At 60.0% G+C, this 56,391-nt stretch carries 36 protein-coding genes and 1 pseudogene; 14 read left to right on the forward strand and 23 right to left on the reverse strand.

Features of this window, described 5'->3' with window-relative positions; genetic code table 11:
* Positions 1-388 precede the first annotated feature (388 nt).
* Positions 389-883, forward strand: a complete 495-nt coding sequence (locus F8N80_RS27925; RefSeq protein WP_150747098.1) for a hypothetical protein — start codon at positions 389-391, stop codon at positions 881-883.
* A gap of 216 nt (positions 884-1,099) precedes the next feature.
* Here F8N80_RS27925 and F8N80_RS27930 read toward each other — a convergent pair whose 3' ends face one another.
* The gene (locus tag F8N80_RS27930; RefSeq protein ID WP_150785160.1) at positions 1,100-3,448 is read right to left on the reverse strand and encodes a tetratricopeptide repeat protein; all 2,349 of its coding nucleotides are present in this window, start codon (positions 3,446-3,448) and stop codon (positions 1,100-1,102) included.
* Between the two features lie 203 nt (positions 3,449-3,651).
* On the opposite strand from F8N80_RS27930, the pseudogene F8N80_RS27935 reads away from it, so the two are divergent.
* Positions 3,652-4,322, forward strand: a pseudogene (locus F8N80_RS27935) (DUF3313 domain-containing protein).
* A gap of 273 nt (positions 4,323-4,595) precedes the next feature.
* Here F8N80_RS27935 and F8N80_RS27940 read toward each other — a convergent pair.
* The 13 genes from F8N80_RS27940 to F8N80_RS28000 form a co-directional block, all read right to left on the reverse strand.
* On the reverse strand, positions 4,596-7,112 hold the full coding sequence (locus F8N80_RS27940) for a fused MFS/spermidine synthase (protein WP_150785161.1): 2,517 nt from the start codon (positions 7,110-7,112) through the stop codon (positions 4,596-4,598).
* Between the two features lie 214 nt (positions 7,113-7,326).
* Positions 7,327-8,904 carry an arylsulfatase gene (locus tag F8N80_RS27945; RefSeq protein WP_150747095.1) on the reverse strand — a complete coding sequence of 526 codons (1,578 nt, stop codon included), beginning with the start codon at positions 8,902-8,904 and terminating at the stop codon, positions 7,327-7,329.
* A 68-nt stretch (positions 8,905-8,972) separates the two neighbouring features.
* On the reverse strand, positions 8,973-10,001 hold the full coding sequence (locus tag F8N80_RS27950) for an HAD family hydrolase (protein WP_150785162.1): 1,029 nt from the start codon (positions 9,999-10,001) through the stop codon (positions 8,973-8,975).
* Entirely contained in the window at positions 9,998-11,434 is a 1,437-nt protein-coding gene (locus tag F8N80_RS27955; protein WP_150785163.1) for a BatD family protein, read from the reverse strand. The genes F8N80_RS27950 and F8N80_RS27955 overlap by 4 nt, the downstream gene beginning before the upstream one ends.
* Positions 11,431-13,011: a VWA domain-containing protein gene (locus F8N80_RS27960; protein WP_150785164.1), complete on the reverse strand. Its 1,581-nt coding sequence runs from the start codon at positions 13,009-13,011 to the stop codon at positions 11,431-11,433. Before F8N80_RS27960 ends, F8N80_RS27955 begins: the two co-directional genes overlap by 4 nt.
* Before the next feature lies 1 nt (position 13,012).
* Complete coding sequence (locus tag F8N80_RS27965) at positions 13,013-14,005, reverse strand: vWA domain-containing protein (RefSeq protein WP_150785165.1); 993 nt, start codon at positions 14,003-14,005, stop codon at positions 13,013-13,015.
* Positions 13,992-14,573 (reverse strand): DUF4381 domain-containing protein, encoded by a 582-nt coding sequence (locus F8N80_RS27970; protein WP_150785166.1) that lies wholly within the window; start codon positions 14,571-14,573, stop codon positions 13,992-13,994. Before F8N80_RS27970 ends, F8N80_RS27965 begins: the two co-directional genes overlap by 14 nt.
* A complete protein-coding gene (locus F8N80_RS27975) occupies positions 14,570-15,505 on the reverse strand; it encodes a DUF58 domain-containing protein (RefSeq protein ID WP_150785167.1) in 936 nt (311 codons plus the stop codon). Before F8N80_RS27975 ends, F8N80_RS27970 begins: the two co-directional genes overlap by 4 nt.
* Positions 15,502-16,482 carry an AAA family ATPase gene (locus tag F8N80_RS27980; RefSeq protein WP_150744077.1) on the reverse strand — a complete coding sequence of 327 codons (981 nt, stop codon included), beginning with the start codon at positions 16,480-16,482 and terminating at the stop codon, positions 15,502-15,504. Before F8N80_RS27980 ends, F8N80_RS27975 begins: the two co-directional genes overlap by 4 nt.
* Positions 16,483-16,604: 122 nt before the next feature.
* Entirely contained in the window at positions 16,605-17,558 is a 954-nt protein-coding gene (locus tag F8N80_RS27985; RefSeq protein WP_150785168.1) for a SphA family protein, read from the reverse strand.
* A gap of 169 nt (positions 17,559-17,727) precedes the next feature.
* Positions 17,728-18,000, reverse strand: a complete 273-nt coding sequence (locus F8N80_RS27990; RefSeq protein ID WP_224790772.1) for a hypothetical protein — start codon at positions 17,998-18,000, stop codon at positions 17,728-17,730.
* Between the two features lie 9 nt (positions 18,001-18,009).
* The gene (locus tag F8N80_RS27995; RefSeq protein WP_150785169.1) at positions 18,010-18,801 is read right to left on the reverse strand and encodes a hypothetical protein; all 792 of its coding nucleotides are present in this window, start codon (positions 18,799-18,801) and stop codon (positions 18,010-18,012) included.
* Positions 18,802-19,071: 270 nt separating this feature from the next.
* The gene (locus F8N80_RS28000) at positions 19,072-19,497 is read right to left on the reverse strand and encodes a YciI family protein (RefSeq protein WP_150744080.1); all 426 of its coding nucleotides are present in this window, start codon (positions 19,495-19,497) and stop codon (positions 19,072-19,074) included.
* Between the two features lie 374 nt (positions 19,498-19,871).
* Between F8N80_RS28000 and tpx the strand changes: the two genes are divergently transcribed.
* From tpx to F8N80_RS28045, 8 genes are all read left to right on the forward strand, one after another.
* Complete coding sequence (gene tpx, locus F8N80_RS28005; protein ID WP_150744081.1) at positions 19,872-20,372, forward strand: thiol peroxidase; 501 nt, start codon at positions 19,872-19,874, stop codon at positions 20,370-20,372.
* Between the two features lie 178 nt (positions 20,373-20,550).
* Positions 20,551-21,867, forward strand: a complete 1,317-nt coding sequence (locus F8N80_RS28010) for an MdtA/MuxA family multidrug efflux RND transporter periplasmic adaptor subunit (RefSeq protein ID WP_150744082.1) — start codon at positions 20,551-20,553, stop codon at positions 21,865-21,867.
* A complete protein-coding gene (locus F8N80_RS28015) occupies positions 21,864-24,968 on the forward strand; it encodes an MdtB/MuxB family multidrug efflux RND transporter permease subunit (protein WP_150785170.1) in 3,105 nt (1,034 codons plus the stop codon). Before F8N80_RS28010 ends, F8N80_RS28015 begins: the two co-directional genes overlap by 4 nt.
* The gene (locus tag F8N80_RS28020; RefSeq protein WP_150785171.1) at positions 24,965-28,072 is read left to right on the forward strand and encodes an efflux RND transporter permease subunit; all 3,108 of its coding nucleotides are present in this window, start codon (positions 24,965-24,967) and stop codon (positions 28,070-28,072) included. The genes F8N80_RS28015 and F8N80_RS28020 overlap by 4 nt, the downstream gene beginning before the upstream one ends.
* Positions 28,069-29,550: an efflux transporter outer membrane subunit gene (locus F8N80_RS28025; protein WP_150744085.1), complete on the forward strand. Its 1,482-nt coding sequence runs from the start codon at positions 28,069-28,071 to the stop codon at positions 29,548-29,550. The genes F8N80_RS28020 and F8N80_RS28025 overlap by 4 nt, the downstream gene beginning before the upstream one ends.
* 340 nt (positions 29,551-29,890) lie before the next feature.
* The gene (locus tag F8N80_RS28030; RefSeq protein WP_150785172.1) at positions 29,891-31,972 is read left to right on the forward strand and encodes a putative bifunctional diguanylate cyclase/phosphodiesterase; all 2,082 of its coding nucleotides are present in this window, start codon (positions 29,891-29,893) and stop codon (positions 31,970-31,972) included.
* A gap of 260 nt (positions 31,973-32,232) precedes the next feature.
* Complete coding sequence (locus tag F8N80_RS28040) at positions 32,233-32,979, forward strand: SDR family oxidoreductase (RefSeq protein WP_150744087.1); 747 nt, start codon at positions 32,233-32,235, stop codon at positions 32,977-32,979.
* A gap of 87 nt (positions 32,980-33,066) precedes the next feature.
* Positions 33,067-35,859, forward strand: a complete 2,793-nt coding sequence (locus F8N80_RS28045) for an RHS repeat-associated core domain-containing protein (RefSeq protein ID WP_150785173.1) — start codon at positions 33,067-33,069, stop codon at positions 35,857-35,859.
* A gap of 249 nt (positions 35,860-36,108) precedes the next feature.
* On the opposite strand, the gene mapR is transcribed toward F8N80_RS28045, so the two are convergent.
* From mapR to F8N80_RS28060, 3 genes are all read right to left on the reverse strand, one after another.
* Positions 36,109-37,518, reverse strand: coding sequence for a GntR family transcriptional regulator MpaR (mapR, locus tag F8N80_RS28050; protein WP_150785174.1), 1,410 nt, complete (start codon positions 37,516-37,518; stop codon positions 36,109-36,111).
* A 161-nt stretch (positions 37,519-37,679) separates the two neighbouring features.
* Entirely contained in the window at positions 37,680-39,110 is a 1,431-nt protein-coding gene (gene ccoG, locus F8N80_RS28055) for a cytochrome c oxidase accessory protein CcoG (protein WP_150785175.1), read from the reverse strand.
* A gap of 195 nt (positions 39,111-39,305) precedes the next feature.
* Entirely contained in the window at positions 39,306-39,539 is a 234-nt protein-coding gene (locus F8N80_RS28060; RefSeq protein ID WP_150744091.1) for a DUF3203 family protein, read from the reverse strand.
* Positions 39,540-39,666: 127 nt separating this feature from the next.
* Here F8N80_RS28060 and F8N80_RS28065 point away from each other — a divergent pair, with 127 nt between their 5' ends.
* Positions 39,667-40,167, forward strand: coding sequence for an MgtC/SapB family protein (locus tag F8N80_RS28065; RefSeq protein ID WP_150785176.1), 501 nt, complete (start codon positions 39,667-39,669; stop codon positions 40,165-40,167).
* Positions 40,168-40,214: 47 nt separating this feature from the next.
* On the opposite strand, the gene F8N80_RS28070 is transcribed toward F8N80_RS28065, so the two are convergent.
* The 3 genes from F8N80_RS28070 to F8N80_RS31300 form a co-directional block, all read right to left on the reverse strand.
* Positions 40,215-40,958: an AAA family ATPase gene (locus tag F8N80_RS28070; protein WP_150785177.1), complete on the reverse strand. Its 744-nt coding sequence runs from the start codon at positions 40,956-40,958 to the stop codon at positions 40,215-40,217.
* Positions 40,958-41,695 (reverse strand): ABC transporter permease, encoded by a 738-nt coding sequence (locus tag F8N80_RS28075; protein ID WP_150785178.1) that lies wholly within the window; start codon positions 41,693-41,695, stop codon positions 40,958-40,960. Before F8N80_RS28075 ends, F8N80_RS28070 begins: the two co-directional genes overlap by 1 nt.
* A 1,138-nt stretch (positions 41,696-42,833) precedes the next feature.
* Entirely contained in the window at positions 42,834-42,998 is a 165-nt protein-coding gene (locus F8N80_RS31300) for a hypothetical protein (protein ID WP_191633001.1), read from the reverse strand.
* A gap of 217 nt (positions 42,999-43,215) precedes the next feature.
* Between F8N80_RS31300 and F8N80_RS28085 the strand changes: the two genes are divergently transcribed.
* The 3 genes from F8N80_RS28085 to glgB all read left to right on the forward strand — a co-directional run bounded on the left by F8N80_RS28085 (position 43,216) and on the right by glgB (position 50,986).
* Positions 43,216-45,210, forward strand: a complete 1,995-nt coding sequence (locus F8N80_RS28085; protein WP_150744096.1) for an alpha-1,4-glucan--maltose-1-phosphate maltosyltransferase — start codon at positions 43,216-43,218, stop codon at positions 45,208-45,210.
* A 200-nt stretch (positions 45,211-45,410) separates the two neighbouring features.
* Positions 45,411-48,752 carry a maltose alpha-D-glucosyltransferase gene (treS, locus tag F8N80_RS28090; protein WP_150785180.1) on the forward strand — a complete coding sequence of 1,114 codons (3,342 nt, stop codon included), beginning with the start codon at positions 45,411-45,413 and terminating at the stop codon, positions 48,750-48,752.
* Between the two features lie 2 nt (positions 48,753-48,754).
* On the forward strand, positions 48,755-50,986 hold the full coding sequence (glgB, locus tag F8N80_RS28095) for a 1,4-alpha-glucan branching protein GlgB (protein WP_150744098.1): 2,232 nt from the start codon (positions 48,755-48,757) through the stop codon (positions 50,984-50,986).
* A 134-nt stretch (positions 50,987-51,120) separates the two neighbouring features.
* Here glgB and F8N80_RS28100 read toward each other — a convergent pair whose 3' ends face one another.
* The 3 genes from F8N80_RS28100 to F8N80_RS28110 form a co-directional block, all read right to left on the reverse strand.
* A complete protein-coding gene (locus tag F8N80_RS28100; RefSeq protein WP_150744099.1) occupies positions 51,121-52,188 on the reverse strand; it encodes an autotransporter domain-containing protein in 1,068 nt (355 codons plus the stop codon).
* A 297-nt stretch (positions 52,189-52,485) separates the two neighbouring features.
* Positions 52,486-55,053 (reverse strand): autotransporter family protein, encoded by a 2,568-nt coding sequence (locus F8N80_RS28105; RefSeq protein WP_150785181.1) that lies wholly within the window; start codon positions 55,051-55,053, stop codon positions 52,486-52,488.
* Between the two features lie 248 nt (positions 55,054-55,301).
* Positions 55,302-56,102 (reverse strand): endonuclease/exonuclease/phosphatase family protein, encoded by an 801-nt coding sequence (locus tag F8N80_RS28110; RefSeq protein ID WP_150744101.1) that lies wholly within the window; start codon positions 56,100-56,102, stop codon positions 55,302-55,304.
* Positions 56,103-56,391: the final 289 nt, after the last annotated feature.

Raw genomic sequence — 56,391 nt, forward strand, 5'->3', positions numbered from 1 at the left:
TCGGCGCTTGGGTGAAAGGAGGAGGGGCGAAATCTCCCACGGATCTGTACTGCGTCAACAGTCAGAATCGGGCTTTGTCCCTTCTCCTCCCTTCAAGTCCTAGCATACAAGCGGGCTTGCTCGCGAAGGCGGCATGATAGTCGACATCAATGTTGAGTCTTATGGCCCCTTCGCGAGCAAGCCCGCTCCCACATTGGTTCTCGCCATACCGCAAAAATGCGAGCATGACGCGTCTGCGTCGTACGCCCAGGGCCGGGCCTGGGAGCCGCGCCGGGTCAGAGGTTCGATGACCCAGGCCTGTACCGCTCACGCTTTTAGTCGTACGCCGACAACGCGCATCTGCCATGCTCAAAGTCCGCAGCACTGCTTCAATCAAAGGAACACCGCAATGGACGACGTACAGCAACTGGGTGAGATGCTTCGCCACTACGCAGAAAGCGAAGCGCACAAGAAACAACTGTTTGAGTCGCAATCGGCCGTGTGGACGACGCGCATTAGTGAGCTGTTCGATCAGATTCAGCAGTGGCTGGAACCGGTCAAGGCGCCGAACCTGCTGGAGGTGAGTCGTGAGGCCTATGTTGCATCGGGGCCCAGCGTTCCGCTCGAGACCTCGACCTTCAAGACCGAAAAACTGAGCATCGTGATTGCCGGCAAACCGGTGGAGTTCGTGCCGGATGTGATGGGCGCGGGAGGCCAGATTTCTCTGGCGGTGATGGGCTTGACCGCCGCGCGCTACGGCAGCATTTCCCTGGTTTGCCTGCCGCCGTCGAATAGCTGGCAGTGGCGCAAGACCAATGGTTTGAAAGATCCGGACACTTTTGCCTTCGATGCAAACTTCCTGGCGCAGCAGTTGCAGAGCCTGATCCCGCGCGATCGCAGCTGATGAGTGCCATTTTTGTGATCGACAAATAATCCATGTGGGAGCGGGCTTGCTCGCGAAGGCGGCATGATAGTCGACATCAATGTTGAGTCTTATGGCCCCTTCGCGAGCAAGCCCGCTCCCACATTGGGTCTCTGGTGTACACAAAATATGTATCCAAAACAGATCCAATGTGGGAGCGAGGCTTGCCCGCGAAAGGGCCTTCGGATCAGCCCCCGATCACTTCAGCGCCGGATCCCCAGGGTTCATCTTCTTCCAGCCTTGCAATAACACCTGCGCCTTCGGCTCCTGCCCGTTCTCCAGGTAGTACTGAATCAGCGACAGCCGAGCATTGCGATTTGCCGGCTGCTCTTTCAACAGTCTTTCCAGCTCCTGGCAGGCTTCATCGACCTTGCCGCTGTCGTGCAACGCCACCGCGAGGACATAGCCGTATTGGGCGTTCTGTGGCTCCAGGCGAGCGGCGTTACGCAGGGCCGGCATGGCCTGGTCTTTTTTGCCGGCACGAATCAGCGACAAGCCCTGGGTATGTTGCAGCAGGGCGGCGTCCGGATGCTCTTTCAGACTCTGTTGCAGCAGTGCCTGGGCTTCCTGGCCGCGCCCGCCGGCTTCCAGCCATTGCACAAGGGTCACCAGCGCCGGGTAGAAATCCGGATCGCGCCTGAGGGCTGTGCGCAGCAGCGCTTCGACGTCGCCACCGCGACCGTTGGCCTGATAGAGCATGGCCAGGTTGAGGTTGGCTTCGGCGCGTTCGGCCAGGCTTTTTTGCACCTCTTCGTACTCGGCGATGGCGGCGTCCCATTTGGCCTGGGCGCCGCCCAATCCATTGCGGGCCACGCTGAGCAACTCCCGGGCCGCGGCGATGCGCACGGCCTTTACCGGGTCGCCGAGCAAAGGTGTCAGCAGCGGTGCGCGTTCCAATGGCGGCAGGAACGCGCTGATCGCCTGCACGGCATTCTCACGCACTTGCGGCGCCGGGTTGCTCAAGTCCCTGGTGGCCAGTTTCAACGCCTGCACGCTGGGATAAAACGGCAATTCGGTCAACAAGGTCGCCCGCTGAATCGCCGGCAGGTTGCTGCGTTGCAGCTGCTCGTACAAGGCTGGCGCCGCGCCGGGCTGGCCGTTGCGGATCAGCCACAGGCTCTCGTCGTAGCGCGGAGCCTGGGCGGTGGTGGCGCTGTTCCAAAGCTTGAATTGTTCGGTGACCTTGTCGCCGGCCTTGCCTTGGTGACAGGTCAGGCAGGCGTCCGGCGTGCCAAGCTTTTTCGCCCGCACGGGATTGGGAATGCTAAAACTGTGGTCATGGCGAAAGTCATTGCCCATGTAGAACTTGCCGGGCATATGGCAATCCACGCACTGCGAACCAGGCTGGCCCGGGGTATGGCGGGTGTGATCGATAGCGTCATAGTTCTTCGCTTGCAGGCCTTTGCCATCGACGCCTTCTACCGCGGTTTTGCCAGCGCTGTTGTGGCATTGCAGGCAGACGCCGTTGCCCGGTGCCTTGAGTTCGGTGCTATGGGGGTTGTGGCAGTTGCTGCAACGCACGCCCTTGTCGAACATTTTGCTCTGGGCGAAGGATCCGTGCTCGAACACCTCGTCCTTGATCTTGCCATCCAGCGCATACAATTCGCGGGTCAGGGTGCTCGGCAGGTAATCGTCCATCAAGCGCTTGCCGACGGTGAAGCCATCGCCCAAGGGGGCGCGACGTGCGTGGCAGCGGGCACAGGTTTCGATCTCGACGGTGGCGTCCTTGTCCTTCAGGTCGACGGCAAAGCCGGCGTGGATCAGGTCGCCTTTTTTTGCGGTCCACTGCAGGTGGTTGGAGGCCGGGCCATGACAGGCCTGACAGCCGACACCCAGGCTGTTCCAGTGACTGTCGAAGGTATTTTTCACGGCATCGAAATTGCGCTGGTAACCGGTGGTGTGGCACTCGACACACATGAAATTGGCGTTCTGGCTCGGTTTACTCCAGTGCAGCGGGTTCTTGAAGTTCACGCCCTGACCCGGATAAAGGTGAAACCAGCGTTGTTTTTCGCTATCCCAGGCCACTCCGAGGGCTTGCAACCGACCTTCGCCGACCTCGATCAGGTATTGCTGCAACGGTGCGATGCCGAAGGTGTAGGCCACCTTGAAGTCGGCGTTCTTGCCATCGATGCCGGGGGTGTTGACCCAGAATTCGTGGTTGTTGCGCGAGAAGCGGGTGGTTTCGTGTTCTGCCTTGAAGGTGACGTTATTGAAGTCACCCAGCATCGTTTCGGCATTGGCTGGCTGCATCGCCAATTGGTGATGGGAGCCTTGCCAGTCCTTGACCTGCTCGCTGTGGCAGCCTTGGCACTGTTGCTCATCGACCATTTTCGCCGGCGCCAGGGCAACCGGTTGCGGCTTGGCCGGCGCGGCGGCGGGCGTACTGGCCGGGGCCATGGGCGCCGGTTGGCTGCTGAACAAAAACCAGCCGATGCCCGCGATGGCCATCAGCAATACACCGAGGGTGACGGGAAACAGATAACGAGTGATCAGGGTCGGTGCTGAATCAGGGTTCGGTGCAGGCGCTCTATTTTTATGTTTCGGCATTGCAACATCCATAGTCCCAGGTGCGTTTGCCGTCAGGCGCGTGTTACAGCTCGATGCAGCTTTGCCGGATGGCCGGCGTCTGTCAAATGACGGCGGTGATCCGGTTGCTGTAATGGCTGAATATCGTGATTCTCAAAGCAAAAGGCGCGGCATTGGCTATACCTTTGTTCTACCGTTGTCGACCTGCTTACAGGAGTTACAACATGAAGCTTGCGTTAATGATGAGCACGCTGTGCATTGCCTCCATCGGAGTGGTGGGCTGCTCCAGTAAAGTCGTTGAACCGGACCAGTATTCAGGGTTTCTCAAGGATTACAGTCAGCTCAAGGAAGCCCAGTCGCCCTCGGGTGCTACCGTGATGCGCTGGGTCGATCCCAAGCTCGACATCAACAAGTACACCAGCGTTTATATTGAACCGACCCAGCTCTATCCCAAGCCCCAACCGACCGTGAAGATCCCTCAGGGCACTCTGAGCGGTATCACCAGCTACTACGATCAGGCGCTCAAGCGCGAAGTCAGTAAATCCCTGCCTCTGGCGGCCGGCCCAGGCCCCGGTGTGCTCGTAGTGCGAGCAGCGATTACCGCCGTCAGTAGCAAGACCGAGGGCTTGAAGCCTTATGAAGTGATCCCGATTGCCCTGGTGGCTGCAGCGGTGAGCACGGCCAGCGGCATTCGCGATCAGGAAACCGACCTGGCCACGGAAGGGTGTTCCTTGACGGCGGCAATAACAAAGTCCTGGCCCAGGTGGTGCGCAAAGGCACCGGCAAACCGCTGGAAAACGAGTCGCAGGTGATGAAGGCCGATGATGTGAAAGGCGTGATCGATGGCTGGGCTTCGGATATGCATCAGTCGTATCTGAAGCTCAAGTCCAAATGATGTATTGGGGGTGAGGGCCTCTTCGCGAGCAGGCTCGCTCCCACAGGGGACTGTAGTGTCTGCGAGATGTGTACCTGGCACCGAGCCAAATGTGGGAGCGAGCCTGCTCGCGAAAGCGATCTGTCTGTCTGTCACTGAGATGTTGAATGGGCCGCCGCCTTCGCGGGCAAGCCTCGCTCCTACAGTGATTTATGTCGTGCACAAATCCCGTGCACACGCTAGATCCCTGTGGGAGCGAGGCTTGCCCGCGAAAGCGGTCTTACGGACGCCGCATCACTCCCCGACAAACCACCGGTAATACGGATTCCCCCCATCCCCGCGCATCACCTCGCGAATATCCCTGGCCCAGGCTTCGCGGTCGCCGTCATAGGCATGCAGGCTCGCCCGATAAAACTGCATCAGCCGCTGCTGGTGCGCGTTCATCCGCTCATTGAAACCCGCGTCCGCGTTCACCAGCACCGGCGGCTGGCGCAGGTCCAGAAGCGCCGGCAACACGCGGCTGATCTCCCTGGCCCGAACCCACGGTGCATATTCGATGCGTGGTCGGTCGTCGGTGACGGCGGGCGCGTCAGCGGCAAAGCGTTCAAGGCCGGCACGATCGGTGACCCAGGTCGCCAGTAACGCAGCGGCTGAACCGATGCCCACGTCCTGCAAGGTGCCGCGTACGCTCTCCTGCTGGAAGCGCGCGCTGATTTTCGCCGCATCCAGTTCGATCGGTTCCATCGAACCCACCAGCAGCATTTCGTGGAACTCGCTGGTCCACAAGGTGGCGTAAGGGAAGGCATCGAGAAAGCTGCGCACCAGTGAGCGCGAGTCGTCGATGTTCTGGGTGGGCAGGGGCAACCACTGAGCGACCAGGCCCTGTGGTTCCAGGCGACTGGCGGCCAGTTGGTAGAAATCCCGGGAATACAGATTCACCACCCCGGCGGCAGAGGGCGGTGGGGGTTCGAGGGTGATCAAGTCGTAAAGTTGCGGGTTGCGCAGCAGTTCCTGTCGACCGTCCCGCAGCCGGACATCGACGGCCGGATCACCGGCGGCGTTGAAGTTTCCCTTGAACAATGGCGAGGCTTTGACCACCGAGGGCAGCAATTCGGCTACCACCCGGCGTTCCAGCCCGGGATAACGGGTCAGGGCGCCAGCGGTGATGCCGGTGCCAAAGCCGATCACCAGCGCCGAACGCGGTTCGCCATTGTGGATCAGCAATGGCAGCAGCGCCTGGATGCGCATATAGCGCAACGAAGGCATGGCGTCGCCGGTGTTGGACACGCCCTGGATGTACAAGCGCTGGAACGCTTTTTGCCCTTTGCCCTGGGTGACCACGGCCACGGTCCCGCCGCGTCCTTCTTCATAGAAGGCCAGGGTGGCATTGCGCGCACCGGGGAGCAGGCTGGCGAGTTTGTCCGCCGGGATCAGCAGCGCCACGGCCACCGACAGCAAGCCCACAGCGACCACGGCCTGACGCCGGCCTTTCTTCACGCCATGGCCCTTGCGCACCGCACAATAACCGATCCCGGCGGCGACCATCGCCAACAGCCCCAGAGTGCGGACCAGTCCCAGCAGCGGGATCAACACAAACCCGCAGAGCATGACCCCGACAATCCCGCCCAGGGTGTTGAACGCCACCACCGCGCCGACATCCCGCCCGACCCGCTCGCGGCCGACGCTCAAGCGCAGGGCCAAGGGAAAAGCGGCTCCGAGCATCAGCGTTGGAACGAAAACAATGCTCAACGCCGCGACTGCGAACCGGGCGCTCATGCCCAGCAGTTCGCTCGCGCCCAGCGACAACACCCAGCTTTCGGCCAGGCTTTGGGCGACCACCAGCCAGCGTCCGAGCACGGCGATTTCCAGCAATGCGATCAACCCGGCACCGGCAATCAACAAACCAAACACGCCCCAGGGATCGCGCAGGCGATCGACCCGACGGGCCAGCAGGGCGCTGCCCAGAAACAGCCCGGTGAGGTAAGTCGCCAGCACGACGGCGAAGGCGTAGGTGCGGGTACTCATGAACTGCACGATGGACTGCGACCAGACCACTTCGTAACCCAGGGCCACGCCGCCGGCGATCGAATACAACCCCAAGGCCAGACGGTCCGGCGCGGTACTGGAAGGATGCTTTGCCGACGCCTGGAGCGGCATCGAACGCTGGCGTTGAAACCACAGGGCACCGACGGCGGCCAGCACGTTCAGCATCGCCGCCGCCAGGGCACTGCCACGCACGCCGAGGGTCGCGATCAGTACGAACGCGGCCAGCAGGGTGCCGGCGATGGCCCCCGCAGTATTGGCCGCATAGAGCTGACCGCCGGCCTTGCCCAATTGCTGCGGGTCGGCGGCCAATGAGCGCACCAGCACCGGCAGAGTGCCGCCCATCAGCAGCGCCGGAACGCCTACCAGGACAAACGGCAACGCCCAGGCCAGCAGGCCGACCTGTTGTTCCAGCCAGGCAAACGGACTGGCCGCGAGGCTCATGGCGAAGGTCGCGCCGACACCGAGCACGGCGACCAGCACTTCCAGCCCCGCGTAGAGCAGGACCGGCTGCGACAAGCGATCCGCCCAACGGCCGAACAGCCAGCCGCCCAATGCCAGGCCGGCAAAAAACGCGCTAATGCCGGTAGTGATGGCGTACACCTCGACACCCACCACCAACGACAGTTGTTTGATCCACAGCACCTGATACACCAGCGCCGCAGCACCGGAGATGAACAGCAACAGGGCAGGAATCAGCAGCCCCGGAGACGCAATGGGGTGAGGCGCAGGTATGGCCGACGACTTGCTGGCGACACGTGAGGACATAGGTCTGTTGCCTTGTGCAAAATTTGAATTAAACACAACCCACATAGGAGCTGGCTTGTCGGATCGCCGCACCGCAGCGAAGGCGGTGTGTCAGTCGCCACATTTATCGCCTGAACGGACGCCTCGCGGGCAAGCCTCGCTCCTACAGGGGGTACATGTTTTCATCTGGGAAAGGGGCCGCTCGCCGATGAAGGCGAGCGGCGGTCATGCGGTCTTACTGTGCAGCTTTCATTTTTTCTTCGATTTTCTTGTCCACTGCAGCACGGATCTGATCGATGCTGAAGCTGGCCGGTTTCTGGCTCGGTGGGTACTCGACGAACGTTTCCAGGAACGCCGCCGACTTCATCACTGCCATCTCGGTCAGGTAAACGTTCTTGGTCGTCCAGTCATAGTATTGATCGGACACAATGTCCGCGCGCTCAAACGGGTCCATGCGCAGGTTGAAAATCTTCGGTACACGCAGGCACACGAACGGTTCGCTCCACACTTTGAAACCACCGGGGGCGCGTTGTTCGCAGAACACCGCTTTCCAATTGCCGTAACGCATCGATACCAGCACACCGTCGTCGTTGAAGTAGTAGAACTCCTTGCGCTCGCTTTTCGGTTGCTGGCCAGTCAAGTAAGGCAGTTGGTTGTAACCGTCCAGGTGCACCTTGAAGTTGGTGCCGCCCGAGGCCGGTGCCCAGCCCTTGAGAAGCTTGTCCTTCACTTCTGTGTCGCCAGCCGCAGCCAGCAGCGTCGGGAACCAGTCCATGCCCGAGAACATTTCGTTGGAGACTTCACCGGCCTTGATCTTGCCCGGCCATCGGATCATCGCCGGCACCCGGTAAGCACCTTCCCAGTTGGAGTTCTTCTCGTTACGGAACGGCGTGGTCGCCGCGTCCGGCCAGGAGAACTGGTTCGGCCCATTGTCGGTGGTGTAGACGACGATGGTGTTGTCGGTGATTTTCAGGTCGTCGAGGGTCTTGAGCAGCTTGCCGACATCACCGTCATGCTCAAGCATGCCGTCCGCATAGTCGTTGCCGGGCATGCCGCTCTGACCCTTCATCGACTCGCGCACGTGGGTGAACAAGTGCATGCGGGTGGTGTTCATCCAGACGAAGAACGGTTTGTCCGCCTTGGCCTGCTTCTCGATGAACGCCTGGGCGGCTGCAGTGGTTTCGTCGTCGATGGTTTCCATGCGCTTGGTGTTCAGCGCGCCGGTGTCTTCGATTTTGCCGTCGGCGAAGCTGTGGATCACACCGCGCGGGGACGTGGCTTTGACGAAGGCTGCGTCATCCTTCGGCCAATACGGACGCTCGGGCTCTTCTTCGGCATTGAGGTGGTACAGGTTGCCGAAGAACTCGTCGAAACCGTGGTTGGTCGGCAGGTATTCATCCTTGTCGCCCAAGTGATTCTTGCCGAACTGACCGGTCGCATAACCCTGGGACTTGAGTGCCTGGGCGAGGGTGATGTCACGTTTTTGCAGGCCGACCGGAGCTCCCGGAACACCCACTTTCGACAGACCGGTACGCAGTGGCGTCTGACCGGTGATAAAGGAGGACCGCCCGGCGGTGCAACTGTTCTCCGCGTAATAGTCGGTGAACATCATCCCTTCCTTGGCGATGCGATCGATGTTCGGCGTCTTGTACCCGACCACGCCCATGGAATAGGCGCTGATGTTGGTCTGACCGATGTCGTCGCCGAAGATCACCAGGATATTGGGTTTTTCGGCGGCGGCAGTCGCCGAAATCGCCATGACCGAGGCCGCCACCAGGGCGAGCTGCGGTAGCCACTTGCTTATGCGAGTCATCTGACTTGCTCCTTTTAAGCGGGTGTCGCGAGGTGGGACAAACGTTGTTTGCGGTCCTGCTTGACGCTTTATTGCACTTGCTCGGGTGAGGCGGGCTCGAACGGATAGATCCGGCGCCATTCGGACGCCATGTCGACGACAGTCCAGCCACGGGTATTCGCTTCGTCCAGGGCCTTGTCCAGACGGCCGATATCGGACTTGCGGTCGTAGGCCCATTCGCGTTTGGCGTCGGTGTGGTGCACCAGCCCCATGAAGCGTTTGCCTGGCCCTGCAGCCGTCCACTGCAACATTTGCAGGTCGCCATCGGAATTGCCGAACGCCAGAATCGGTCGGCGCCCGATCACGGCATCGATGCTTTCCGGTTTGCCCGGCCCGTCATCGTTGTGGGCCAGTTTGGCCGTGCGCACAATCGACGGCTGGCCATCCTTGAGCTGGTACGCCGTGACGAAGGTGGTGCCGATGACTTGCTCCGGCGGGATGCCGTAAACCTGCTCGGCGAAGGCACGCATGAACGCGGTATCGCCACCGGAGACGATGTAGGTCTTGAAGTCCTGGCTGCGCAGGTAGTCGAGCATTTCCAGCATCGGCTGGTAGATCATCTCGGTGTAAGGTCTGCCGGTCCTGGGATGGCGGGCGCGGGCCAGCCAGGTCCTGGCGTAGTCATCGAACGCCTCGGTGGTCATGCCGGTGTGGGTCGCGCCGACAATCTTCAAAATGCCGTCCATGCCCGATTCACCCAGGGCTTTGTGATCGTTTTCCAGCACGGCCTTGAACGGCTGGGTGGTTTTCCATTCCGGATGCTGCGGTGCGGTGCGCTTGACTTCGTCGAAGGCGAACAGCAATTCGAAGTACGCCGGTTGTTCGCTCCACAGGGTGCCGTCGTTGTCGAACACGGCGATGCGATCGGCGGGTTTGACGAAGTCCTTGCTGCCTTGATCGGTCACCGTCTGGACGAATTCGATGATGTTCTTTTTCGCCGGACCGTCGTTCCACGACGGCAGTGGCTCGCCGGTCTGGGCGAGCGCCGGCAGGCTCAGTGCGAGGGTGAGCAGTAACGTCAGCCCGTAGCGTTGGCGGATCGATCGCGGGTTCGTCATGGGAAATCCTTCTCGTGAACGGGATTGAGTGGTTGCAGTGCGGGCGCGGCTGATTCTTTGTTGCGTTTGGCCTGACTATGCAGCGTAGCCAAGGATTGCCTGAGTCGGCGCAGCGCCTGATCTTCGGTCGGCTCACGGCTGTAACAGGCACGCAACAGGTCTTGCAGGCGAGGGCCGAGGCTACCGAGTTGCAGGCCCCTGTGGCGGCGTCTGACCCATAGGTAAAGGGCGCTCAGTTGTGGCGGTTTTGCCTCGATTTGCGCGGCAATCTGCCGCCAGGCGCAGTCGGCGGACGCCAGCCAGGCGGCGTGTCGGGCGCGGCGCCGGGCTTGCCACCCGAGGTACGCACGGTGCATGACAGGTCGCGCAAGCCAGGCGAACAGCGCCACGCCCAACACCAATGCCAACAGTCCCAGCCAATGCCTGGAGAGGTGCAGCCGACTTTGCTGGCCAAGGTTGTTCAGGTCTTCGGTGATCGAGAACACCGGCCGATAGGCACTGTTGGCCACGGCGTCGAAGGTCACGGCAGGCACTTGCGCAATGCGGGTTTGCCCGCGGCTGGCGTCCCACCACTTCAGCTCGATGGCCGGAAGGTGATGGCGGCCTTCGCTGTCGATACGATAAACCACGGTGTCGATGCGCTGGCCGCCGGTGAAGTGGCCACGACCGTCGTCCAGGGTGCTGATCCGTGGCGCCTTCGGGTAGCGGCTGAGGCCCGGAATATCGCCCAGTGACGGCGTCGGCAACGCCATTGCCAGGGCGCCATCGGCCTGCAGGGTCAGTTGGCGGGTGAGGCTGTAACCGACTTTCAGCGGGGTGGCCGAGTCGACGGTCTTCTGCGTGAAGCGCAGCCCTTGAGCAACGAGTACCGGTTCGCCGGGTTTGAACCCTGGCGGTTGCGCTGCCGTGAAGTGCAGTGGCTGGCTTTGGGCGCTCAGTTCGACGGTGGCCTGGCCGGGTGTGGCGCTGATGGTGAGTGCCGGGATGTCGAAGCCCCGGGCCAGGTTCGGTGTGATCAGGTAGCTATAGCGCAGGCCGTTGAAGGACTTGCCGTCCAGGGTCTGGTTCACGTGTTCGGCGTGGCCGTCGGGGGGCAGGACCAGTGCGCCCGGCAGCTTCAGGTCGGGCAGGGTGGGGGCGCTGGTGAACCAGGTGTCGGTGAGGACATCGAGTTGCAGTTCGAGGAGGCCACCGACCATGATGGGGGCGCTGGGTTGCAGGCGGGTCTGGATTCGCAGTTCGGGTTCTGCGGCGAAGATGCTGATGCTTATCAGGCAGATGAGCAGGGCGCCGAATCCTGTGGTGAATGACCGGACGCCTTCGCGAGCAAGCCCGCTCCCACATTGGATTTGTGTATGCCGCAAATCCCCTGTGGGAGCGGGCTTGCTCGCGAAGGCCACGACTCGGTGTATCAGACGGTCCACCCGGTTCATGGCCTACCCCCCGCCTGATCCTGCAAACTGAACTTCTGCTTCAAGAACTTCGCCGGCGAAGTACTCAGGTTCTGCAACCACAGTTCATCCGAAGTCGCCTGCTCCGTCTCCACCGCTTTGCTCTGGCCCTTGCCCGGCGCCTTGTCCATTTTGATTTCGTCGGGTTTGACCTCGGGCGTGTTCTGCTCGGCGCTTTCAGTGTCTTGCTGCAAGGCGATGGCCAGCGCCAGATTGGCCGTGGCTTCAGGGAACCGCGGCTGCAATTTCAGCGCCTGGGTGTAGGCTGCGATCGCCTCATCAAACTTGAAGCGGCGCACATGAATATTACCTAGGTAGAAATACGCCTGCGGCGTGTCCAGGCGCGCGAAGCTGGCCAGTGCCAGGTCGAAATCGGCTGCGTGATAGGCAGCAACGCCTTTCCAGTACGGATCGACAAACAGCGCGGCAGCCTGCGGGAAATGCTCATGCTCGAACGCCCAGCGCCCTTGTTGGTCCCGGGTAAAGAACGCATCAGTCAGTGCATTGGCCTCGGCGGGTGCCGGCTGAAATCCGATGCCCAGTGCCAGCAACCAACCGGCCATCCAGTTCAGGCTCCAGCCCTTGCGCACGCTGCAGAAGGCGATCAGCAACAACGGCCAGCACAGCCAGTAGCCGGCGTCTTTCCAGTGCAGTTCGCGCTGTTCGTCACTGGCACTCTGGAAATGCTGCCGGGCGTGCATTTCAATCCAGTCCAGATCGTCGTCATTGAGGGTCAGGCTGCCCAGTGGCGCGTCCAACGCTGAAGCGAGCTGCTTGAGTGCGGCCTGATCAAAACGGCCAAGCGCCGGGCGACCATTGCTGTCGGTACGCGGCTGGCCGTTGGCGTCGTGGATGATGCCGCCATCCTCGCTGCCCACGGCCAGAATCAGCACTTGCAGCGCACTGTCGCTGAGTGGTTGATCCAGGCCGCTGAGTTGCGTGGTGTCGGCACCGTCGGTGATCAGCAACAAAGTACCCGGGGTTTTCTCGGCGGCCAGCAAGCGTTTGGCTTGCTCGATCACCGGGCCGACAGCCTTGCCCGGTTTGCCGATCAGGTCGGTGCTCAGGGCCTGGATGAAGCTGTCGAGCAGCGCCGGATCGTCAGTTGGCGGCAACACCAGATGGGCACTGCCGGCATAGGCGATCAGCGCGTTACGGGCACCGGCGCGGCGCTGGATCAGGTCGTGGAGCTTGTGCTTGGCCGCTTCCAGGCGACTCGGTGGCACATCATTGGCGTCCATGGACGGCGACAGGTCGATGGCAATAATCAGCGGCGCCCGGTTCTCCAGGAATTGCGGGCGGTCCTGTTCCCAGGTCGGTCCGGCCACAGCGACGGCACCCAGCATCAACAAGGCGCAGACCAGATGCACCGGCCGCAGGCGCTGGTGATCCTGTGGCGTGATCAGCAGATGCGGCAACAGGTGCTCGGCGATGTTGCTGCGCAAGCGCCGCTGCACATCACGGCTGCGACGCCACAGCCAGGGCAGCAGGGCGCCGAACGGCAGCAGCAACAGCCACAGTGGGCGCAGGAAGTGGAAGTCGCCGAGGTTGATCTCCATCTCAGGCCTCCTGCCGCTGACGCGCGGGTGTCAGGCGCGAATGGAGCAGGGCGCCCAGGTGGTAAAGCGCGAGGACAGCTATCGCCGCCGCCAACGGCCACCAGAACAGATCCTTTTTCGGTTGATGGCTGAGGGTTTTCACCTGATGCGGGGTCAGCCTGTCGAGGGTGCCGTAGACCTGATCCAGCGCATTGCGGTCTTCGGCGCGGAAGAACTTGCCGCCGGTGGCCTCGGCGATTTGCTGCAGACCTTGCAGGTTAACCTTGGCTTCACCTTCCGCCGTCGGGTCGCCAATGCCGATGGTGTGAATCACCACGCCTTTGGCAGCCGCCATGGCTGCGGCGTGATCCGGGGTGATGGCGCTGCTGGTGTCGTTGCCGTCGGTGAGCAGGATCAGGACTTTTTCCTGTTCGTGGGCCTGATCGAGCAACTTGAGGCTCAGGCCGATCGCATCGCCGATGGCGGTGTTGGGGCCGGCCATGCCGATGCCGGTGTCGTCCAGCAACAGCGACAGGCTGGCATGATCAAGGGTCAATGGCGCCTGCGGGTAGGCGCCGCTGCCGAACACGATCAGGCCCAGGCGATCGTCCTTGCGCTTGTCGATAAAGCCATGCACCACCTCCTTGACCGCCGCCAGCCGATTGATCTTCTGGCCGTTGGCATCCGTGAAATCAGTGGTTTCCATGGACTGGGAAATGTCGATGGCCAGCATCAGGTCACGCACCGGTTGCTGGCGTTCGATGGGTTTTTCCACGAATACCGGGCGTGCGGCCGCCACCAGTACCAGGGTCCAGATCAGCAGATTCAACAGCAACTGCCAGGCATTGCTGTGGATGCCGGCCTGACTGGGGGCCTGACCGACCGCGCGACTCATGGCGCCGAAAAACGGCACGCGCACGGCGCTGCGGGCTTCACGGTAATCGGGCAGGTAGCGGTAGCCCAGCCATGGCAGCGGCAGCAGGAGCAACAGCCAGGGGTAATCAAGCTGCCACATGGTGATGCTCCACCCAGCGTTTGCAGGTGTCGAACAGATGTTGGCGTTGCGTGTCAGGCAGTGCGACCAATGTGGCGTCCGGGGCGTAGGCCAGTTGTGCCAGTTGCTGGCTGAAGTCGGCGGGCAGTGGCTGCGTACAGTGCCGCACCAGAAATGCCTGCCAGTCGGCTTTACCTAACGCCGCAGGACCCTGTGGGAGCGGGCTTGCCCGCGATGGCGTCCGCTCAGTCGACATGATTGTTGAATGCGAGGCCCCCATCGCGGGCAAGCCCGCTCCCACAGGGTTCGCTGCAGGCATTGAAATGGCGACCCGTTTGAGCAGTTCCGGGAGTTCGCGCATGGCACTTAATCGATCGTCGCTGTTTTGCAGTTCGGCCAACCGCACCAACGCCTCCCGCCGATACCGGTCCCGCCGCCACTGCCAATACTGTCGCGCACCCACCAGCAACACCACACCCAGCAACACCGCCAACAGCACCCACCAACCCCACGTCTGCGGCGCATAACTGACCGGCGCGGGCAGGCCGATTTCCTTGAGTTGCCCGATGCTCGGCACGCTCGGATTCATCGCCGCCCCCGACCCAGCTTGCCCAATTCGGCTCGCAACTGTTCCTGGGCCTCGGTGGCGGTGCTGAACATCATCAGCGGCACTTGGCTGCGGCGCAGCAAGGTGGCGACGTCTTTGAGCCGACCGCTGAGAAAATCGCCCAATGGCTGATGGACGCTGCGTTGCTCCACCGCCAGTTCCACTTGCAACTGGCCCTGGGTGATCAGCAGTCGGCCATTTTTCGGCAGGTTAAGCGCCAACGGGTCGTACACCTGCATGGCAATCACATCGTTATGCGCCGCCAACTGTCGCATCAGCTGCAAGGTGCGCGGGCCGGCGCCGGCAAAATCGCTGACGATGCAGATCAGATGATCGTGACCGGCCACTGCCAGGCAATGTTGCAACACCTTGTCGAGCTGGTCTTCGCCTTCGGCATCCGGGTTGCTGGCGTTCAGCGCCTGGTTCTGCCGGGCAATGCGGCTGCACAGCGCCTGGATCCGCTTGCGGCTGCGCAGCGGCGCGATGCTGTCGATGCGCTGATCGTTGAACACCAGCCCACCGACCCGGTCGCCGGCGTTGAACACCATCCATGCGGCCAGTGCGCCGAGTTCGGCGGCAATCGCGGATTTGAAGCTGCGTTGCGAACCAAAGAACATCGACATGCGCTGGTCCACCAGGATCAACGCCGGTCTGTCGCGCTCCTCGGTAAAGGTACGGACCACCGGTTTGCCGGTGCGCAGCGAGGCGCGCCAATCCAGGTGCCGCAAATCGTCCCCCGGCTGATAGCGGCGCAGCTCATCGAAGTTCAAGCCACGGCCTCGCAACCGCGACGCATGGTTGCCGGCGAGGATGCTGCCTCGTGGCTGGCGGGCCAGGAAACTCAGGTCACGGGCCTTGAACTCCAGGGCCATCAACTGCGCCAGAGAGACATAGACCAGGCCGTCCAGGTTCATGCTGGAATCGCGACATTGTCGAGTAGACGGTCAAGCACCTGATCGGCCGTGACACCGTCGGCCACCGCGTCATAGCTCAATTGCAGGCGATGGCGCAGCACCGGATGCACCACGGCGCGAACGTTGTCCGGCGACACGAAGTCCTGCCCCTGCAGCCAGGCGTCGGCCCGGGCGCAACGGTCCAGGCCGATACCGCCGCGGGGACTGGCGCCGAGGGCGATCCAGCGGCCGAGGTCGGCATCGTAGTCGGCAGGATGGCGTGTGGCGTTGATCAGGTCGATCAGGTAGCGGTCGATGGCCGGGGATACGTGAATCCCGCTGACTTCTCGACGTGCGGCGAAGATCACCTCCTGGGACAGCGCGAAACCCTGGACCGCAGCCGTCCTGGCGCCGAGAGCCTGTTCTTCGACGCGCAGCAGGCGCAGCACCTGGCTTTCGTTTTCCGCACTGGGGTAGTCCAGCAGGACTTTCATCAGGAAGCGGTCCATTTGCGCTTCCGGCAGCGGGTAAGTGCCTTCCTGCTCGATGGGGTTCTGGGTGGCGACCACGATGAACAGTTCCGGTAGCGCATGGCTGTTGCCGGCCACGGTGATTTGCCGTTCTTCCATGGCTTCCAGCAGCGCGGCCTGAACCTTGGCCGGCGCACGGTTGATTTCATCCGCCAGAATCAGGTTGCCGAACAAGGGACCAGGCTGGAAGCGGATCTGGTTTTTGCCGTCGACCTGATGCAGGACCTCGGCCCCGGTGATGTCCGAGGGCAGCAAGTCCGGAGTGAACTGGATGCGGCTCATCGTCGCGTCCAGGTGTTTGGCCAGGGCCTTGACCGTGCGGGTCTTGGCCAGCCCAGGCAAGCTTTCCAGCAGCAAATGCCCGTTGGCCAACAGACCGAGCAGAATCTGCCGGATGACCTGATCCTGGCCAAGTACGGCTTCGGCAATGTTGGCTTGCAGGGCGTTGAGGTCGTTGAGTGCGGTCATGGGACAGTCCCTGGCTCAGAGCATGAAAGTCGAAATGACGGGCAGGTCGCCGATGGCGCAGGCGAAGCCGCTGAACAACACGCAGCAAATGGTCTGGAATCGAAGGCCATCCCTGAGCGCTCCTAGAAAAACGCCAAGGTCAGGTTGACGCTGAAACCGTTGCCCTCAGGCCGGTTTTTGGTGTCGAACTCCGGCACCCATCGGGCGCTGACGCTGGCCTGGGCATCGGCGAATTTGCCGGCCCAGCCCACCACCGGACCGGCACCCACCGAGCGGCCGCGAAAGCCGTTGAGTGAGTCAGCGGTATCACCCTTGTCGTCGGTGATTTGCTGGACGTAACCCGCCACCATGCCGGCGCTCCAGCCGCCGCCGAAACCGTGGGTCCACAACGCATCGAGGGTGAAAATGTTGCCGTTGCGATAATCCGTGGCGTCGTTCTCGGTGTAGAACTCCAGGCCGCTCGACAGGGTCAGCTCGCCGCCCTTGCCGTCGAGGTGGGTGAACGCGACCGTCGGCATGAAGGTGTAGGTGTTCTGGCCAGGGTTGGCCAGGCGATCGTCGTTGTAGGCGCCGGTCGGCACGTAGATCGGCAGGGACAACGAGAGGTGGTTGAGCTCGTCGAAGTGGTAACCGGCGGCAATCGGTGTGATCAGCATGTCGGCGAACTGCGTGCCGGTGTCTTCCGTGCCCAGCTCCCGGCCGCGCGGGCCGGTAATGCTGATGCTGACGTCGGTGTATTGCACCGGCACGCCGATGGCGGATGCATAGTTCCAGCGACCCTTGCCGGTGTCCCAGACTTTGGTGAAGTTGGCCATGGTGTAGGAAACTTTCATGTCCAGGTCCGCACCGATCTCGCCGACAATCGGCACGCCCTTGCCGCCCTTGAGATCGCCGTCATACCAGATGCTGGTCAGGGACATCACCCAGCCCGGTTCCGGCGGCACGATGCCGGCATTGGAAAACACCTGTTGCCCGGTGATCGGCCGACCGACACCGCCCTCGGCCGCGAGCACCGCCGGGCTGCCACCGAGCACGCACAGGGCCAGCAAGGGACGCACCACCAAAGGCCTGACCATGACGAACTCCGCTTACTGTTTCGGTTGATTGACGGGGGTCAGCAGCGGCATTTTCCACTGGCCGCTGGCAACTTCCGGTTTTGGCAGGTACAAGCGCAACACACCGTAAAACGGACCGTTCGGTGCCGGCAGCCAGTTGTTTTGCGTGCTGTGAGCAGCATGCGCTTATTCATAAAGCTTCCTTTTGAACCTGAGCGCCTAGCTTGTCGCGGAACTTTTCCTGCCATTGGGCGTATGACACCAGCGGCAACGCCCAGAGATAACTCTGGGTGGCCTGCTGGAAATCCAGTTCGGCGTAGAGTTTGCCGTTGGATTCATGGGCTGGCAGTTCGCCTTCCATCGCGATCTTGCCGATTCGGGTATCCAGGTCCTGTGCACCGACGCCGCAGCTGACAAACATCGTCATCAGGCTGTAGCCGGCTGCGCGAATTACACCGTGCATAGATAATCCTTATTTGCCGAAGGTGACGTTGAGCCCGGCGAATAGTGTGAATTGCGGCAAGCCGTCGCCCTTGTGCTCTACGGTCCACTGCGGTTCGATGAAGGCGTTGAGGATATTGGGCCCGGACTTCCAGACTTTGCCGGCACCGAACCCGACAGGGATGTAATGGGTGTCGTTCTTGAGGTCGAAGGTCCAGGTGCCGGTGGAGCGCAGGTACCAGCCTTTGTCCAGGTTGTGAATGATGAAGGGCTGCAGGGTCGCCGATTCAACATGCTGACGGTCGCTGTCGCCGGCAAAGGAGCTCTGGTATTGCACCAGTGCACCGAGCAAGCCGCGGGGTGATGAATCGATCGCTACGGCGGCCAGGCCGGCCTGCCATTTACCCGTCCCGAGTTCGTCCTGGTCAGCGCTGGGCGCGGTGATCATCGGGCCGATACCCAGTTGCACGCCGTCGGTCTTGAGCAGGAAGATATCGAACAGGTTCAGATCACCTTCACCGGTGCTGTAGCCGCCGTTTGGATCGGGGCGGGTACTGATCGGTGCCGTGACGCGCAGAAGTTGCGGGACGCCGATGAAATCGTTGGGCGCAATCGGCAGCGTGCCGCGCACCAGCAGGTCATTGCTATGGATGTTGGAGTCGTAGTATCTCGGGGTGTAGTAATCCTGCAGGTTCATCCCCGGCGCGAGGTTCAGGGGGTTGTTGCTTTTATTGGCTGTGTCGGCGTTATCGGCGTGTGCACAACAGGCAGATGCCAGAGAAGCCGCCAACAATAGGGCGCTCGCTCCTGGATTTTTCGACATGATTCCCCCGGTTCCCTGGTGGCTCAGCGGACGACTCGGCACTTGGCGGCCGATATTGTGTAATCTCTTTCCTATCAAGCCTGTAGGACGCGTCTGTAAAACTTAGCAGTTAAACAGGGGTTATCCAGTCGAAAGGATCCAATCCCGGTTTTTGTGTTCAAGTTTTCGCAGTTTGGATGTACTAAAAAGTTAATACTGATCAGAGGGTTATCCAGTACCCAGCTGCCCCGGCATGAGCATCTGCCGTATACCGGGGCTTTACTGCAATACTCAGCTCTTCTTCATCTGTTCACGCAGTCGTTCTTCCTGCTCCCTCAGTTGCGTCGTGAACTCGCCCCCAAAATCCTCGGCTTCGTACACCTGGCGTATCTCGATCTCGGCTTCGGTGCCTGGCATCGGGTTGGGGCAGCGCTTGACCCAGTCGATCGCCTCCTGTTTCGACTTCACCTGCCACAACCAATAGCCGGCGATCAGCTCCCTGGTTTCGGCGAACGGGCCGTCGATCACCGTGCGCTGGTCACCCGAGAAGCGCACGCGCGCGCCCTTGCTGCTGGGCTGCAGGCCGTCGCAGTCGATGAGGATGCCGGCCTTGGCCAATTCTTGGTTGAAATTGCCCATCGCGGTCATCAGTTCTTCGCTGGGCAGTATCCCGGCTTCGGAATCCGCGCTGGCTTTCACAAAAATCATGAATCGCATGGTCTTGTCTCCGCTGGATTTGAGTGACTCACTGCTAGTCGAATGACCCTGTCCTGAATCGACAACGCGGCGCATGAAAAATCGTTTTAGAATTTTCGGATACCCTCCAATACCGATGATTTAGCCGGTATGCGGACCTGTGTGAGCGAGCCTGCTCGCGAAAGCGGTGTACCAGTCAAAAATCATGTCGACTGGCACTGCGCTTTCGCGAGCAGGCTCGCTCACACAGGGTTTTGCATCGCTTGTTAGCGTTGTATCCAGTTTTTGCGTCGATTTATCACAGTTTGTATCTGGCCATAGGTCGTCAGACCATTTCGTGGTTAACTTCGGCCTCGTCAAAAATCTTCACATCAACCATCAGAAGGACTCCGTTCATGGCTCAAGTCACTCTCAAAGGCAACCCGGTTCAAGTCAACGGCCAACTGCCACAAGCCGGCTCCAAGGCGCCAGCCTTTTCCCTGGTGGCGGGCAATCTGTCCGACGTGACCCTGGCAAGTTTTGCCGGCAAGCGCAAAGTGTTGAACATCTTCCCAAGCGTCGACACCCCGACCTGCGCTACCTCCGTGCGTAAGTTCAACGCCCAGGCCAATGACATCGCCAACACCGTGGTGCTGTGCATCTCCGCTGACCTGCCATTCGCCCAGGCCCGTTTCTGCGGCGCCGAAGGCCTGGACAACGTGCAGAACCTGTCGACCCTGCGCGGTGCCGAGTTCATCGAGAACTACGGCGTAGCGATTGCCGATGGCCCACTCAAAGGCCTGACGGCCCGTGCCGTCGTGGTGCTGGACGAAAACGACAACGTCCTGCACAGCGAACTGGTCAAGGAAATCGCTGAAGAACCGAACTACGAAGCCGCACTTGCCGTTCTGAAATAAGCAAACGTTTACAAATGTTAACGGCCTGGCCCTGTCCAGGCCGTTTTCATTTGTGCTTCAGTACCTTAGACGAACCTCCCGTAACGTAAGCCGAAGGTAAATTGCCGGTAAAGGCGCTTTGCTAAACGCCTTCCAGTGCTTATCGTTCAGCCTCCCGTAGAAAAAGCCCACGCGCCCAATGGTTGATCATTCAATGCAATCCTCCGCTTCCCGTAGTTCCCGTCGCTGGCTGTTCGGCCTGCTTGTGCTGTTGGTCATCGCCGTCCTGTGCTGGAAGTTCTGGCCCGGCGGTGCTGCGCCAAAAGAAGGCGCGGGGCAAAAAGCCGTAGCCGGGCACACGGGTCGGTCCGGGGGGATGCGTCCGGGTTTCGGTGGAGCGGCCGGCCCCGTGCCGGTGCGGGTGGCGCCGGCGGTGAAGGGTGACTTCCCGCTGTACTACAAGGCGCTGGGCACCGTGACGGCGCAGAACACCATCAATGTGCGCAGCCGGGTCGGCGGCGAATTGATCAAGATTGCGTTCGAAGAAGGGCAGATGGTCAAGGCCGGCGATCTGCTGGCTGAAATCGACCCTCGTCCTTACCAGAACGCCTTGCTGCAGGCCGAAGGCACCTTGCTGCAGAATCAGGCGCAACTGAAGAACGCCCAGGTCGATGTCGAACGCTACCGCGGCCTGTATCGCGAGGACAGTATCGCCAAGCAGACCCTGGACACCGCCGAAGCGCTGGTGGGCCAGTATCAGGGCACGGTCAAGACCAACCAGGCGGCGGTCAACGACGCCAGGCTCAATCTGGAATTCACCCGGATCCGCGCACCGATCACCGGCCGCGTGGGTCTGCGTCAGCTGGACGTCGGCAACCTCGTCGCCGCCAATGACACCACGGCGTTGGTAATCATTACCCAGACCCAGCCGATCAGCGTTGCCTTCACCTTGCCGGAAAACAGCCTCGACGTGGTGCTGGCCCGCTATCGTACCGGCGCCAAATTGCCCGCCGAAGCCTGGGACCGTGGCGACACCAAGTTGCAGGCCACCGGCGTGTTGCAGAGCCTGGACAACCAGATCGACGTCACCACCGGCACTTTGAAATTCAAGGCGCGCTACGAGAACCGTGACCAGGCGTTGTTCCCCAATCAATTCGTCAACGTCCATCTGCTGGCCGACACGCTCAAGGATGTAGTGCTGGTGCCCTCGGCGGCGATCCAGTTCGGCACCAACGGCACCTTCGTCTACGCGATGGAAGGCGACAAGAAGGTCACGATCCGTCAGCTGAAAGTGGGCGCCAGTGACGGTGACAACACCGTCATCACCGAGGGCCTGGCCGCCGGTGATCGAGTGGTGCTGGAAGGTACCGACCGCCTGAAGGAAGGCAGTGAAGTGGAAGTGGTCAACGACAGCAAGGATGTACCGACCACCCCCACCGAACACCTGCAAGGCAAGTCGGCCGCCACCGCGCCTGACGCGACCGGCACCGACAAGGCGAAAAAGGGCGGCGCATGAACATCTCGCGGCTGTTCATCCTTCGCCCGGTCGCCACGACCCTGAGCATGCTGGCCATTATTCTGGCCGGTGTGATCGCTTATCGGTTGCTGCCGGTGTCGGCCTTGCCCCAGGTCGATTACCCGACCATTCGCGTCATGACGCTGTACCCCGGCGCCAGCCCGGATGTCATGACCAGCGCCGTGACCGCGCCACTGGAGCGTCAGTTCGGGCAGATGCCCGGCCTGACCCAGATGGCCTCGACCAGTTCCGGCGGCGCTTCGGTGCTGACCCTGCGTTTCAGTCTCGACATCAACATGGACGTCGCCGAGCAGCAAGTGCAGGCGGCGATCAACGCCGCGACCAATCTGCTGCCCACTGACCTGCCGGCGCCACCGGTGTACAACAAGGTCAACCCGGCGGACACCCCGGTGCTGACCCTGGCCATCACCTCCAAGACCATGCTGTTGCCCAAGCTCAACGACCTGGTCGACACCCGCATGGCGCAGAAGATCGCCCAGATCAGCGGCGTCGGCATGGTCAGTATCGCCGGTGGCCAGCGTCAGGCCGTGCGGATCAAGGTCAACCCCGAGGCCCTGGCGGCCAACGGCCTGAACCTGTCTGACGTGCGGACCCTGATCGGCGCTTCCAACGTCAACCAGCCCAAGGGCAACTTCGACGGCCCGACCCGGGTGTCGATGCTCGATGCCAACGACCAGCTGACCTCGCCCAAGGATTACGCCAACCTGATCCTGGCTTACGCCAACGGCGCGCCGTTGCGGCTCAAGGACGTGGCAGAGATCGTCGACGGCGCCGAGAACGAACGCCTGGCGGCCTGGGCCAATGAAAACCAGGCGGTATTGCTGAACATCCAGCGCCAGCCCGGTGCCAACGTCATCGAAGTGGTCGACCGGATCAAGGCCTTGCTGCCGAGCATCACCGACAACTTGCCGGCCGGTCTCGATGTGGTGGTGCTCACCGACCGCACCCAGACCATCCGCGCGTCCGTCACCGATGTGCAGCACGAATTGCTGATCGCCATTGCCCTGGTGGTCATGGTGACTTTCCTGTTCCTGCGCCGCGCCAGCGCCACGATCATTCCATCGGTGGCCGTGCCGCTGTCGTTGATCGGTACCTTTGGCGTGATGTACCTCGCCGGTTTCTCGGTCAACAACCTGACCCTGATGGCCCTGACCATCGCCACCGGTTTCGTGGTGGATGATGCGATCGTGATGCTGGAGAACATTTCCCGCTACATCGAAGAGGGCGACAGCCCGCTGAATGCGGCGCTCAAGGGCGCCAAACAGATCGGCTTCACCCTGGTGTCCCTGACCCTGTCGCTGATCGCGGTGCTGATTCCATTGTTGTTCATGGCGGACGTGGTGGGGCGCCTGTTCCGCGAATTTGCAATCACCCTGGCGGTGGCCATCCTGATCTCGCTGGTGGTGTCCCTGACCTTGACGCCGATGATGTGCGCACGGCTGCTCAAACGCGAACCCAAGGAAGAAGAACAGGGGCGTTTCTACCGAGCCAGCGGCGCAACAATTGATTGGATGATCGCGGCTTACGGGCGCAAGTTAAAGTGGGTTCTCAAGCATCAACCGCTGACGTTGCTGGTGGCCATCGGCACCCTGGCGCTGACCGTGTTCCTGTACATGGTGGTGCCCAAGGGCTTCTTCCCGGTGCAGGACACCGGTGTGATCCAGGGCATTTCCGAGGCGCCGCAGTCGATTTCCTTTGCGGCAATGAGCGAACGGCAACAGGAACTGGCCAAGGTGATCCTTGCCGATCCGGCGGTGGAGAGTCTGTCGTCCTATATCGGTGTCGACGGTGATAACTCGACGCTCAACAGCGGCCGGCTGCTGATCAACCTCAAGTCCCACGGCCATCGTGACCTGAGCGCGACCGAAGTGATTGGCCGTTTGCAACCTGAGCTGGACAAGCTGACCGGCATTCGCCTGTTCATGCAGCCGGTGCAGGATTTGACCATCGAAGACCGGGTCAGCCGCACCCAGTACCAATTCAGCATGTCATCGCCAGACTCGGAGTTGTTGAGCCTGTGGAGTGGCCGCCTGGTGGACGCCCTGGCCCAACGGCCGGAGCTGACCGACGTCGCCAGCGATCTGCAGGACAAAGGCTTGCAGGTCTACCTGGTGATCGATCGCGACGCGGCGTCGCGGGTCGGCGTATCCGTGTCGAACATCACCGATGCGCTGTACGACGCCTTCGGCCAGCGGCAGATTTCCACCATCTACACCCAGGCCAGCCAGTACCGCGTGGTCCTGCAATCACAGGCCGGCGAGAAGATCGGCCCGGACGCGCTCAATCAGATTCACGTCAAGACCACCGATGGCGGGCAAGTGCGCCTGTCCAGCCTGGCGCGCCTCGAAGAGCGTCAGGCGCAGTTGGCGATCACCCATATCGGCCAGTTCCCGGCGGTGATGATGTCGTTCAACCTGGCACCCGGCGTAGCGCTGGGTCATGCGGTGGAAATCATCGAACAGGTGCAACAGGACATCGGCATGCCGATCGGCGTACAGACCCAGTTCCAGGGCGCGGCCGAGGCATTCCAGGCTTCGCTGTCGAGCACCTTATTGCTGATCCTGGCGGCGGTGGTGACCATGTACATCGTGCTCGGCGTGCTGTACGAGAGCTATATCCACCCGATCACCATCCTCTCGACCTTGCCCTCGGCGGCGGTCGGCGCCTTGCTGGCGCTGCTGTTGAGCGGCAACGACCTGGGGATGATCGCGATCATCGGCATCATCCTGCTGATCGGTATCGTGAAAAAGAACGCGATCATGATGATCGACTTCGCCCTCGACGCGGAACGCAACCAAGGCCTGGACCCGGAGACGGCGATCTACCAGGCGGCGCTGCTGCGCTTCCGGCCGATCCTGATGACCACACTGGCCGCGTTGTTTGGCGCGGTGCCGTTGATGCTGGCCAGCGGTTCCGGCGCCGAGCTGCGCCAACCGTTGGGTCTGGTAATGGTCGGCGGTTTGCTGGTGAGTCAGGTATTGACGCTGTTCACCACTCCGGTGATTTACCTGTACTTCGACCGCCTTGGTCGTCGCTGGGGGCGCAAGTCCGAGTCTGTGGAAGTGGTTGAGCAGCCATGAACCTCTCCGGACCTTTCATCAAGCGCCCGGTCGCCACCATGTTGCTGAGCCTGGCGATCATGCTGCTGGGCGGCGTGAGCTTCGGCCTGTTGCCCGTGTCGCCGCTGCCGCAAATGGACTTCCCGGTAATCGTGGTCCAGGCCAGCCTGCCCGGGGCGAGCCCGGAGGTGATGGCCTCGACCGTGGCCACGCCGCTGGAGCGCTCCTTCGGTGCGATTGCCGGGGTGAACACCATGAGCAGCCGTTCCAGCCAGGGCTCGACCCGGGTGATCCTGCAATTCGACCTCGACCGCGATATCAACGGCGCGGCGCGGGAAGTGCAAGCGGCGATCAACGCCTCCCGCAACCTGCTGCCGAGCGGGATGCGCAGCATGCCGACCTACAAGAAGGTCAACCCGTCCCAGGCGCCGATCATGGTGCTGTCGCTGACTTCGGACGTGCTGGAAAAAGGCCAGCTCTATGACTTGGCCTCGACCATCCTGTCCCAGAGCCTGTCCCAGGTGCAGGGTGTCGGCGAAGTGCAGATCGGCGGCAGCTCCCTGCCGGCGGTGCGTATCGAACTCGAGCCCCAGGCGCTTAACCAGTACGGCGTGGCGCTGGACGATGTGCGCAACACCATCGCCAATGCCAATGTGCGCAGGCCAAAAGGGTCGGTCGAAGACGGCCAGCGGTTATGGCAGGTGCAGGCCAACGATCAATTGGAGAAAGCCAAGGATTACGAGTCGCTGATCATCCACTATGCGGATGGCGCGGCCCTGCGCCTGAAGGATGTGGCCAAGGTCAGCGACGGCGTCGAGGACCGCTACAACAGCGGTTTCTTCAACGACGACGCGGCGGTATTGCTGGTGATCAACCGGCAGGCCGGCGCTAACATCATCGAGACGGTCAACGAGATCAAGGCCCAGTTGCCGGCGTTGCAGGCGGTGCTGCCGGCCAGCGTCAAGCTGAACCTGGCGATGGACCGGTCGCCGGTGATCAAGGCGACCTTGCACGAAGCGGAGATGACCCTGCTGATTGCCGTGGCCCTGGTGATCCTGGTGGTGTTCCTGTTTCTGGGTAACTTTCGCGCGTCGTTGATTCCGACCCTGGCCGTACCGGTGTCGCTGGTCGGCACGTTCGCGGTGATGTACCTCTACGGATTCTCCCTGAACAACCTGTCGCTGATGGCGCTGATCCTGGCCACCGGGCTGGTGGTGGACGATGCCATCGTGGTGCTGGAGAACATTTCCCGGCACATCGATGAAGGCGTACCGCCCATGAAAGCGGCGTATCTTGGGGCGCAGGAAGTCGGTTTCACCTTGCTATCCATGAACGTGTCGCTGGTGGCGGTGTTTCTGTCGATCCTGTTCATGGGCGGGATCGTTCAAAGCCTGTTCCGTGAGTTTTCCATCACCCTGGCGGCGTCCATCGTCGTGTCGCTGGTGGTCTCGCTGACGCTGACGCCGATGCTTTGTGCCCGCTGGCTCAAGCCGCACACGCCGGGCCGGGAAAACCGTCTGCAGCGCTGGAGCCAGCGGGCCAACGCCTGGATGGTTGGCAAATACGCCACCAGCCTCGACTGGGTGCTGCGTCACCGGCTGCTGACACTGCTCAGTCTGCTTGTGACAGTTGGCGTTAACATTGCACTGTACGTCGTTGTTCCTAAAACATTTTTGCCTCAGCAGGATACCGGTCAGCTGATCGGTTTCGTGCGCGGTGACGACGGCCTGTCGTTCAGCGTGATGCAGCCGAAAATGGAGATCTTCCGGCGTGCGGTGCTCAAGGATCCGGCGGTGGAAAGCGTCGCCGGCTTCATCGGTGGCACCAACGGCACCAACAACGCCTTCATGCTGGTGCGCCTGAAACCGATCAAGGAACGCAACCTGTCCGCGCAGAAAGTCATCGAACGCCTGCGCAAGGAAATGCCCAAGGTCCCCGGCGCGCAACTGATGCTGATGGCCGACCAGGACCTGCAGTTCGGCGGTGGCCGCGAACAGACCTCGTCGCAGTATTCCTACATCCTGCAAAGCGGCGATCTGGGGGCATTGCGCGAGTGGTACCCCAAAGTCGTGGCCGCGCTCAAGGCATTGCCGGAGCTGACGGCGATCGACGCCCGTGAAGGCCGTGGCGCCCAGCAAGTCACGCTGATTGTCGATCGCGATCAGGCCAAACGCCTGGGCGTCGACATGGACATGGTCACCTCGGTGCTCAACAACGCCTACAGCCAGCGGCAGATTTCGACGATTTACGACAGCCTCAACCAGTATCAGGTGGTGATGGAGGTCAATCCGAAATACGCCCAGGATCCGATCACCCTCAATCAGGTGAAGGTGATCACCGCCGACGGCGCGCGGATTCCGTTGTCGACCATCGCTCATTATGAAAACAGCCTGGCAGACGATCGGGTCAGCCACGAAGGCCAGTTCGCCTCCGAGAGCATTGCCTTCGACATGGCCGAAGGCGTGACGGTGGAGCAGGGCACGGCCGCCATCGAGCGGGCGATTGCCAAGGTCGGCTTGCCCGAAGAAGTGATCGCGAAAATGTCCGGCACCGCCGATGCGTTTGCCGCCACCCAGAAGAGCCAGCCGTGGATGATTCTCGGGGCGCTGGTGGCGGTGTACCTGGTGTTGGGCGTGCTGTATGAAAGCTACATCCATCCGCTGACCATTCTCTCGACCTTGCCCTCGGCCGGGGTGGGCGCGCTGCTGTCCATCTACGCGCTGGGCGGCGAGTTCAGCCTGATCTCGTTGCTCGGTCTGTTTTTGCTGATTGGCGTGGTCAAGAAAAACGCCATTCTGATGATCGACCTGGCCTTGCAGCTCGAACGGCATCAGGGCCTGGAACCGCTGGAATCGATCCGCAGTGCCTGCCTGCAACGTTTGCGGCCGATTCTGATGACCACGCTGGCCGCAATCCTCGGCGCATTGCCGTTGCTGCTGAGCCGCGCCGAAGGGGCGGAAATGCGTCAGCCGCTGGGCCTGACCATCATCGGCGGGTTGATCTTCAGCCAGGTGCTGACCCTTTACACCACCCCGGTGGTTTACCTCTATCTCGACACACTGCGCCATCGCTTCAATCACTGGCGTGGGGTGCGTACCGATGTTGCTCTGGAAACTGCGCTATGACTTCCCGTTCGCTGTTCAACCTCGCTGCACCCGTGGTCACGGCCCGAGGTGCGCGTTTACTCAGCCTGTCGCTGTGCGTGGCGCTGCTCAGTGCCTGCGCCATCGGCCCGGATTACCAGCGCCCCTCAGCCGCTGCGCCGGTGCAATACAAGGAAGCGGCCGGCTGGCGCCAGGCCAATCCGAGCGATTCCCTGGCCCGCGGCGCCTGGTGGGAGTTGTATGGCGATCGGCAGCTCAATGGCTTGATCGAGCAACTCAACAACGCCAACCAGACCGTCGCCCAGTCCGAGGCCCAATACCGTCAGGCCCAGGCCTTGGTTCGCACTGCCCGTGGGGCGTTTTTCCCCACCGTGGACCTGACGGTCGGCAAAGACCGTTCCAGCCAGGGCACCGGTAGCAGCAGCTCGAGCCTGACCAGTACCTCCAGTGGTATCCGTGACACTTACACCGCGCAGGCCGGAGTCAGTTGGGAAGCCGACGTCTGGGGCAAACTGCGCCGGGGCCTTGAAGCCGACACGGCCAACGCCGAGGCGAGTTTTGCCGATCTGGCGGCAATGCGCCTGAGCCAGCAATCGGAACTGGTGCAGAACTACCTGCAATTGCGGGTGATCGATGAGCAGAGACGGTTGCTGCAAGCGACGGTCGAGGCGTATCAGCGCTCGCTAAAAATGACCGAAAACCAATACCGCGCCGGGGTTTCCGGCAAGGACGCGGTGGCTCAGGCCACCACTCAGCTCAAGAGTACCGAAGCCGAGATGGTCGACCTGATCTGGCAGCGTGCCCAGTTCGAGAACGCCATTGCGGTACTGATCGGGCTGGCGCCGGCTGACTTCAGTCTGGCAGAAACCCAAGACATCCCGGCGTTACCGGAGGTGCCGCTGAACCTTCCTTCCCAGTTGCTGGAGCGCCGCCCGGACATTGCCTCTGCCGAGCGCTCGGTGATGGCGGCCAACGCCAACATCGGCGTGGCCAAGGCCGCCTACTACCCGGACCTGACGTTGAGCCTGAACGGAGGTTACAGCAGCAGTACCTCCAACAACTGGTTCAGCGTGCCTAACCGCTTCTGGTCGGTCGGACCGCAGCTGGCAATGACCCTGTTCGACGGCGGTCAGCGCTCGGCGGAAGTCGACCGCAGCGAGGCCGCCTACGACGAGACCGTGGCCAAATACCGTCAAACCGTGCTCGATGGTTTCCGTGAGGTGGAAAACTACCTGGTTCAACTCAAGGTCCTGGAAAACGAAGCGGGCGTACGCCAGGAAGCACTGGACGCGGCGCGTGAATCGCTGCGCCTGACCCAGAATCAGTACAAGGCCGGGGTGATCGCTTATCTCGACGTGGTGGTGGTGCAAGCCACGGCATTAAGTAACGAGCGTAACGTGCTGAATTTGTTGCAAAGCCGGTTGATTGCCAGTGTGCAGCTGATCGCGGCGCTGGGCGGCGGGTGGGATGGGGCGGTGCAGGTGAGCGACAACCTGTAATTGAATGGACTCGCCCAAGCCGAGGCGTCTATGCGCCACGGTGGCATTCTATGAAAGCCAACGACAGCGAGGGCGAGGCCATGAGCAAGCATACGACGATAAACAAATCCTTGTCGCCAGCTGATCTTGCGGCGATCCGACAAGCCAGCTCCTAAGTGACCGGTGTTCTGCCCAAACGCGGGACCGCGCATGACCTTCTTTTGACGTCAAACAAGCGTTTCATCGGCCTGATGGCCTTTTGCTAATTTTGTCAGTGCGTTCTTTTGCGCATTCAGTACAATCGCCGCATTTGCCCCCTCGAGAGCGGAAGTCGTCGGACGGGGCGGTCGCGAGAAGTCCCATGCTCATCGGTAACTATTCCCCCACGCTGGTTATCATCTCGCTCTGTGTCGCGATTCTCGCGTCCTATACCGCGCTCGACCTCACGGAACGCATCGCCACGGCCAAAGGGCGCGCCGTGCATTTATGGACCGCGGGTGGCGCCTTTGCCATGGGGACCGGGGTGTGGTCGATGCATTTCATCGGCATGCTTGCGTTCAAACTGCCCATCGACCTCGGATACGACGTCAGCCTCACCTTGCTGTCACTGCTGATCGGGATCCTGTCCAGCGGCTTTGCCTTGTGGCTGGTCAGTCAGGCGCAGTTGCCGGCCTGGCAACTGGCGTTCGGTGCGTTGGTCATGGGCGCCGGAATCAGTGCCATGCATTACACCGGCATGGCCGCCATGCGCATGCAGCCGGGTATCGATTACGATCCGACACTGTTCGGCGCCTCGCTGCTCATTGCGGTCGGCGCGTCGGGCGCCGGGTTATGGATCGCTTTCCGTCTGCGCCAACACAGCCCTTATGTCATCCTGATCCGTGGCGGTGCAGCGGTCATCATGGGTATCGCCATCGTCGGCATGCACTACACCGCCATGGCCGCGGCGCGCTTCGCCGACGGCAGTTTCTGTGGCGCGGCCATCGACGGCTTGAACGGCAAGGGCCTGGACAACCTGGTGCTGATCACCACCCTGGCCATATTGACCATTGCCTTGCTGACGTCGGTGCTCGATGCACGCATGGAGGCGCGCACCGCAAGCCTTGCCCACTCGCTGACCGAAGCCAATCGCGAACTGACCCAATTGGCCCTGCATGACACCCTGACCGGCCTGCCGAATCGGGTGTTGCTGGCTGACCGCATCGATCAGGCGATGTCGAAGGTGCAGGAGCAGGGCGGGTGTTTTGCGTTGATGTTCATCGATCTGGACGGTTTCAAACCGGTCAACGATGCCTTCGGTCATCACATGGGCGATCAGTTGCTGCGAGCGGTCGGCCTGCGGTTGCGCGAGGAATTGCGCAGTCAGGACACCCTGGCACGGATCGGTGGCGATGAGTTCGTGCTGCTGGTGCAACTGGGCGAGGAGAATGATGCATTGAGCCTGGCGGCCCGCCAGGTCGGATTGATCGCGCGCCCGTTCCGGGTGGCCGAACATGACTTGCAGATCTCCGCCAGTGTCGGTATCGCCGTCTATCCGGGCAATGGCCAGACTGCCGAGGAGTTGCTGATGAACGCCGACGCGGCGATGTATCACGCCAAAGGCACTGGAAAAAACGGCTACCGCTTCTTCGACGCCTCGATGAACAGCAATGCGCGCAAGCAGCTGCAACTGCTGCAAGACTTGCGTAATGCACTGGACCAGCAGCAGTTCAGCCTCTATTACCAACCCAAGTTCGATGCGGCCAATGGCCATCCGGTCGGCGCCGAAGCGCTGCTGCGCTGGGAGCACCCGACCCAAGGCATGCTCCTGCCGGACAAGTTCATCGACCTGGCGGAGAAAACCGGGCTGATCATTCCGATTGGCGACTGGGTGCTCAACGAGGCCTGCCGGCAGATGCGCGAATGGTATCTGCTCGGCTACACCGACTGGCGCATCGCGGTGAATCTCTCGGCCTTGCAATTCTGCCACGTCGAGCTGGTGCAGAGCGTTGCCAAAGCCCTGGCCACGCACCATTTGCCGGCCAACAGCCTGACCTTGGAAATCACCGAGACCACCGCCATGAACGACGCCGATGTGAGCATGGCGGTGCTTCAGGAGTTGTCGGCAATGGGCGTCGACCTGTCCATCGATGACTTTGGCACTGGCTATTCGAGTTTGATGTACCTCAAGCGCCTGCCGGCCAATGAGCTGAAGATCGACCGGGGGTTTGTCCGCGATCTGGAACACGACAGCGACGACGCCGCCATCGTTTCAGCCATCGTCGCCCTCGGCCAGGCCTTGGGTTTGCGGATCGTCGCCGAAGGCGTGGAAACCGGGGTGCAACAGGACTTCCTGACGAAACTCGGCTGCGACTCGTTGCAAGGCTATCTGCTCGGCCATCCGCTGCCGGCTGCGCGCTTCATGGCCGATATTCTGCGCGGCGAGCAACTGGCTGCCGGTTGAAGGGTGGCCTTTGTAGGAGCCAGGCTTGCCGGCGAACCAGGCGCTGCGGTGTATCTGCTGCATTGCGTCATCGTTCTTCGCGGGCAAGCCTCGCTCCTACAGGCGAACCAGACGCTGCGGTGTATCTGCTGCATTGCGTCATCGTTCTTCGCGGGCAAGTCGGATCGCCGCACCGCTCGCTCCTACAGGTCATGCAAAAACCATAAATGGCGGTTATTCTTTGCTCCGACTGCTTACGCTTGAAAACGGGGAAAGCCAGCATGGATAAAGTCATCGTCATCACCGGCGGCAGCCGCGGCATCGGCGCCGCCACCGCCTTGTTGGCCGCCGAACAGGGCTATCGGATCTGCATCAACTATCAGACCGACGAAGCAGCAGCCCAGACGGTGCTGGATCAAGTCCGTGCCCTCGGCGCGCAAGCCATTGCGGTACGCGCCGATGTCAGCATCGAAGACGAAGTGATCGCCTTGTTCCATCGCGTGGACACCGAACTGGGGCGGGTCACCGCACTGGTCAACAACGCCGGCACCGTGGGCCAGAAGTCCCGGGTCGAGGAAATGTCCGAATTCCGCATCCTCAAAACCCTCAAGACCAACGTCCTGGCGCCGATCCTCTGCGCCAAGCATGCGCTGCTGCGCATGTCGCCCAGACACGGCGGGCAAGGCGGCAGCATCGTCAACGTGTCCTCGGTCGCCTCGCGCCTGGGATCACCCAACGAATACGTGGACTATGCGGCGTCGAAAGGTGCACTGGACAGCTTCACCATCGGCCTGTCCAAGGAAGTGGCGGGCGAAGGTATCCGTGTCAACGCCGTGCGGCCGGGATTCATCTACACCGACTTCCATGCACTGAGTGGCGATCCGGACCGGGTCAGCAAGCTGGAATCGGCGATCCCCATGGCGCGGGGCGGGCGGCCGGATGAAGTGGCGGAGGCGATTGTGTGGTTGTTGTCGGATAAGGCGTCGTATGCGACGGGGACGTTCGTCGACCTTGGTGGCGGTCGCTGAATGACTGTCTACTGTCATTGTTGACAGTAGACGATGATACCCGGCGCGCTTAGATTGCGAGTGACTCCCAATAGTCGAGCGCCATAATTGCACAACCACACGCCTTCAATCAGTGTCATTGAACCACGCGGTTTACCTGTTCGTGCAATGGCCTATTATCGGCGCGCAATCGGCGATCCTGTCGAGGCTCGGGTCACGCATCAGCTATACGACGCTGCTGGCCGGCTCACTCAACAACGCGATCCCCGGTTGTTTGCACTGTTGCAGTCGGGCACTTCGGTGCCGACAAACCTGTCGACTTTTCACGATCTGTCAGGGCAGACGCTTTGCAGTGACAGCGTCGATGCGGGCTGGCAGCTTGACCTGTCCGGTGCGGGCGGGCCGGCGTGTGAATCGTGGGATCAGCGAGGCTGGCATCGTCGTACCGAGCATGATTCCTTGCTGCGACCGGTAGCGATTCATGAGTATTGCTTCGAGGAAACCGAGCGCTGTGCCGAACGGATCATCTGGGCCAGTTCCTCTCCAGAAAATGCACTGCACAATCGTTGCGGCCAACCGGTGCGTCATGATGATCCAGCAGGTAGCCGATGGCTGCCCGAGTATGGACTGACGGGAGCGGTCCTGGCTGAGGACCGGCGTTTCCTCGACAGCCTTGAACCGCCTGACTGGCCCGTCACCGAAGCTGAGCGCAACTCGTTGCTGGAGCCGGGTGACGGTTCGCGTTCTGCATGGCACTTCGCGGCGACCGGCGAAGCGCTGAGCCAGACCGATGTTAAAGGTCATGTCCGGCACTTCGCGCATGATCGGGCCGGTCAACTGCGCGAAGTTCGCCTGCAGCGCTCCGAACAGACCACTGCCGAGACGCCGGTCAGTGGCATCGAATACAATGCTTCAGGGCAGGTTCAACAGGAGCTGACCGGCAACGGCATGCGAACCTTTTCCAGTTATGATCCGGCCGATGGCCACCTCCTGTCGCTGGCCAATCAAGACCCGGGCGGTGTGTTTTTGCAGAACCTGAGCTACCGCCATGACCCGGCTGGCAATATCACGCAGATCGCGGATGCGGCATTACCCATACAGTACTTCGCCAATCAACGGATCGAACCGGTTCGACATTTCGCCTACGACACCCTGTACCAGTTGATCGAAGCCTCGGGCTGGGAATCCGCCAAGCCGTCACTGGGACCGGCACTACCGGTCTGGCAACCCTTCGGCCCACTCGACGCGAGCCGCTGGTGCAACTACAGCGAAACCTACCATTACGATGAGGCGGGCAATCTGCTGCAACGCGTTCATCAGGGGGCGGTGGATGACACCTTGAACATGCAGGTGGCGCCGCACAGCAATCGCAGCATCAAAATCCGACCGGGCGCGAACCTTGACGAGCTGTTCGATGCCCGCGGCAATCTGCTGGAACTGCAACCGGGGCAAAGGTTGCAGTGGAACGGCCGTAGTCAGTTGACGCAGATTACCCAGGTTAGTCGAGCAGACGGCAACGATGACCTGGAGCGGTATGTGTATGACAACGAAGGGCAACGCCTGCGAAAATGGCGCACCGCTGCGGCGAAATCTGTCACTCATGCGGGCGAAGTGCGTTATCTGCCGGGCATCGAATTGCACACCGACAGCGCCACCGGCGAGCGGTTGCAGGTGGTCAGTGTTCAGGCTGGCCGCTGTTCGGTGCGCCTGCTGCATTGGGACAGTCCGCCACCCAATGGCGTGGACAATGATCAGTTGCGTTACTGCTTCGACGATCACCTGGGGTCCAGTGCAATCGAGGTGGATGCGCAGGCGAAACCGATCAGTCAGGAAGTGTATTACCCATTTGGTGGCACGGCCTGGTTGGCGGGGCAGCATGAGGTGGAGACCAGCTACAAGACCATTCGTTATTCAGGCAAGGAAAGGGACACAACGGGGCTTTATTACTACGGTGCGCGCTATTACGCGCCGTGGCTACAGCGGTGGTTGAATCCGGATCCGGCGGGAGAAGTGGATGGGTTGAATTTTTTTCGTTTCGTGAGAAATAGTCCGGCTAACTTTGTTGATGTCCAGGGGCATTTTCCGGTTTTACGAAAATTTTTCGACTATCGCCTCGAGACTCGTACTGGAATTCGCCACCTAATAACCCAACGTGGTTTGAAAAGCTTCGGTAAAAAATCTCCTGAGGTGTCTCGGCTTTTGAATGAAGGTCTGAAAAAAGCTAAAGATGAAGTAACGCGAACTCTATTTGAGCTTCGCGAGAATAAGCATGATACAAATTCGTACGACAATTTTTTTGGTAAACAGACTGAAGATGGTGTTGTTCAGTTGGAGGACCACTACCAGAGTATATTGTCGAATATTGAGCGCATTCAGAAAAAGCCGGAGAAATTTGTTTTCTTTAGAGATGATGAAGGCAAGCGTTCCAAGGCTAGCGCTTTTATATATCACGAAGATAGAAGGCATAAAGTATATATCAATTCGACATTTATTGATTCGGCAACAGTTGGTGACATTGCGCATGTATTGGTGCATGAATTTAGCCATCAAAATGTTGCGGGCAAGGCAACTAAGGATTATTGGTATTTGTACTCAAGTTTTGGTGATGTAGCGGACCGTACGGATGACCGATCAACATGGGATGATCAAAACCAGACTGCGTCACGGGCAACGGCAATAACGCTGGCGGGGGTTTACCCCAATGAGATTCATCCCAAGATTCAACATAATTTTATTGAGGAGGCTGGGGGCGCCAACATTGAGGAGGCTGCAAGAAGGTTTAGAGCAGATCCATCTCTTAGAAGCAGAATGGCACTCAGAAATGCGGATAATATTGCGGGTTTCGTTTTTTCGGATAGAAGGAGAACAAGTCAAATAAGCGATGATGGCTGGCCATTATAATCATGCTCCCATTTATAGAAAGGCATTTCAGCAAAGCATCCAGATCACGCCGCTGAGCACCAAACGCTCATCTCGCGGGCGATCTCCGTTAAAAACTCCCGGGCTGCACCCGGGAGTTTGTACCGGTTTGCCTGCTAACTCGAACTATTGAGTGACCGCACATTCTTTCCCAGCGATGTGCGTAGCCATACGCCGTCGACAAATGCGAAGCACGCCGCCTTGATCACGGAAATTAATAGTCTCGTAATTTTAAAACGACCACACAATCCGCCCTAACGTTTCCATCGCCTTCTCCGCAGCCTCATCCCACGGACTCCCATAATTCAACCGAATACAATTCCTGAACCGCTGCACCGGTGAAAAGATCGGTCCCGGCGCAATGCTGATCCCCTGCGCCAAGGCCATCTGAAACAACTTCAACGAATCCATCTGCGCCGGCAATTCCAGCCACAAAAAGTAGCCACCCGCCGGCTGACTGACCCGGGTTTGCGCCGGAAAATAGCGAGCGATGGCGGCCAACATCGCGCTCTGCTGTTCTTCCAGCGCGTAACGCAGTTTGCGCAAATGCCGGTCGTAACCGCCATGCTGCAGGTAGTCGGCAATGGCCGCCTGGGCTGGCATCGACGCGCAAAGCGAGGTCATGAGTTTCAGGCGTTCGATCTTCTGCGCATATCGCCCGGCAGCGACCCAGCCGATGCGGTAGCCGGGGGCCAGGCTTTTGGCGAATGAACCGCAGTGCATCACCAGGCCCTCTGTGTCGAAGGCTTTGGCCGGTTTCGGCGCTTGTTGCCCGTAATAGAGTTCGGCGTAGACATCGTCTTCGATCAGCGGCACCTGATGAACGCGCAGCAACTCCACCAGTTCACGCTTTTTCGCCTCGGGCATGGTCGCGCCCATCGGGTTCTGGAAACTGGTCATGCACCAGCAAGCCTTGATCGGGTGGCGCTCCAGGGTTTGCGCGAGCACGCCAAGGTCGATGCCGTCGCGCGGGTGCACGGGGATTTCCACGGCTTTGAGCTTCAGGCGTTCCAGCACTTGCAGGCAGGCGTAGAACGCTGGCGCTTCGATGGCCACCAGGTCGCCAGGCTCGGTGACGGCTTGCAGGCACAGATTCAGGGCTTCCAGCGCGCCGTTGGTGATCAGCAGCTCTTCAATGGGCAGCATCAACCCGGCGACCATGTAGCGCAGGGCGATTTGTCGACGCAGTTGCGGGTTGCCCGGCGACATGTCGGTGACCACCATGCGCGGGTCCATGTCCCGGGCGGCACTGGCCAGGGAGCGCGAAAGGCGCTGCAGGGGAAACAGGGCCGGGCTGGGGAAAGCCGAGCCGAAGGGCACGGTGGTGGGGTCCTTGATTGAGTCGAGGACCGAGAATACCAGTTCGCTGACGTCGACTTCGGTGGATTCATTGACCTGGCTGCTGATCACCGGCTCGGAAAACGGGCTCGGTGCATGGACGTTGACGAAGTAGCCGGAACGTGGCCGGGCGCGGATCAGCCCGCGGCGTTCGAGCAGGTAATAGGCCTGGAACACCGTGGACGGACTGACGCCATAGGTCTGACTGGCATAGCGCACCGAAGGCACACGCTGGCCGGGGCCGAGGACGCCGGAGCGGATCAGTTCAGCGATGTCGTCGGCGAATTTTTCGTAGCGTTTCATCGGGTGCCTGGAGGGGTTGTCATTCAGAAAAATCGGGGTGACTTCTTCGCGGGCAAGTCGGATCGCCGCACCGCTCGCTCCTACAGTACGGTGGGGACCGTAGGAGCGAGCGGTGCGTCGATCCGACTTGCCCGCGAATGGCAGCACCGCAGTCTAAGGGATCATCTGTTCATCGGCGCAACAAACCGGCTCTTGGCCACGCTATAAATATCGGGCTCATCACGGTCCACAATCTTGAAACTGATGGTCTGCGAGCTGCTGCTCGGCCGTTGCGCCGTCATCGCCACCGACACCGGCACATCGACGATCTCGCCAGACGCCAGGCTCAGTTCAGTCCTGCCTTGCAACTGGAAGCCGTCGCCATCGACCAGGGTCAAGCGGTAGTCCTGACGTTGCTGGGTCTTGTTGATGACCTTCAGGCTATAAATGTTTTCAATCTGGCCCTGACTGTTCTCGCGAAACAGGCCACGGTCCTTGCTCACGTCCAGCGAGACCATCGGCCGTTCCACCAACGCCAGGGCGAGCGCGCCGATCATCACCAGCAGCACGGCGGTGTAACCCATCAGCCGAGGCCGAAGCAGCCGGGTCTTGCCGCCCTGTAACTCATGTTCCGAGGTGTAGCTAATCAGCCCACGGGCATAGCCCATCTTGTCCATGATCGAATCGCAGGCGTCGATGCACGCGGCACAGCCGATGCATTCCATTTGCAAACCGTCGCGGATGTCGATCCCGGTGGGGCAGACCTGCACGCAGAGTTGGCAATCGATGCAATCACCGAGGCCGACTTGCGCCGGTGCCACCTCACGTTTGCGTGGGCCACGGTATTCGCCACGGGCGACGTCGTAGGAAATGGTCAGGGTGTCTTTGTCGAACATCACGCTCTGGAACCGTGCATACGGGCACATGTGCATGCACACCGCCTCACGCAGCCAGCCGGCGTTGAGGTAAGTGGCGCCGGTGAAAAACAACACCCAGAACAGGCTCACGCCGCCCATTTGCAGGGTCAGCAACTCTTCGGCCAGTGGCCGGATCGGCGTGAAGTAACCGACAAAGGTCAGGCCGGTCAGCAAGCTGATGGCCAGCCACAAACTGTGCTTGATCGAGCGCCGGATCAGTTTGTTCAGGCCCCAGGGCGCGGCTTGCAGTTTGATGCGCTGGTTGCGTTCACCCTCGGTGATTTTCTCGCACCACATGAAGATCCAGGTCCAGGAGCTCTGGGGGCAGGTGTAGCCACACCAGACCCGCCCGGCGAACACGGTGATCGCAAACAGGCCGAACGCGGCAATGATCAGCAACGCCGAGAGCAGGATGAAATCCTGCGGCCAGAAGGTCGCGCCGAAGATGTGGAATTTACTTTCGGACAGGTCCCAGAGCACCGCCTGGCGGCCGCCCCAGTTCAACCAGACGGTGCCGAAAAACAGCACAAACAGAAAACCCGCGCCGCTCATGCGTAATGTGCGGAACAGGCCGGTGAAGCTGCGGGTATGGATCAGGTTGTCGCTGGACTTGGCCTTTATCTTTGCACGCGAAGGCTCGTAGCTGTGTACTAAGGGTGCGCTTTCCAGGGTTCGGACGGGGATTCTATCGCTCATGGTCTGTCGCTCATCAGCCTCCATCAGGCGTGAGCACTATGCGCGGTGATCTGTTTGCATAACAGACTCAGGTATTGCAATAAAAAGCGGATCAGATGGGCTGGAACCCGCTGCCTGCGACACGTTGAAGCACCTGTCACAGCGGGATGCTGGCGCCTATACCAGGCGCCGGACGCTGTTGTTGATACGGGTCAGTCAAATCACCGAATCACTGTCGGTGGCCTTCAAATGCCTGCGGCCGTCGACGGCACCTGCTACGGTCAATGCATCGGCTTCTGCTTCGGTGATGTAGATACGCTGGCCATCAAGCTCCACCGCTGACATGGCCATTTCAGAGTCAGTAATGATGGTGACGTCGGGGCACAGACGAATTTCTTCGCCGTTCTCGGTCGTGAAGAAGCAGGTCTGGTTTTCGATACGTATCGACATGTGAGGTCGCCTTTTCTCGTCGGGTTCTAAACTGTTAGGGCGTAATGGGCGGACATCGTTCTGTGCAACCGATTAATGGTCGCCGCGGTCCATCCTCTATCGAGCCATTCATTACAAGGACTGCGCCATGAACGCCTGGTGGCATGAGGTTTGGGTGACCCTGCAAGCGGAGTTCGCCGACATCGGCGACGCCTCCCAACTGACGCGCATCACCGTGCGCCTGCTGATGGCCGCACTGTTGGGCGGGATTCTCGGTTTCGAACGCGAACAAAAGGGCAAGGCCGCCGGGGTGCGCACCCACATGCTGGTGGCGCTGGGGGCGGCGCTGTTTGTGCTAGTGCCGCAAATGTCCGGCTCCCAGGCCGATGCCATGAGTCGGGTGGTGCAGGGCGTAATCGCCGGGATCGGCTTTCTCGGGGCCGGCACCATCCTGAAAAACCAGGAGGGCGATGAAGGCCACGTCAAAGGCCTGACCACCGCCGCCGGCTTGTGGATGACCGCGGCCATCGGTGTTTCAGCCGGACTGGGGCGCGAGGCGACAGCGGTGCTCAGTACATTGCTGGCATTGTTGATCCTGGGTGTGATGCCGAAAATCGTGAAGATCTTCGAGAAGGATCACAACTCGTAGAAACTCTTGCTCACTCACGGTTTTCGGTTCGATCTGTGACTGTGTAATCAAGTTGTTGAAGTATAGGGAGCCGTGATGCCGGGGGTATGGTCTGCAGCCGCACGGATAAAGGCTTCGTCCAGCGTATTGCTACCGTAGCGGTGCATGAACTCTTTTCCGGAGTCGAATGGTTTAAATTTTTGTTGGCTAATCATGTAGAAGTTACTGCAATTGTTTGCAACTTCTTCGATGCTATGTGATGACACTAAAATTGCAGTTCCCTCGTTAGCAGCTCCGCGCAGGCACTTCCAAATATAATGTCTGAATTCAGGGTCAACTCCGGCAGTTGGCTCATCCAAAATCACCAGATCCGCTTCAACGGCCAGCAACGAAAGCGTAAAGAACCAACGTTTTTCACCATAGCTACACACCGAAGATTTCTTTGTCCAGATATCCTTGTAACGTTCAACTATCTCCGGACTCCAAGTGCTGAGTTTTTTCAAAGCCTGCTCCTGCGATATGTGACTCGAAGAACAAAGTAATGTGGTCATTTTAAAAATATCAAACATTCGCAGCGCTGGGGGAGTCATGACGGTCTGTGAAAGATAAAGCTGATTTGAAAAATCATTGGATAGGATTCCTTTTTTTGCTTTTTTTAATCCGCAAATAATGTCAAAAAACGTAGTCTTACCGGAACCATTTGGGCCGAGTAGACCGGTAACGGAGCCCGCGGGAACATGGATTGATGCGTCGTCAAATATTATTTTTCCGGAATACTCGAAGGAGATGGACTTGGCGCTCAACGTTCTCATTAGTATCGACTCCATACTGGGTTTATGCGCAAAAAACGCAACGACAGTAAGAAAGCTGAAACAAACGAAATAAGTATAGATAGCATTGTTTCGTAATTTTCGAATCCTCGACTCATGATGGTGTTAGCAATGTATAGTGGGTTAATGGTGTTTATCAGTTCGACTATAGGATGAGGTTCGCGAGTGCTGAGAATGCCGAGTGCCAGCATTGCAAATGATGTTATCGAAAAAATTGTATTAGCATTTTGGAAGTTTATTGGTAATAAGGTTAATAAGATTCCCGGCACACTGAACAGTATATAGCAAATATAGAAACGGCTTAGAATTGTTAAGAAGGTACATGGATCGAAAGAGCCAAAAGGGAAGTACGTTAATACATAGAAAATGGCGCAGTAAATAAAGGATATTAGTGAGTACGCTAAAAATTGTGCCAGCAGGAATATTAATTTGGCTTCAGATGTATAAATGAAAGATCTGATGAAGCCGCTTTCTCTCCTTCCTATAATGTAAAAGGCAAAGCCAAAAAATGCGACGCTCGAAGAAATGTATGCATGGAACCATGAGGTGCTTTCTATATAGCTAATCCCCGAAAGAATGGGGTCCATTCTGGAATAAGAAAGTAAGTAATATATTGCCGCCGGTGAGATGATCATCCAGAAAACTGCGATAGGTTCTTTTAGCTGCTCCTTTATAAAAAGTAGTGAAAGCTCTAAAGCTCTTAGGGTGAGAGTGGTCATAGTTCACCTTTATGGAAATGGGACCATTATTTTTTGTCGATCAGCTGATATCTGATTGATGAAGCTCTCAGAGTATCTATTGTGGATATTTATATTTCTTGAGTTATTCATATGCAAAAACAAGTCTGGCGACACAAACTTGCAAAAAAAATACACATCATCGTTTATGGTGGTCGTTTTTATGTAGAAGTATCCGTCAATCTGTTGGCTTTTCAATATAGCTAAAAGGCTGGGCAAGCTAAACTCGTGCGATGATTTTAGCGTGGTGACGCTGCTTGTCTCAATAGAAGTTATCTCTTTGAATGTCTGGTAAGTGTTGCAGTTTAAAAAGTGCCTCAAGTACGGGTCTTTAATGTCCTCGATTTTTCTATCGGTCCCCCACTTCCTCCGCTACAACCGCCCCCGCCGCCACAACCACCACTGCCCCCGCATCCGCCTTGGCCGCCGGAACCTCCGGCTATATGGGGGCATGAGCCGAGGTCAAGTTCATCGCCAAAATTGAAAAGAATGGTACCTAGGTCTTCGTCGTTCATTGTTAATCACTCGTAGTTGAAGTAAGTGTCACCCGTGTTAAGTGACGACTCTATGTTTAGTTTCTTTGGGGGACGGTTGCAAGCAACTGATTTTCTTCGCGTAGGAAATTTCATTCAGATTTACAGGATAATTCATACAAGAACATTGGATTGTTTTTTGTTTGCTTTAAAGTTTAAAGTTCAACACTGCGTGAGTGTTCTTTTTAGAATCCTTAAAAAACTATGATTTAGGTATCGTGAAATTGAAAGATACTGGTGTGCTGTCGATGGCCTCCGTTTGTGGGACGGGCTAGGAAGTTTCTTACTTCTACAGGTGTTGTTTTTTTTTGAATCAGCCAATTTTTTTAAAAAAGCGACAGACGGTCGTCTCGGAGGGGCAGGAGGGCCGTACTGGTCAGTTTGGTCGCACGGCGGCGTCAGTAGGTTTTTGGCGTTTGTGCTTTGGGGGTGGTATCGAGATTTTGAAGGTTTTCGAGAGGACCTGATTACCGCAGGCTGCGATCTTTTGATTTTGATCATTTAGTGGGTTGGAATTGTGGAGGATCAAAGGATCCTCCGAATGCGGTCCGAGCCTGCGCCAGTTCATTTTGTCGCTAAAACACCTTTTATGGTTTGACGACCACCGGCGGCATCGTCTCCGGCGGATCTTCCCGCGGCGGCGGGGTGGTCCCCGGTGGCTCTTGCTCAGGCACCGGTTGTGGCTCGGTCGGCGGAATCGTCGGGTTATCGATGTTCGGATCGGGCGTTTCAGCCGGGATGGGAATACTCATCGTTGAAGCCTCCTTGTGGCACATGGCGTAAGACGTGCTTAAGTGGATTGACCGCTGCACAGAGGAATTGATTCCCCCGAAGGCCTGGCAAATCCCCGTGAACTTTTACCCGCGCCCGTCGCTCGGAATCTAAGTGAGTTCATTCCGGGGCCGACGGCCTTGCGTGAGTGGCGACCAAGCACAAGAGCGTCCATGGGGCGTAAAGGAGAGATGCTCGATGACTGCTGAAAAACCGACAGAGCTCAACTACAACCCGCATATGCCGTTGTCGCAGGCTTTGCTGCTGCCGCGCATCGCGATCGAAAACACCATGCCGACCCTCGATGGCGGGCAGTTTGCCGTCAAGGCCGTGGCGGGGCAGGACGTGGTGGTGACCAGCAAGGTTTTTGCCGATGGCCACGATCAACTGGCCGTGCGGGTGCGCTGGCGTGCCGATGGCGATGAGACCTGGCAAAGCGAGGTCATGGCCAGCCTGGGCAATAATGGCTGGCGGGGCCAGTTCCATGTGGTGGAGCAGGGCCGTTATGTATTTTGTATCCAAGCCTGGATCGATCAGTTCGCCAGCTTCCGTTATGAGCTGGAGAAAAAGCATCTGGCGAGGGTGCCCGTCAGTCTGGAGTTGCAGGAAGGACGCAACCAGGTCCAGCAAGCGGCGGAGCGTGCCGAAGGCCAGTTGAGCGAGGACCTGGCGGCGCTGCACCATGAATTGTCCGGGCTGCTCGAAACCGAGCAGGTCGCGCTGTTCATGCACCAGCGCAGTGCCGAGTTGATGGCCCAGGCCGATCACCGCGCTTATTTGAGCCTCAGCCCCGAGTATCCGCTGGACGTCGAGCGCGGACTGGCGCAGTTCGCCAGTTGGTATGAATTGTTTCCACGCTCGATCACCGATGACCCGGCCCGCCACGGCACCTTCAACGATGTGCACTCGCGGCTGCCGATGATCCAGGACATGGGCTTCGACGTGCTGTATTTCCCGCCGATCCACCCGATCGGCCGCAGTTACCGCAAAGGCCCCAACAACTCCCTGAGCGCCGGGCCGGACGATCCCGGCAGCCCCTATGCCATCGGCAGCGAAGAGGGCGGGCATGAGGCGATTCACTCGGAACTGGGCACCCGCGAAGACTTCCGCCGGCTGGTGGCGGCAGCGGCTGAGCATGGGCTGGAAATCGCCCTCGATTTCGCCATCCAGTGTTCCCAGGACCACCCGTGGCTGCAACAGCACCCTGGCTGGTTCAACTGGCGGCCGGACGGCACGATCAAATACGCCGAAAACCCGCCGAAGAAATACCAGGACATTGTCAATGTGGACTTCTATGCCACCGATGCGATTCCCAGTCTCTGGGTAGAGTTGCGCGACATCGTGGTCGGTTGGGTCGAGGAGGGCGTGAAGATCTTTCGCGTCGACAACCCCCACACCAAGCCGCTGCCGTTCTGGCAATGGCTGATCGCCGATGTGCGGGCGTTGTACCCGGAAGTGATCTTCCTGGCCGAAGCCTTTACCACCCCGGCGATGATGGCGCGACTGGGCAAGGTCGGTTACACCCAGAGCTACACCTACTTCACCTGGCGCAACACCAAGACCGAACTGGCGACCTATTTCACCGAACTCAACGAGTCGCCGTGGCGCGAGTGCTACCGGCCGAACTTCTTCGTCAACACGCCGGACATCAACCCGGCATTCCTGCATGAAAGCGGGCGCGCCGGGTTTCTGATCCGCGCGGCACTGGCGACCATGGGCTCCGGTCTGTGGGGCATGTATTCAGGGTTCGAGCTCTGTGAAGCGGCACCTGTGCCGGGCAAGGAGGAATACCTCAACTCCGAGAAGTATGAAATCCGCCCTCGGGACTTCACCGCGCCGGGCAACATCATTGCCGAGATCGCCCAGCTCAACCGGATTCGCCGGCAGAACCCGGCCCTGCAGACGCATCTGGGGCTGAAGGTCTACAACGCCTGGAACGACAACATTCTGTATTTCGGCAAACGCAGTGCCGATGGCAGCAATTTCATTCTGGTGGCGATCAGCCTGGATCCGCACAACGTCCAGGAAGCGAATTTCGAATTACCGCTGTGGGAGATGGGGTTGCCCGATGACGCCAGCAGCCAGGGCGAAGATCTGATGAACGGCCATCGCTGGACCTGGCACGGCAAGTACCAGTTCATGCGCATCGACCCGGCGCATCAGCCGTTCGGGATCTGGCGATTCACCGTCTAAAGACATGCGCTCCAAATGTGGGAGCGGGCTTGCTCCGGGCGGCGTTCCGACGAAGGCGGTGGGTCAGGCAGCATCAATGCCGACTGACACTCCCTCTTCGTCGGAACGCCGCCCGGAGCAAGCCCGCTCCCCCAGGACAGCGGTGTCACTGAGGTTTGCACTCGGCTCCGCGGTAAATTTGAATTCAACAGGAGTTTCAAATGGCGAAGAAACCCAAGGCAGCCACCTTTATCAAGGATCCGCTCTGGTACAAGGATGCAGTGATCTACCAGGTTCATGTCAAATCGTTTTTCGACTCCAATAATGACGGGATCGGCGACTTTCCCGGGCTTATCGCCAAACTTGATTACATTGCCGATCTGGGTGTCAATACCGTCTGGCTGTTGCCCTTCTATCCCTCGCCACGGCGCGACGATGGCTACGACATCGCCGAATACCGTGGCGTGCATGCCGATTACGGCACCATGGCCGATGCCAAGCGTTTCATTTCCGAGGCCCACAAACGTGGCCTGCGGGTGATTACCGAGCTGGTCATCAACCATACCTCGGACCAGCACGCCTGGTTCCAGCGCGCACGCAAGGCCAAGAAAGGTTCGGCGGCGCGGGATTTCTATGTCTGGTCCGATGACGATCACAAATACGACGGCACCCGCATCATCTTTCTCGACACCGAGAAGTCCAACTGGACCTGGGATCCGGTGGCCGGCCAGTACTTCTGGCACCGTTTCTATTCGCACCAGCCGGACCTGAACTTCGACAACCCGCAAGTGATGAAAGCCGTGCTGTCGGTCATGCGTTACTGGCTCGACATGGGTATCGATGGTTTGCGCCTGGATGCGATTCCGTACCTGATCGAACGCGACGGCACCAATAACGAAAACCTGCCCGAGACCCACGACGTCCTCAAGCAGATCCGTGCCGAAATCGACGCCAACTACCCGGACCGTATGCTCTTGGCCGAGGCCAACCAATGGCCGGAAGATACGCAGCTGTACTTCGGCGACACCGACGCCAAAGGCCTCAACGGCGATGAGTGCCACATGGCGTTCCACTTCCCGTTGATGCCGCGCATGTACATGGCGCTGGCCCAGGAAGACCGTTTCCCGATCACCGACATCCTGCGCCAGACCCCGGAAATTCCAGCCAACTGCCAGTGGGCGATTTTCCTGCGCAACCATGATGAGCTGACGCTGGAAATGGTCACCGACAAGGAGCGTGACTACCTGTGGAATTACTACGCGGCCGACCGCCGGGCACGGATCAACCTGGGCATTCGCCGCCGCCTGGCGCCGTTGATGGAGCGCGACCGCCGCCGCGTGGAGCTGCTTAACAGCCTGCTGCTGTCGATGCCCGGCACGCCGACCCTGTATTACGGCGATGAAATCGGCATGGGCGACAACATCTACCTCGGCGACCGCGACGGTGTACGCACGCCGATGCAGTGGTCGATCGACCGTAACGGCGGTTTCTCCCGCGCCGACCCGGCGAGCCTGGTGCTGCCGCCGATCATGGACCCGCAATACGGCTACCTGTCGGTCAACGTCGAAACCCAGGCCGGCGACCCGCACTCGCTGTTGAACTGGACGCGGCGCATGCTCGCCGTGCGCAAGCAGTCCAAGGCCTTCGGTCGCGGCACGCTGAAAATGCTCTCGCCGAGCAATCGCCGGATCCTGGCGTATACCCGTGAATACAACGGGCCGGATGGCAAATACGAAATCATCCTGTGCGTCGCCAACGTATCGCGCAGTGCACAAGCGGCGGAGCTGGACCTGTCCGCCTACGTCGGCATGGTGCCGGTGGAGATGCTCGGCGGTAACGCCTTTCCTCCGATCGGCCAGTTGAATTTTCTGCTGACCCTGGCACCTTACGGTTTTTATTGGTTCGGACTCGCAACGGAGAATCAAATGCCCAGCTGGCACGTAGAACCGGCGCAAAGCCTGCCGGACTTCACGACGCTGGTGCTCAAGAAGCGCCTGGAAGAACTGCTCGAAGCGCCGTCCCGTGGCACGCTGGAGCAGGGCATCTTGCCCAGCTGGTTGCAAAACCGCCGCTGGTTCGCGGGCAAGGACGCGGCCATCGAGAAGGTGCACCTGGCTTACGGTGTACGCTTCGGTGATGCGCAGCATCCGGTGCTGCTCAGTGAAATCGAAGTCACCAGTGGCGGACAGACCAGCCGTTACCAATTGCCGTTCGGCTTCATTGCCGATGATCAGGTCGGCCCCGCGTTGCCGCAGCAACTGGCGCTGTCTCGGGTGCGACGCGGGCCTCAGGTCGGTTTGATCACCGATGCGTTCGCCCTGGAAAACTTCATCCGCGCCGTGTTGCAGGGCATGCAGAGCAACACCCTGTTGCCTTCGGATGGCGGCGAGATCCGTTTCGAAGCCACCGACGAACTGGCCAGGCTGGGCCTCCCGGCCGAGCCGGAGGTGCGTTACCTGTCCGCCGAGCAGTCCAACAGCTCGGTGGTGGTCGGCAGCAGCATGGTGCTCAAGCTGATCCGTAAAGTCGCCTCGGGCGTGCACCCGGAACTGGAAATGAGCGCGTACCTGACCGAGGCAGGTTTCGCCAATATTTCGCCGCTGCTGGGCTCGGTGATTCGTCGCGATGGGGCGGGCGAGGACAATCTGTTGATGATTGCCCAGGGTTACCTGAGCAATCAGGGGGATGCCTGGGAGTGGACGCAGAACAACCTGGAACGTGCGTTGCGCGATGAACTGGCCGACGCCATGTCCGAGCAGGAGCAGCACTACAACGCCCTCGGCGAGCTGAGGGACTTCGCCGGCATGCTCGGCCAGCGCCTGGGGGAAATGCACCAGGTCCTGGCGGCACCGACCGACAACCCGGACTTCGCGCCGCAAGTCACCACGCAGAAGGAGGCACTGGCCTCGGCCAAGGATGTGGCGGCGCAGTTGGAAAACGCCCTGAAGTTGCTCAAACAGCATCAAAGCGAACTGAACCCGGCGGACAAAACCCTGGTCAGTCGTTTACTGGACAACAAAAAAGCCGTCCTCAGTCACGTTCAAGAATTGGGCAAAAAGGCCGCCGGTGGCCTGCGTATCCGTGTCCACGGCGACTTGCATCTGGGGCAAGTGCTGGTGATCAAGGGCGACGCTTACCTGATCGACTTTGAAGGCGAGCCGGCGCGCCCGCTGCACGAGCGACGTGGCAAACACAGTCCTTATAAAGATGTGAGTGGAGTGTTGCGTTCCTTCGACTATGCTGCGGCGATGACGATCAACGTGCACAACGTCGACAACACCGACCTGGCCCAGGCCGCTCGCCAGCGTGTCGCCGAACGCTATTTAAATGAAGCACAACAAGCATTTATCGACGCTTATCGGCTGGCTGCAGCTAGTCTTGCTCATGCGTGGCAAGATCCGGAAGGCGAGGACGCCGCGCTGGCGTTGTTCGGTCTGGAGAAGGCGGCTTATGAGGTGGCGTATGAGGCTGAAAATCGCCCCACATGGTTGCCCGTGCCACTGCACGGTTTGTATGGGCTATTGAGTGGGCTTAAACCCTTTTCCGATTTTGATGGAGAGTAGTCATGAGTTTCTCGAACAGGGAACAGGGTCACGCTAAAGAAGCGCTGCTGCCCAAGGTACGGGATATCGATGCTCTGGTACGTGCCGAGCATCATGACCCTTTTGCAATACTCGGGCCCCACGGCGATGGCGCCGGCGGGCAATTCATTCGGGCCTATCTGCCGGACGCCTTGAGCGTCCAGGTAGTGGCCAGGGACTCCGGGGAGGAGCTCGGCAACCTTGAGCCGACCCAGACACCGGGACTGTTCGTCGGGCACTTCGACAGTAGCCAGCCCTATCTGCTGCGCACCCGCTGGGCCGGTGGCGAACAACTGTCCGAAGACCCTTACAGCTTTGGCCCGTTGCTCGGCGAGATGGACTTGTACCTGTTTGCCGAGGGCAACCATCGCGACCTCAGTGCATGCCTCGGTGCGCAACTGAAGACCATCGACGGTGTCGACGGCGTGCGCTTTGCCGTGTGGGCACCGAACGCCAGACGGGTGTCGGTGGTCGGTGACTTCAACAACTGGGACGGTCGCCGCCATCCCATGCGTCTGCGCCATCCCACCGGAGTCTGGGAAGTCTTCATCCCGCGCATGCAAGCGGGGGAGGCCTACAAATACGAAATCCTCGGCAGCCACGGCATTCTTCCACTCAAGGCCGACCCGATGGCCCTGGCCACCTCGCTGCCGCCGGACACCGCTTCGAAAGTCGCTTCACCGCTGAAAGTCGACTGGCAGGATCAGGACTGGATGCTATCGCGCGGCGACCGTCATCGGCCGAACGCGCCGCTGTCGATCTACGAACTGCATGCCGGGTCCTGGCAGTGCGAGCTGGACGATCTGGGCGAAGTGGCCCGCCAGTACACCTGGCATGAAATGGCCGAGCGCTTGATTCCGTATGTCAAGGAACTGGGTTTCACCCACATTGAACTGATGCCGATCATGGAACATCCGTTCGGCGGTTCATGGGGTTATCAACTGCTGTCGCAATTCGCCCCGAGCGCCCGCTACGGTTCGCCGGATGATTTCGCCGCCTTCGTCAACGCCTGTCACCAGGCTGAAATCGGCGTGATCCTCGATTGGGTGCCGGCGCATTTTCCTACCGATACCCACGGCCTGGCGCAATTCGACGGCACTGCGCTGTATGAATACGGCAATCCGCAGGAAGGTTTTCACCAGGATTGGGACACGCTGATCTACAACCTGGGCCGCACCGAAGTGCACGGCTACATGCTGGCGTCGGCGCTGCACTGGCTCAAGCATTTCCACGTCGATGGCCTGCGGGTCGATGCCGTGGCGTCGATGCTGTATCGCGATTACTCGCGCAAGGCTGGCGAGTGGGTGCCCAACCGGCATGGCGGCCGGGAGAACCTTGAAGCCATCGATTTCCTGCGTCATCTCAATGATGTGGTGGACCTCGAAGCCCCTGGCGCGCTGGTGATTGCCGAAGAATCCACCGCGTGGCCAGGTGTCAGCCAGACCACCCAACAGGGCGGCCTGGGCTTTGACTACAAGTGGAACATGGGTTGGATGCACGACTCGCTGCATTACATCCAGCAGGATCCGGTGTACCGCGCCCATCACCACAATGAACTGAGTTTCGGCCTGGTGTATGCGTGGTCCGAGCGCTTCATCCTGCCGATCTCCCACGATGAGGTGGTGCACGGCAAGCATTCGCTGATCGACAAGATGCCAGGCGATCGCTGGCAGAAATTCGCCAACTTGCGGGCGTACCTGAGTTTCATGTGGGGGCATCCGGGCAAGAAGCTGCTGTTCATGGGCTGCGAGTTCGGCCAGTGGCGCGAGTGGAACCACGACCAGCAACTCGATTGGTACCTGCTGCAGTATTCGGAGCACAAGGGCGTGCAGAAACTGGTCGGCGATCTCAATCGGCTGTACCGCGAAGAGCCGGCACTGCACGAGCAGGACGACTCGCCGCAGGGTTTCCAGTGGTTGATCGGTGATGATGCGGTCAACAGCGTCTATGCCTTTCTGCGCTGGAGCAAGGACGGGCGGCCGGTGTTGGTGGTGGCAAACTTCACGCCGGTACCGCGCGAGGCTTATCGCGTCGGTGTGCCGTTCGCCGGGCGCTGGACCGAGGTGATCAACAGCGATTCGGCGACTTATGCCGGCTCCAACTACGGCAATAGCGGCGGGGCGTTTACCGAGGATGAGCCGAGCCATGGGCAGGCGTTGTCGCTGGTGTTGAATCTGCCGCCGCTCGCGGTGTTGATGTTGCGACCGGAGGGTTGATCTAACACCGCGTTGCGCCCTTCGCGAGCAAGCCCGCTCCCACATTGGTTTTATGTACGACATCAATCCAATGTGGGAGCGAGCTTGCTCGCGAAGGCGTCAGCTCAAACAATGCATTCCCTCAGGTCAAACACTCACCACCGCATCCGCACCCCAAGACTCCCGATCAACCCATTCAAATCATTGTCATCCACATCACTGCTGTAATCCGCGCTGACGTACAGACTCACCGCGGGCGCCACTCGCGCCACCAACCCCAACCCCACTTCGACGGACGATGAATAGCGGCTGCTGCTGATCTTGTCGACTTGATCGAGGCCCACCGTATTGCCGGTATACACCGTGTGCCACAAGTTGGTCCGCACATAAGGTTCCACGGGCAGGCCGTTGATGTCGTAACTACCTTTCAATCGGGCACCGACCCGGCCGCTCCAGGATGTCAGGTCGCTGGACGAGGTGTTCCCCAATTCCCCATACGGGGTATCCAGGGTAATCCGTTGATTGATCAACTGTGCCTGGGGTTCAACCACCCAGTTTTCGCTCAGGCCAATCGGAAAACCACCTTCCACCGACAGCGTCACCGCGCTGCCTTCAGTCGCTTGCCGGGCGCCCTGACCGTTGCGGGTGTAGCCGTTGACCCGGCCGCCACTGGCACTCAAGTCAATATGCCAGCCCTGGGGGCCGGTCAGGCTCCAGTAGGCGCCAAGGCTCTCGCCTTGCAGGTTGAGGGTCTCGGTATGGGGATCGGCAAGGGCGCGACTGGTCAGCAAACCCTTGCTATTACCCTGGAATTGACTCGTGCCGCCAATCAGGCCGACCCGCTGTGTATGGCCGCTGCCGCTTTGTACGGTCAGCATCGCCGGGCCTTTGAATTGGCTGGTGCCCGGAACGGACAAGCCCTGGGCTTGATAATCGGTCTGGGCCTGCCGCGATGCCTGCCCATAGAGCTGATCCCAGGCCAACGGCGCGGCGTCTTCAATAGTGAGGTGTGAACTGCGCAAGTCAGGATTGGCATTGAAGCGGCCAGGATAGGTTACAGCGAGGGCGGGGAAGTTCAGCTTCTGAACGTCCTGGTCGTACCAGGGGATGGTTGCTTGACCTTCAGGCGAGGCATGCACCTCCATGGATGAGCACAGCAGGAGAGAACTCGAGATCGTGCAGAGCGTCAATTTGATCTCTAGTGGGGTGAGTGATTTTTTCATGGGGGCTCTCCCTTGCAAGCATGCCTTATCTCGCTTTGGCGTCTCTCTCCTACCCCGAATGAGGGGCGACCGAATGGGTTGGGCAAACCTCTGGCCGCCCGTGGTCGCGGGTGTCTGGAGGCTTGCCCCTGGTGTGTTCCGGGGGTAGTACGGTGTAGCTAAGAAGACCGTTGACGTTGCGTCAAGAAATTGGCCGATAAGCGGTATTGGTATTTTAGGGGATTTAAATGACTGATTTTTGGCGCTTCTCTAAGCGCTTGTTTGTCCGTCAAATCGTCAAAAAAGCTGACGCTTAAGCTACCAACTAAACCTGACGCCCAGATTGCCCGACATGGCCCGTTGCTGGTGGCTGTCGATATTGCTGCTGTAATCGGCACTGGCATAGACGCTGACCGACGGGGCAAGACTCAGTATCACCCCGACGCCGACGTCGGCCTGTGTGGATTGCTGGCGTGTCTCGATTTGATCGGCGTGGTCAAAGGTGACCCTGTCGGTTCCCGCAAAGGTGTGCCACAGGTTGGCGCGCAGGTAAGGTTCCAGTGGCTGGCCGCTGACCCTGTAGCGACCCTTGAGCCGCGCCCCGAGGCGTCCGGTCCAGGCGCTGTCGGAGTCGAAGGACACGTGCGAAATACCGTCTTCCTGGCTGTCGAGGGCGACTTTCTGGTAGATCACCTGCGCCTGAGGTTCCACCACCCAGTTTGCCGCTACCGGGAACGGGTAACCGGCCTCCGCCGAGAGGGTCAGGACGTGGCCCTCATTGTCGAGCGTGAGGCCTCGTTCGGAGTGATTGTCGCCGTCGAGCCAGCTGTACATCGCCACGGTATCGAGGTAGCCGCCCTCGGGATCGGTCAGCGTCCAGTACAGGCCGAGGCTGTCGCCCTCCAGCTCTACCTTGCCAGCGCGCTTGCCCTCGAAGCCCTGATTGAAGCCGTCGACATCGCCCTTCAGGCGATTGTGGCCAACGAAGAAACCCGTGCGCCAGGTTTGCCCGCCCGCCAGTTGCGAACCGAACAGGTCATTGCCCACCTGAAAGCCGTTGAGCGACCCGTCGAGCCGCGGTGTCACAGTACCCGCCCAGGTCTGGTCGAGGTTTTTGCCGTAGACCCGGCCCCAGCCAGCGCCCAAGGCACCGGTTTCAGTGAGCAGGCGCTGCTCGCCCTGGCGATCATGGAAAGTGCCTAAAGCTGCCAGGGTCAATTGCGCGGCCGCCGGCGGCAGCACGGACCAGGTCGGGACTTCCGGACGGTAAAGGGCAATCGGCGCGGCACCTGGCACAGCGGCGGGCAACGCTGGCAGCTCGGGGCCACCGACCGGGGCGGGAGCCGCTACCGGTGTGGCAACCACCGCAACCGTGATCGGTGGCAAGCCCGGATCAGGATTGGGAATGGTCGTCACCGCCGGCGCGACAACGGCCGAACGCAGGAACCAACTGTTTTCACTGCCGGCGGTAACGCCCCCTTTGAACAGGCGGTAGTCGAACGCACCGGCCGACACCGCGCCCTTGAGTGCGAAGGCATCGTTGTTGCTGATGGCCGTGCCCTGGGCCTGTACTAACTGGATGCCGTTCTGGTGGGTCAGGGCACCGGTGCCGCCAAGATTAGTGACGGTAATCAGGGTATTGCCCGTCAATGTCCCGTCGTTGACCAATAATTTGTCGCTGGCAGAGCTGTCATCCCCCAGCGCACTGTGTAAAAAAAGCTGACCGTTGTTGCCCGCGTAATTGCCCTGAACCGTCAGGGTATCGTTGGTGCGGGTATTGCCGCTGCTCAAGTCGATCACCCCGGCGTTGTTCAAGGTTGCAAGCTGACCAGCGGCAAAGGACGTGATACTGCCCTGGGCCGAGGTCAGTGTGCTGCTGCCGTCAATGTTGAACACGCCGGTACCGCTGACGCTGTCCCCCAGCCGAACAGTGCCGTCCAGATCGAAGCGTGAGCCGTTGTTCAGGTTGACCGTTTCCCAGTTACTGTAGCGCCCGCTACCCGCCGAGCGGGTTCCATCGAACGTCAGCAGGTCGTTACCGTTGCCGCCATCGATGGCCGGGGTCAGGGCGAGGGTGCTTTCACCGAGATTGCGCAAGGTTGCCCTGTCATGGTCTTCACCCATGAGGATGGCCGACCGCACGATGCCGCCGCCGTCCCAGAGCAGCGTGTCATCGCCGGCACTGGCGCGAATCTCGCCGACGATCTCACCCCCCGTCACCCTGATGCTGTCATTGCCGCCGCTGACCGAGACGTTGCCGCCAATCCGTCCACCCGAAACGATAATCGTGTCGGTGCCGAACCCGGTCACCAGGTTGCCGAGTATCTGCCCGCCGGAGAGATCGAACAGATTGTCATCGAGTTTCATGTCGACCCGGCCGATGCTGCCCCCGGTCATTCTCGCCGTATCGCCATCCTCGAAAGCTGCGACGATGGTGCCGCCGGTCATCAGGAAAGTGTCGCGACTGTCGCCTTGGGCAAGGGGCTGCAGGGTGCCTCCGGTCATGCTGAAATCGTCGACGCCATTGCCTTGGCTGACAGCCCCGGTGATCTGACCGGCACTGATCGTCAACCTGTCAGCACCGTCGCCCTGATTGAGTGTGCCGGCGAGGATGCCGGAATTCATGTCCACGCTGTCGTTGCCGGCGCCGAAGGTCACGTTGCCATTGATCGTGCCGCTGCCATTGGCGGGGAAGGTCAGACTGTTATTGCCCGACAGGTCGGTCAGCGGCCCGCTGCTGGCACTGTCACACACGAAGTTGTCGTTGCCGGCGCCGGGCGTCAGCGTGCAACTCCCGTGAGCGGTGTGTGGCCAGCCCAGACAGAAGCAGATTGAAACAGCGCAGGCGCCGTAACGGTACTTGGGCATCCTTGTCGAAAAGCTCATGCTTGTCTCCGCGTATTGATTGGCGACCAGGCCTAATTCGTCACCAAGGCAAGGACGCATTCGGTAGCGCGGGTTGCGAGACAGCATCGGGAAGGCGGATAACCCGTATTGGAAAAACCTTCGGCAACGACGGCTACAGTGGCTCGTATGCCCGTATGCAAAGCCGATACGGACGCCGCCACCGTAGCAATAGATTTACAGCGCGACTACTGACACAAATGACAGGTAGCGCGGATAAGTGCGAGTCATCAGAGGTGGACTTCCACCGCCAACGGCAAGTGATCCGACAGGTGTGTCCAGGGTTTGGTGCCCAAGATCCGCGGGTCATGACTGCTGGCGTTGCGCAGGTAAATCCGGTCCAGTCGCAAAAGAGGAAACCGCGCCGGGTACGTCTTCGCGGGCCGGCCATGATGGCGTTCGAAGGCTTCATGCAGGTAGTCGCGGCGCACCAGGGCGGCATTGCCCTGGAGCTGCCAGTCGTTGAAGTCGCCGGCGATGATGACGGGTGCGTCGTCAGGCAGGGATTCGAGCAGCTGGCACAGTAGCTGAAGTTGCAACTGGCGATGACTTTCCAGCAGGCTCAGGTGCACGCAAATCGCGTGCACCTCGAGGTGCCCCGGGACGTCCAGCACGCAATGCAGCAGGCCGCGGCGTTCGGGGCCGGTGATCGAGACGTCGAGGTTGCGGTACTCGCGGATCGGGTATTTCGACAGCAGGGCATTGCCGTGGTGACCGTCGGGGTAGACCGCGTTGCGGCCGTAGGCGAAGTCGTTCCACATGCTGTCGGCCAGGAACTCGTATTGCGAGGTTTGCGGCCAATTGTTGAAACGAGAGGAATGACGCTCGTGTTCGCCGACCACTTCCTGCAGGAATACCAGGTCCGCCGAGGTGCTGCGCACCGCTTCGCGCAATTCCGGGAGAATGAAGCGTCGGTTGAGCGCGGTAAAACCCTTGTGGGTGTTGACGGTGAGAACTCTCAGGCGATGAACCACCGGTGGCGTGTCCAGCGGCGCGGATTGGGTGGCCTGCGGCTTGGAATCACTGCTCACGTTCACTCCTCTGATTCAGGGTTGCTTATGTATGCGACTGATGCGGGGGCGGGCAGTTCAGTAGGGTTCCAGGAAAGTGGGTTCGCCGCCGATCAACTGTGGGAGCGGGCTTGCTCGCGAAGGCGGCGGCACATTCAATATTGATATGACTGTCAGACCGCCTTCGCGAGCAAGCCCGCTTGTATGCTAGGACTTGAAGGGAGGAGAAGGGACAAAGCCCGATTCTGACTGTTGACGCAGTACAGATCCGTGGGAGATTTCGCCCCTCCTCCTTTCACCCAAGCGCCGA

The organism is Pseudomonas fluorescens, assembly GCF_902497995.1.
Classification (GTDB): Bacteria; Pseudomonadota; Gammaproteobacteria; order Pseudomonadales; family Pseudomonadaceae; genus Aquipseudomonas; species Aquipseudomonas fluorescens_BK.

What these genes read in the sequence shown, in the direction of transcription:
- F8N80_RS27925 (WP_150747098.1), top strand. Translation starts at nt 389, where the DNA reads ATGGACGACGTACAGCAACTGGGTGAGATGCTTCGCCACTACGCAGAA.
- F8N80_RS27930 (WP_150785160.1), bottom strand. Translation starts at nt 3,448, where the DNA reads ATGCCGAAACATAAAAATAGAGCGCCTGCACCGAACCCTGATTCAGCA.
- F8N80_RS27940 (WP_150785161.1), bottom strand. Translation starts at nt 7,112, where the DNA reads ATGTCCTCACGTGTCGCCAGCAAGTCGTCGGCCATACCTGCGCCTCAC.
- F8N80_RS27945 (WP_150747095.1), bottom strand. Translation starts at nt 8,904, where the DNA reads ATGACTCGCATAAGCAAGTGGCTACCGCAGCTCGCCCTGGTGGCGGCC.
- F8N80_RS27950 (WP_150785162.1), bottom strand. Translation starts at nt 10,001, where the DNA reads ATGACGAACCCGCGATCGATCCGCCAACGCTACGGGCTGACGTTACTG.
- F8N80_RS27955 (WP_150785163.1), bottom strand. Translation starts at nt 11,434, where the DNA reads ATGAACCGGGTGGACCGTCTGATACACCGAGTCGTGGCCTTCGCGAGC.
- F8N80_RS27960 (WP_150785164.1), bottom strand. Translation starts at nt 13,011, where the DNA reads ATGGAGATCAACCTCGGCGACTTCCACTTCCTGCGCCCACTGTGGCTG.
- F8N80_RS27965 (WP_150785165.1), bottom strand. Translation starts at nt 14,005, where the DNA reads ATGTGGCAGCTTGATTACCCCTGGCTGTTGCTCCTGCTGCCGCTGCCA.
- F8N80_RS27970 (WP_150785166.1), bottom strand. Translation starts at nt 14,573, where the DNA reads ATGAATCCGAGCGTGCCGAGCATCGGGCAACTCAAGGAAATCGGCCTG.
- F8N80_RS27975 (WP_150785167.1), bottom strand. Translation starts at nt 15,505, where the DNA reads ATGAACCTGGACGGCCTGGTCTATGTCTCTCTGGCGCAGTTGATGGCC.
- F8N80_RS27980 (WP_150744077.1), bottom strand. Translation starts at nt 16,482, where the DNA reads ATGACCGCACTCAACGACCTCAACGCCCTGCAAGCCAACATTGCCGAA.
- F8N80_RS27985 (WP_150785168.1), bottom strand. Translation starts at nt 17,558, where the DNA reads ATGGTCAGGCCTTTGGTGGTGCGTCCCTTGCTGGCCCTGTGCGTGCTC.
- F8N80_RS27990 (WP_224790772.1), bottom strand. Translation starts at nt 18,000, where the DNA reads ATGCACGGTGTAATTCGCGCAGCCGGCTACAGCCTGATGACGATGTTT.
- F8N80_RS27995 (WP_150785169.1), bottom strand. Translation starts at nt 18,801, where the DNA reads ATGTCGAAAAATCCAGGAGCGAGCGCCCTATTGTTGGCGGCTTCTCTG.
- F8N80_RS28000 (WP_150744080.1), bottom strand. Translation starts at nt 19,497, where the DNA reads ATGCGATTCATGATTTTTGTGAAAGCCAGCGCGGATTCCGAAGCCGGG.
- tpx (WP_150744081.1), top strand. Translation starts at nt 19,872, where the DNA reads ATGGCTCAAGTCACTCTCAAAGGCAACCCGGTTCAAGTCAACGGCCAA.
- F8N80_RS28010 (WP_150744082.1), top strand. Translation starts at nt 20,551, where the DNA reads ATGGTTGATCATTCAATGCAATCCTCCGCTTCCCGTAGTTCCCGTCGC.
- F8N80_RS28015 (WP_150785170.1), top strand. Translation starts at nt 21,864, where the DNA reads ATGAACATCTCGCGGCTGTTCATCCTTCGCCCGGTCGCCACGACCCTG.
- F8N80_RS28020 (WP_150785171.1), top strand. Translation starts at nt 24,965, where the DNA reads ATGAACCTCTCCGGACCTTTCATCAAGCGCCCGGTCGCCACCATGTTG.
- F8N80_RS28025 (WP_150744085.1), top strand. Translation starts at nt 28,069, where the DNA reads ATGACTTCCCGTTCGCTGTTCAACCTCGCTGCACCCGTGGTCACGGCC.
- F8N80_RS28030 (WP_150785172.1), top strand. Translation starts at nt 29,891, where the DNA reads ATGCTCATCGGTAACTATTCCCCCACGCTGGTTATCATCTCGCTCTGT.
- F8N80_RS28040 (WP_150744087.1), top strand. Translation starts at nt 32,233, where the DNA reads ATGGATAAAGTCATCGTCATCACCGGCGGCAGCCGCGGCATCGGCGCC.
- mapR (WP_150785174.1), bottom strand. Translation starts at nt 37,518, where the DNA reads ATGAAACGCTACGAAAAATTCGCCGACGACATCGCTGAACTGATCCGC.
- ccoG (WP_150785175.1), bottom strand. Translation starts at nt 39,110, where the DNA reads ATGAGCGATAGAATCCCCGTCCGAACCCTGGAAAGCGCACCCTTAGTA.
- F8N80_RS28060 (WP_150744091.1), bottom strand. Translation starts at nt 39,539, where the DNA reads ATGTCGATACGTATCGAAAACCAGACCTGCTTCTTCACGACCGAGAAC.
- F8N80_RS28065 (WP_150785176.1), top strand. Translation starts at nt 39,667, where the DNA reads ATGAACGCCTGGTGGCATGAGGTTTGGGTGACCCTGCAAGCGGAGTTC.
- F8N80_RS28070 (WP_150785177.1), bottom strand. Translation starts at nt 40,958, where the DNA reads ATGAGAACGTTGAGCGCCAAGTCCATCTCCTTCGAGTATTCCGGAAAA.
- F8N80_RS28075 (WP_150785178.1), bottom strand. Translation starts at nt 41,695, where the DNA reads ATGACCACTCTCACCCTAAGAGCTTTAGAGCTTTCACTACTTTTTATA.
- F8N80_RS31300 (WP_191633001.1), bottom strand. Translation starts at nt 42,998, where the DNA reads ATGAGTATTCCCATCCCGGCTGAAACGCCCGATCCGAACATCGATAAC.
- F8N80_RS28085 (WP_150744096.1), top strand. Translation starts at nt 43,216, where the DNA reads ATGACTGCTGAAAAACCGACAGAGCTCAACTACAACCCGCATATGCCG.
- treS (WP_150785180.1), top strand. Translation starts at nt 45,411, where the DNA reads ATGGCGAAGAAACCCAAGGCAGCCACCTTTATCAAGGATCCGCTCTGG.
- glgB (WP_150744098.1), top strand. Translation starts at nt 48,755, where the DNA reads ATGAGTTTCTCGAACAGGGAACAGGGTCACGCTAAAGAAGCGCTGCTG.
- F8N80_RS28100 (WP_150744099.1), bottom strand. Translation starts at nt 52,188, where the DNA reads ATGAAAAAATCACTCACCCCACTAGAGATCAAATTGACGCTCTGCACG.
- F8N80_RS28105 (WP_150785181.1), bottom strand. Translation starts at nt 55,053, where the DNA reads ATGAGCTTTTCGACAAGGATGCCCAAGTACCGTTACGGCGCCTGCGCT.